The organism is Roseburia sp. OF03-24, assembly GCF_003463035.1.
GTDB classification, from domain to species: domain Bacteria; phylum Bacillota; class Clostridia; order Lachnospirales; family Lachnospiraceae; genus Roseburia; species Roseburia rectibacter.
Map to the genome: position 1 here is coordinate 1 of NZ_QSCK01000023.1, position 57,671 is coordinate 57,671.

Genomic DNA, 57,671 nt, shown 5'->3' on the forward strand with positions numbered 1-57,671 from the left:
GATTTTAAGCATATTTCCATTCGTGCGAATATCAAAAATTCACACCCACGCCCCCAGATTTTGAGATGAACCGCCCACCCAAATGGTGTTCATAACCTGACGGCTGGGATCTTGCGCAAAGTCGAAGCTAATTTTGTGACTTTGGGAGAAAATTAGAAAATCTTAGTGTGTCTGTAGATACACAGTGATGTTCTGCCACGGATGGCAGAACAAGGCTTCACGAGCCACGGATGGCTCGTTGAACGCCGGTCACGTCACTCCGAGAAAATCTAACTCAGACACACTTAGACTTTTCTTATTTTCGTACAATGGAACCAAAATTAACTCCGGCTTTGCGCAAGATGCCATTCACAAGCCTATGAAACACCATTTGGACGGGCGATTTATTTCATAAACAAACCATCATGTGTAGGACAGCTCGAAAAATTGCAGCCAGGATTTTAACACAGCATCAGCAAAAGGGAAAAACAGGTTCAGATTCCAGTAAAAGGGAGAATATTTATCAGCAGAATTAATAATTTTTATTAACGTACCTGATAGATATTCTCTCTTTTGTATAAACTGGGTAAAATTTTAGTAAAACTTTACTAAAGCTATTGAAATCTGTAAAATCGTGAAATATAATGCAGAAGAAAGGCGTGATTATATGGCAACAATCAAAGAGATTGCTAAGCTGGCACATGTGTCGGCGGCAACGGTGTCGAGAGTGTTGAATCAGGATGAGACATTATCAGTGACACCTGAGGTAAAAAACCAAATAATTAAGATCGCTCATGAGTTGAAATATGTCCCGCCTAAGATGCGTCATGCCAAACGAGACAGACAGATCGTCATCGGAGTTGCGGACTGGCATATCGTAAGAAGAGACAGGCCGGATGTGAGTATTACTTCGGCGGATATTTTATCCGGAAGTATTGCACAGAAAGCAGATATTGTATTTTTACGTCTGGTTTACGGAGAGGTAAAGCAGGTGGACGGTATCATTGCATTTGGTTTATTCTCGGAAGTGGAAGTTGATTTTTTACGATCACTAAGCACGGAGATCCTGTTTGTTAATTCAGATAAAAAGGATTATGAGTTTGATCAGATCCTCATGGATTACGAGCAGGGATTAAGCGATATGGTGCATTATCTGATGGACGAGAAGGAGTATCGCAGCATTGGTTATATTGGCGGAATATATGAAGATGATATCGTGCGTATCGGAGAGCGTCGTCTGAATGGATTAAAGCAGATCCTGCAAAACAAAGGCTGTTATCAGGAAGGCTATTTTAAGGTCGGAGAGATCAGTCATGAGAGTGGATATTTGCTCACGAAGGAAATGCTTCTGACAGATGAAGTGCCGGAAGTTCTTATTCTGGGAAATGATGAGGTCGCAGAGGGAGCATTAGAAGCGGTCAAAGAATTAAAATACCGGATTCCAAAAGATATTGCGGTGGTGATTTACCGTGATATTGAGACACTTTCGACGAAATATCCGACGTATACAAGTCTTCGCATGCTGCCTGATATTGTATGGACGACTGCCATAAAACTTCTTTTGGAGCGGATTTTAGATGGCAGAAAAGATACGATGAAGGTGTATCTGCCAACAAAGCTCGAACTCGGAGACAGTGCCTGATCATTGGCCGGACAATTTCTGAAAGAGCAACAACAAAAGTGTGCACGCCTGCATGGAAATAGATGCAGGAGAGAGAGGAGAACATTTCATTATGAAGAAAAAAATTGCTATGTTACTTGCAGCAGCATTATGCATGGGTACATTTGCAGGATGTGGAAACAGCGCATCAAACAACAGCAGCAGCGCAGCAGATAATAACACGACAGATAATACGGTAGCTGCAACAGAAAATTCTGACGCGACAGCTTCTGCTGACAATGTAAAAATTGATACTTTAAATGTATACTTCGTTCCGTCCAGAGATCCGGACGAGATCGTAACTGCAACAGAACCACTTGCAAATTTAATGCAGACAGAGTTAGCAGGCTTAGGATATGACATCGGAGAAGTTAAGATCACAGTTGGTACAACCTTTGAGGCAGTAGGTGAGGCTCTTGCAGCAGGAACAGCAGATGTTGGATTTATCCCGGGCGGTACCTATGTACTTTATGATGATGGAGCAGATGTGATCTTAACAGCAACCAGAGATGGTTTAAATAAAGACTCTGACAATCCAGCAGACTGGAATGATGGACAGCCTACAGAAGGCATTGACAAACAGGCAGTTTCTTACCGTGCATTATTTATCGCAGGTCCTTCTGATAAAGGACAGGAACTTGCTGATAAAGTAAACTCCGGCGAAGAACTTACATGGGATGATTTAAACAGTGCAAACTGGAGTGTTATGTCATCTTCCTCACCGGCAGGTTATATTTACCCGGCTTTATGGTTACAGGACAGATACCAGAAAGGTATTACAGATCTTTCTTCTGCAGTACAGTCTGATTCCTACGCAAGTGCATTTGCAAGACTTGCTTCCGGACAGATCGACGTACTTGTAACTTATGCAGATGCAAGACGTGACTATGAAGAAAGCTGGACAAGTGAATTTGGTCGTACAAAATCTATCTGGGAAGAGACAAATGTTATCGGTGTAACAGATCCGATCTACAATGATACAGTTTGTGTCAGCAAGACATCTCCGATCATGGATGACGGCTTAAAATCAGCAATCCAGACAGCACTCATCAATATCGGTAACACAGAGGAAGGTAAGGCAGTTATCTCTATCTACAGCCACAACGGATATGAGCCGGCACAGTCTTCTGATTATGATAAAGAGAGAGAAGCACAGAAACTGATCCAGGAATTAAGTGCAGCAAACTAATCGTTACTGGAACGTTTGACAGGGAGTGGACAGTAACAACGAAATAATAACAGGCAGTATGACGGGCAGCAGGAGGGCTGCTGCAGAGCCGGGAAACCGGCTTTGCGGCAGCCTTTCAATGAGTATACACCTATAAAAAACACACACCATAAAAACAGCAGGTGAAAGAAAGGTTTGGTTTAAATTTATGATCGAGTTTAAGGACGTATCGAAGGTATATCCGAACGGGGTAGTGGGACTGGACAATGTCAATTTAAAGATCGAACAGGGTGAATTTGTAGCGATCATCGGTCTTTCCGGTGCAGGAAAGTCCACGTTACTGCGGACGATCAACCGTATGCATGACATCACATCAGGAACTCTGACGGTGGATGGATTAGAGGTTAAGAACTTAAAAGGAAAAGAGCTTCGTACTTTCCGCAGAAAGATTGGAATGATCTTCCAGTCATTTAATCTTGTCACACGAACAACAGTAATCCGTAACGTATTGATGGCAAAAGTGCCGGAGATGCCTTTCTGGAGAGTTCTGCTTGGTGTGTTTAAAAAGGAAGACAAAATGCAGGCACTTGAGAGTCTGGATAAAGTCGGTATTCTGGATAAAGCATATATCCGTGCAGACCAGCTTTCCGGTGGGCAGCAGCAGCGTGTTGCTTTAGCGCGTACACTTGCGCAGAATCCGGAGATTATCTTAGCAGATGAGCCGGTTGCAGCACTTGATCCGGTAACGGCAAAACAGGTTATGAGTGATTTCAGAAAGATCAATCAGGATATGAACATTTCAATCCTGATCAACATCCATCATGTGGAATTAGCACTCGAATATGCAGACCGCATTATCGGAATCCGTGCCGGAAAGATCGTCTATGACGGACCTTCCGAAAATGTGACACAGGACGTGTTGAACACAATTTACGAAGGAAAGATTCCGGAGAAAACGGAGGAAGCGTAATGGGATTATACGATAAAATATTTAAACCGAAAAAACTTGTGCTTGCCAACGGCAAGGTTGTGGAAGAAAAATGCTCCCGTGCACCGCTTATCATTCTTCTGGTTCTGATCGCAACATGGATCTCCGTAAAGGTTACTGGTTTTTCCATGACAACGCTTGTGACGAGAATCCGGTATTTCTTTGATATTTTAGGACAGATGTTTCCACCGAAGGTTGGTTATATTTCAAGCATCTGGGGACCACTTTTTGATACGATCAAAATGTCACTGCTCGGCTCTTTTGTGGGTGGTGTGCTTGCGATTCCTTTTGCGATTTTCGCATCCAGCAACCTGATCAAAAATAAAGTTGTGATTGGTGTAGTCCGTGTGTTTTTAAGTATTGTGCGTACGATCCCGACACTGGTTGCTGCCCTGATCGCAACTTATATCTGGGGACTTGGTACGATGGCAGGTACCTTTGCAATCGCAGTATTTACCTTTGCTTATGTTGGAAAACAGTTATACGAGATGATCGAGACGGTCGATATGGGGGCATATGAGGCGATGGAAGCCATGGGTGCAGGAAAGGCGTACTCCTTTATTTCTGCGATCATGCCGCAGGTACTGCCGGCATACATGTCTGTATGTTTATTCTGTTTTGAGGGAAATGTGCGTTACGCAGCAATCCTGGGATATGTTGGAGCAGGCGGACTCGGTCTGATCTTAAATGAAAAGATCGGCTGGCGTGAGTATGACAGTGTAGGAATGATTCTGATCGTTCTGTTTGGTACAGTTCTTATTATTGAAGCAATCAGCCATTATATCAGAAAGAAATTAACGTAGGAGGAACCGGCAAAATGAATGAATCAATCAAAAAAATGTACGAGCAGGAACCAAAGACCTGGTACGCAAAGATCATTGTGGCTTTGATTGTTGCAGCACTTCTTGCATGGTCACTTTCTACGGTTCAGTCTACCGGATCAAACGGAAGCGGACTTTCCGTCGCAGGAAAGATCATCAGCGGAATTTTCCACCCGGATACGAATTTACTGTTTGACCTCTCCACATCCGGTGTTGCTTATCTGTTACTGGAAACCATGTGTATCGCATTCTTAGGAACGATCGTCGGTGCAGTATTATCCATTCCGCTTTCTTTCCTTGCGGCAGCAAATCTGATGCCGAAGCCGGTTGCACTGATCTTCCGTGTATTTATTATGGCAATCCGTACGATTCCGGCATTTGTATACGGACTTATGTTTATCCGTGTGACAGGACCTGGACCATTTGCCGGACTGCTTACCATGTCACTTTGTTCGATCGGTATGATCAGTAAAATGTTTATCGAGAGCATTGAGGATCTGGATACTAAGATTCTGGAATCCTTAGATGCAGCAGGATGTACGATGTTCCAGAAGATCCGTTACGGTATCTTATCCCAGTTGTTCCCAGATTTTATGTCTACTTTGATCTATCGTTTTGATATGAATTTAAGAGATGCAACAGTACTTGGTCTGGTTGGTGCCGGTGGTATCGGTGCACCGCTTATCTTTGCGATGAGTGCATACAAATGGAATCAGGTAGGAGCAATTCTTGCCGGACTGATCGTACTGATCTTAATTATTGAAGTTATCTCATCAAAGATCCGTACAAAATTAGCAAGGGGTTAGTAGTGCGAAAAATCCATATATGAAAGATTTTACGCATACAAATTTGAGTCGCATACTCAAATTTGCAGGTTATTGAAAGGGATAAAACATGCAGCAGAAAAAGTTAAAAATTTATTTTACCTCAGATGTGCACGGATATTTTTATCCGACGACTTATGGGGATATGGATGTAAAACCGGTAGGACTTTTTGGCTGTGCGGCAGATTTTAACAAGGATGATGAGACACTCATCATAGATGGCGGAGATATTTTACAAGGCTCCGCCTTTGCTTATTACTGCCGTCAGGTTGCAAACTCTCCGGAAGTGATCGCAGATATTATGAACGACTGCGGATACGATTATTATACACTTGGCAATCATGACTTTAATTACGGATTAGATTATCAGGCGGCATATCGCAATAGAAATAACGGTGTATGTGTGTGCCAGAATATCATGGATGAGGAAGGAAACACCCTGTTTCCATGGAAACTTCATACGATGAAAAACGGATTGCGCATCGGTATCGCTGGTATTGTAACGGATTATGTAAACATTTGGGAAAAAGAAGAAAACTTAAAAGGAATCCATATTACAGATCCTTTTGAGGCAGCGAAGAGGGCACTTGCCCAGATGAAAGAGCAGACAGATCTTACGATCTGCATCTATCACGGAGGTTTTGAGTGTGATTTAGAAAGCGGAGCGGTGCTTTCTAAGACGACTGAAAATGTGGGTTACAGGATCTGTAAGGAACTGGATTTTGATATCTTACTGACCGGACATCAGCATATGTCTGTGCATGGAAGAGAGCTGTTTGGAACTTATACAGTACAGCCATGTGATAATGCAAAAGAATATCAGTATCTGGAGGTCACCGTGACAGAGGATAAAAAGAGCATCAGGTCCGAATTGCGGCAGTCAGATCCCACAAAGGGGGCTGGGCTTGCAGATAAATACCGTTCTACGGAAAATTCCGTGCAGGCATGGTTAAATCAGCCAATTGGTCATTTGAGCCGTGCAATCATGCCGGAAGAAAAGGTAAAAATGGCATTGTATGGCTCACTGATCGCCGATTTTTTAAACCGTATCCAGCTTCATTTTTCGGGAGCAATGTTATCGTCCGTCGGTCTGGCAAATGAAATCGCAGGTTTCCGCAGTGAAGTGAGCACACGCGATATCATAGCCACTTATCCATATCCGAATACACTTGTGGTCTGTGAGATCACGGGTGCACAGCTAAAGACAGTAATGGAGCGCAGTGCAGAATACTTTGCATATGATAACGAAGGAAATGTCTGTGTTTCCGACAGCTTCCTGGTTCCAAAGGTGGAACATTATAATTATGACTATTATATGGGTGTGGATTTTGAAATCAATCCAAAAAACCCGGTCGGAAGCAGGATCGTGGGGCTTTCAAGAGACGGAAAGCCGGTTTTAGATGAAGATAAATTTACATTATGCCTGAATAATTACCGTTACAGCGGTGCTGGTGGATATGATGTTTACACAGAATGTCCGCTGGTCAAAGAAATCAATGTGGAGATGGTGGAACTGATCATGGATTATTTCCACGAATATCCATATATTGAGGTGTGATGTACGAAAGAATAAACTTGACAGAATGCATTCTATGAAATAAAATCAAAGAAACGCATTGAAGAGAAGAGTACTGATCGGAAATTTTAAAGAGAGAGATACATTTTGGTGTGAGTATCTTAAAATGGAACTTCAGGAAGACCACCTCTGAGCGGCCCTAATCCGGTCCGGTGATTCCGTTATCATCAAAATGAGTGATTTTCCACATGGAGATAAACGGGGTGGAACCGCGGATAAAAATGTTTATTCGTCCCTTATACAGATACGTTGTCTGTATAAGGGACTTTTTAGTTTAGGAAAAGGAGATTAATCATGGTAGATTTTAAAGAAGACGAGAGACTGAATACGCTCAACCATTCCTGTGCACATGTGATGGCACAGGCAGTAAAACACTTATATCCGAACGCAAAGTTCTGGGTAGGACCTGTTGTAAAAGAAGGATTTTATTATGATATCGATCTTGGCGATACTGCTGTCAATGATGATGTGATCGCAGCGATCGAAAAAGAGATGAAAAAAGTCTGCAAAGAAGGTAAAAAGATTTACAGACGTGAGATCTCAAAAGCAGAAGCATTAGAGCTGTTCAAAGATGATGAGTACAAGCTTGACTTAATCGATGGTTTAGAGGATGGAAATATTTCCGTATACGATCAGGGCGATTTCACGGATCTCTGCCGTGGACCGCATGTTGACAATACCAAATTATGTAAAAACTTTAAACTGATCAAATATTCCGGTGTTTACTGGAAAGGTGATGCAAATAACCATGTAATGCAGCGTATCTACGGTGTATGTTTCCCGACTGCAGAAGAGTTAGAGGAGCATTTAAAACTCTTAGAGGAAGCAAAAGACCGTGATCACAGAAAGATTGGTAAAGAGATGCACCTGTTTATGTCTGACGATCTGGTTGGACGCGGACTTCCGATGTTCCTTCCAAAAGGATACACGGTATGGCAGGAACTTGAAAATTATATCAAAGCGAAAGAGCGCAAACTTGGTTATCTTCACGTTATGACACCTTGTGTTGGTACCGTAAATCTTTATAAAACTTCCGGTCACTGGGATCACTACAAAGAGAATATGTTCCCGGCAATGGAAATGGAGGGTGAATCTTTTGTACTCCGTCCGATGAACTGCCCGCATCACATGATGATCTATGCGAACAGAATGCATTCCTATAAAGATCTGCCGATCCGTATCGGCGAGATCGCACATGACTTCCGTTTTGAGGCAAGTGGAACCTTAAAAGGTATCGAGAGAGGAAGACATTTCTGTCAGAATGATGCCCATCTGTTTGTAACACCGGAGCAGATCGAATCTGAGTTTGCAAAAGTAGTAGAACTGATCTTTGATACTTACAAAGATTTCAATATCACAGATTACCGCTGTGTACTCTCCTTAAGAGATCCGGAAGATAAAGTAAAATATCATGATGACGATGAGATGTGGAACAACGCAGAGAATGCACTCCGTAAAGTACTTGACGATATCGGTATCGAGTATACAGAAGAGATCGGCGAGGCTGCTTTCTACGGACCAAAACTTGATGTTAATGTAAAACCGGCGATCGGTAATGAGTATACACTTTCAACCTGCCAGTTAGACTTCTGTCTGCCGGCAAAATTCAACCTGTCTTATATTGACAGCGACGGAACCAAGAAAACACCGGTTGTTTTACACAGAGCGATTTTAGGTTCTCTCGATCGTTTCATGGCATACATTTTAGAGGAAACAAAAGGCAACCTGCCGTTATGGTTAGCTCCGGTTCAGGCTAAGATCCTTCCGGTCAAGAATGAGGATGAAGAACTTAACGCATATTCTCATGACTTATATAAGTATCTGGATGACAACGGAATCCGTGTTGAGATCGATGAGAGAAACGAGAAACTCGGCTACCGTATCCGTGAAGCACAGATGGAGAAAGTGCCGTATCTGTTAGTACTTGGTAAGAACGAAGCAGCTGACGGAACCGTAAGCTACAGACTGCATGGAGAGCAGAATTCCACCACAGTTTCCAAGGAAGATTTCCTTGCACTGTTAAAAGAGGATATCCGCACAAAGAAGATCAATCCTGCAGCATTAAAATAAACAGAAATATGAAAATGCGGTGTGTCCGGCAGGATGTGCCGCATTTTTTCAGTCAGACAGGAAACAAAAACCTGATAAATAAATTGTCAAAGATGTATATTGTAATCAAAATTAAATGATAGTAGAATGGTATTAATATAAAATCGTTTATGAGAATAAATCAGAAAGAACAAAGGAGGATATTGATGTGACCCTAAGTGGAAAAGTATCATTAAAGGTAAAAATGACGATTCTGATTATTGAGATTTTAATAATCGGATTATATGGAGTAGTTGTCGGAGCAAAAAATATGGGTACTATCCGTAATGATGCGATCACCAGCATGGAAGAATATGTAAGTGAGGAACACCCGGAATATTCCCAGGAAGAAATACAACAGGAACTGCAGCCGATATTGCAGAAAATGCAGCAGGAAAAGAAAGCAAAACAGGATCAGTTTTTCTATTTTATGGTTATTATGTGCATACTCACGGATATATGGGTACTGTATCTTACATTCGACATTACATCAGGCGTCAAAAGATCTGCGCTGTTTGCCGAAAAAATGGGACAGGGCGATTTTACGCAGCGTGTGGATGAAAAATACCTGAAACGTGAAGATGAGATCGGTATTCTTGCACGCAGCATCCGTGACATTCATCACAATATGAGACATCTGATCGGCTATGTACAGCGCGAAGCGGATACATTGGATGAAACGGTTGGAACAGCAGAGGCGGCACTGGCAAAACTTGCGGACGAGATTGACAGTGTATCTGGTATCACGCAGGAACTTGCAGCCGGAAATCAGGAGACCGCAGCAGCTGCACAGGAAGTGAATACGATGTCCGGAGAGATTGAGGAAGCTGCAAAAGGAATTGCAGAGCATGCACAGGAGGGAAACGGAAAAGTTGACGAGATCCATACCAGAGCGGCTGATACGAAACAAAAGATCAGTGCAAGCCGTGCAAATATCAGGAAAGTGCATGGGGAAATCAATGACAGCTTATCGGAAGCACTTGAAAATGCAAAAGTCGTGGAGCAGATCGGTGTTCTTGCGGAGTCCATCATGGGAATCACTTCTCAGACAAATCTGCTGGCTTTGAATGCATCAATTGAAGCCGCAAGAGCCGGAGAGGCGGGAAAAGGATTTGCAGTTGTTGCAGATGAGATCCGTAATCTTGCGGAGCAGTCGGCGAGCACGGTCGGGAATATTCAGGAAGTGACAGAGCGTGTCCAGACAGCAGTTGCAAGACTGACCACAGATGCAAAACGTCTGTTAGAGTTTGTGGGAGGAGACGTCACGGAGAGTTTTGATGATTTTGAAAAAATGGCAGATGATTATAATGAAGATGCAAACTATGTTGAAGAACTTGTAACGGATTTCAGCGCGGCATCCGAACAGCTTTTAGCTTCGGTCAGCGGAGTGGTTGCAAACATTCAGGAGGTAACGAAAGCTGCAAATGATGGTGCGGCAAGTACCGGAAGCATTGCAGAGCGTGTTACCAATGTTGACAGACAGGCAGAAGATATGCGTGAACTGATGAAACAGACGCAGGAGGCATCTTTGATGTTGAGGAAGGACACAAAGAAATTTACGGTTGCATAGACAGGATCAATCTATTGTAAAAAATATTTTGGATAAAGTAAAAATTAGGACTGCACCACCATTTACTAATTTTAAAAGTTCAAGTAAAATATAAGTAAAAAAAGCAAAATTATGCTTTGTAAGACAGGGAGACTTATATGTTACGGGAAAAGATCAAAAATTGGAAAATGGGACTGGCTGCAGTCCTTGTTTTTGTTCTGGTTTTGGGAATGATGGGGATGTCCGGCAGTGTGAAGGCGGCAGACCAGACGGACTCTAAAATGATTGATATCATGTTTGTGCATGATACACATTCCCATCTGAACAGTTTTTCAACGGTAGTGGACGAAAAACAGGAAATGATCGGCGGGTTCGCAAGGATCAAGACGCTGATCGATGAACAAAAGGAGAAAAATCCGGATACATTAGTAGTGGATGGTGGAGATTTTTCCATGGGAACGCTGGTGCAGACCGTTTTTGAGACACAGGCGGCAGAGATTCGGATGTTAGGGGCACTGGGCTGCGAGGCGACAACACTTGGCAACCATGAATTTGATTATCGTTCAAAGGGACTTGCTAAGATGCTTGAAACCGCGGCGGAAAGCGGAGATACCGTGCCGGAGCTTCTTGTCTGTAATATCAACTGGGATGCCATGGAACAGCAGGGACTCTCAGAAGGACAGCAGCAGATCCGTGATGCATTTACGGAATACGGTACGAAAGATTATGTGATGGTGCAAAAGGGCGATGTCCGGGTGGCGCTGCTTGGCGTATTCGGAAAAGATGCACTGGCATGTGCACCGACCTGTGAACTGCAGTTTACGGATCCGGTGGAAGCAGTAAAAAAGACTGTAGCTGAAATTAAGAAAAACGAAGATGCGGATATTATCATCTGTCTTTCCCATAGTGGAACTTCAGAAGATGAGTCAAAGTCAGAGGATGAAATTCTTGCAAAAAAAGTGCCGGATCTGGATGTGATCATCAGTGGACATACGCATACAAAACTGGAGGAGCCGATTGTACATGGGGATACCTATATCGTTTCCGCAGGGGAATATGGCAAGTACTTAGGTTCCTTATCGCTGGAACAAAAGGATGATGGGCGATGGAGCATGAAAGAATATCAACTTACTCCAATCGAGACAGATATTGCGGAAGATGCTGCAACACAGGAAGAAATCAATTCTTTTATGGCGACGGTGGATACCGATTATCTGGCACAGTTTGGGTTTACGAGAGAACAGGTACTTGCGGAAAATGATGTAGCATTTGACAGCCTGGAGGATCTCTACAACATCCATACCGAGCATAATCTGGGGGATCTCATCGCAGATGCCTATGCTTATGCGGTCACAAACAGTACGGATTATAATGGCACTCCCGTGGATGTGGCGATCGCGCCGAGTGGAACGATCCGTGATACCTATACAAAAGGAAACATTACGGTGGAGGATGTGTTTAATTCGTTTTCACTTGGAATCGGTGCGGACGGTGTGCCGGGGTATCCGCTGATCGAAGCATATCTGACAGGAAAAGAGTTAAAAACTGTGGCAGAAATCGACGCATCCGTGTCTGATCTGATGACATCTGCACGTTTGTATATGTACGGTTTGCAGTTTACTTACAACCCGCATCGTATGATCTTAAACCGTGTTACCGATGTGTATCTGCTGGATGCAGATGGCAATCGCAGGGAGTTAGAAGATGATAAAATGTATCGCGTGGTGGCAGATCTTTACAGTGGGCAGATGCTGTCTGCGGTGACGAAAACATCGTATGGACTGTTGTCTGTTGTGCCGAAAAAGGCAGATGGAACACCGATTGAAAATTTTGAAGATGTGATTTTGACAGATAATGGCGGGGAATTAAAGGCATGGACGGCGATCGCACATTATATGGAGTCGTTCCCGGATGAAAATGGAGATGGAATTGCGGATATTCCACAATATTATGCCGGATTGCATGAAAGAAAAGTGGTAGATGATTCGTCTGATCTCATAAAATTAATAAAAAATCCGAATAAATATGCCGTCATGATCGCAGGAATCGTATTGATCGCTATTTTACTGGTTGTTTTGCTGATACGGTTAGTGTTAAAATTAGTAAAATATCGAACAGGAAAAAGTTTATAGGTTATTGAAAGGCATGGTTATTAACATGAGTGCGCAGGACAGAACAGAAGAAATTTTAAGACAGATGCATATACTGCTTGCAGGCAGTGAGTCTTATGACGGTATTGGCAGTAAAATTATCCTTGATAAAAAAAGAATGTTAGAACTGCTTGCTGAGTTAAATAAGGCTATCTATGCCATGATGGATGAGTACGAACTGACGACACAGGGGAAAGACCGTGCCAGACGCGAGGCAGCGAAGATTGGGGAAGATATCTTAAAAGATGCCAGTGGAAAAGCAGAGGATGTGTATGCTGCGTCCGTTATGTATACAAATGAGGCACTGCGGCATGTGCAGGAGATCATGCAGAGGGCGACAGATGCCATGCAGGAGATTTATAAGGATGCCAATGAAAAGCTCCAGAAAGAAAAAGATATTGTAAGGCGTGATCAGTCAGATCTGAAAGGGCATCTGCAGAATCTTGCCGATACGGATAAATATTTAAATTTGATTGAGGATCGCAACCGTGAGATTGAGAAGGAAAGAGCGAAAGAAAAGGGTGAGATGGAGCCATCCCCTTATACTGCGGTCAAACCGGAGATCAGAATCAATCAGGAGTATTTTGAAAAAGCGGGAATTGTGCCGGAAAATGAACAGGTGGAAGAAATTCCGGAAGATACCCGGGAGGAAAGTACTCCGAAAGCGGAAGTAAATGTAAATGTCAATCTGGATGCTGAGTATTTTCACTGGAAAGAAGGCGAAGAACATTCCGGTGAAAAGAAGCCGGAAAAACATTCTTTTTTTTCAAGACATCATAAAGATTAAAAGGAGAACGTGATGTTAGAAAAGCAGGAGAAAAAAGAATCTCACAAAAAATGGGAAAATCTATATGTTTTTACGGGACGGAAAAGTGACCTGACAACGATGATTTCCATTGCAGTCATAAATCCGATGATCCTGTATGTTTTTATCGGGTATGTGGCAGGCAAAAAGATCAGCCTGTCAGCGTTGTTTCTTATTATTGACGGAGTATTGTTTTTACAATGGGGACTGCTGGTAAAAAGACGCAAAAGAAAGCTGGAGATGCCAATACAGGGAGAGGCAGAACGAATGGATGCCATCAGGAAAAAAATAGATGAACTGGATAATGACTGACAAACAGAGGGAGACAGCCTTAATGGCCGTCTCCCTGTTTATATCCTGTATTGGAAATGATCTGCTGACTGTTAGAAAGCACGGTTGCAGATGGTGTGTAATTGTTATCATCAAATAAGAACTGATGTAATTGTGTGACGTTAGAGGCAAGATCACATGGAATAACAACATCACCGATCTTATCGTATTTGTGTGTTGTTTTTTCATATGGAAAACCGGTTGTATCGCCAATGTTATAACTGAAAATTTTTGCAGCAAGGGCAAGCAGATCCGTGTTAGAAAAACTTGTCTGAATATCTCCGAAAGCTGCGTTGATCAGTTTGTTGAGTGTCAGAATATTGGATTTCTGGGCTTTTTGCATCATTGCAGTTAAAACGGTACGCTGACGTTCTGTTCTGCGGTAGTCATCACCGCCACCATAACGGATTCTTGCGTAGGCACATGCCTGTACACCATCTAAGGTGTAAGTTCCACCGGAAGCCGGTGGGGTGGAATTGTGGCCGGTCAGCTCATTTAACTCTCTCATATAACCGGTCATCAGGCTTGCCTCATCGTCTGTGATCGTGATATCCACACCGCCTAAAAGGTCGACACATTCGATGATCGCATTAAAATCGACAGTTACATAATCTGTGATCGCAAGGTCAAGATTTGTATTCAGCATGGAGAGTGCCTGTTCCGGGCCGCCTTTTGCGTATGCTGCATTACATTTCTGATAAGTACCGCTGCCAGTATCTAAATAAGAATCGCGGTAGACGGATACCAGATTGATCGTATGCTGTTTTGTATCAATGTTCGCTAACATGATGACATCGCTGTTTCCCTTGGAGAGACTGCCATTGGAACGATTGTCAAGTCCGAAGAGAGCGATCGTTTTGTAATGAGCCATCGATTCTTTTGTCTCATCGGAGAGGTCATCATTGATGGAGACATCGTTCATGTCTAACTTATTTTTTTCAATTTTAGATAATTTGGTTGTGATAAAAAGGGCAATGGCGAGGAGCAGAATGATCACAAACTCCAGAATAAGGAGCATGATCTTTTTCTGCTTCCTGCTTTTGCCTGCAGTGTGCACATTTTTTTTCATAAGAATCCTCCATTCCTGCGCTGTCTTTTTAATAAAAACAACGTTTTTATTTGCATATCAAGTTTGTGCGTAAGCACAAATCTTGCGTGTGAAAAATGTATTTTTTATACTATCCTCCATTTTGTGTAAAACTCTTTGTATTTACAGGAAGGATGTGGAAAAGTCACGGACTTCCTGTCTATACCAGTGTGGGTACGAAAGATATCATAAGGCGGTTGTACTTTTGATGCAATAAAGTATTTCTTAAATTTGAGGTAAATTTCTTAAATTAAATTAAGAAATGTGGGAAATACTGCATATGCAGCAGCAATTTAAAGGAATATTAAGAAATCCGCTCTATAACAATTTAAACTTTCCTGTTAAAATAAATGTAAAATCTGGTGTAATACTTAAAGTAAGACACAAAAAGAAGCGGAGGTTCTTATGCAGACAATTTTAGTGTGTGATGATGATAAGGAAATCGTAGAGGCGATCGAGATATATTTACAGCAGGAAGGATACCATATTTTAAAGGCGTATGACGGTGAGGAAGCATTGGAAATCTTAAAAGAGAATGAGGTTCATCTTCTGATCATGGATGTGATGATGCCGCGTCTTGACGGAATCCGTGCAACTTTAAAGATACGTGAGGAAAGCAGTATCCCGATCATTATTTTATCCGCAAAAACGGAGGATGCAGATAAGATTTTAGGTCTTAATATAGGTGCAGATGATTATGTGGAGAAACCGTTTAATCCTCTCGAACTGGTAGCAAGGGTCAAATCGCAGTTAAGACGTTATACCCAGCTTGGAAATGCGGCAGAAAACAGCGCATCTGTGTATACAGTGGGAGGATTGTCGATCAATGATGACTTAAAAGAAGTTACGGTGGATGGCGAAGTTGTAAAACTCACACCGATCGAGTATAACATTCTTCTGCTTTTAGTCAAAAATCAGGGAAAGGTATTTTCTATTAACCAGATTTATGAGAGCATCTGGAATGAGGATGCGATCGGGGCAGATAATACGGTTGCAGTGCATATCCGGCATATTCGTGAAAAAATCGAGATCAACCCAAAGGAGCCGCGTTATTTAAAGGTTGTGTGGGGTGTTGGATATAAGATTGAAAAGAACTGATTCTGGGGAGATTCCGTGCGCTGGTATATAGAATAAGACCCTGCACGGAGATGGAGACTTCATATGGAAAAAAAATCATACACATATGGCAGTAAGTTAGCAGGCATGATCCTGCATCTGTTTTTTACGGTAATCCTCACGATCGCCGTATATCTTCTGGCATCGTTGATCAGTAAAAATATTCTGCAGGTAACGGATATCGGAACAGATGATTTTTTTAATTCCGGATACTATACAAAATGTATGGAGCAGAAATGCAGTGAACTGACCGATTACCTTCATCTGTTACAAAAAGGTGATAAGCGGAGTGCGGAGGACGATAAGCGTTATCTGCAGTATACAAATGAGTTTAAGCGTGAAGACACCAATTTCTGTTACTGGTATAAACAGAATGGGGTGTGGTATACCAACCAGCCGGATTCAGTGGAAGGTCAGGAGTTTGATACACAGACCGTTCTCATGGAGGCAAAGACCATGGGAGATTATCTGCTCTATGATATGGAGAAAAAGGAATTTGGCACCGATATCCGCGGCATGGAAAATTATTTTTTTGGCAGTTACAACAATCAGATGTATCTGCCGCTTGAAAATGTGGTGCTTGTGATCGGGGTGGATACGGATCTGACGGCAAAAGATGATCTGTATGATGCCGAGGTGGAATATGTAAGACTGCATCCGTGGATCAAAGTCAGTATCGTTGCGGCATTGGTCAGTCTGATGGGATGGGTGTTAAGTCTTGTATATCTGACACTTGCGACCGGACACAGGGATGGAGAAGAAGGAGTTCATCTTAATTTTATCGACCGGATAAAAACGGAGATCGTGACCGCCGTTTTTATTGCAGCAACCAGTGAACTTATTATGCTTTTGTCCCATGTAAATAATAAAACATGGAATGTATCAGGACTTCTTGTTGCATCGGGAACGGTCAGTCTGTTAATTGATGTTCTGTTTCTTATTTTTTACCTGAGTATGGTACGCCGGATGAAGGCGGAAGTGATGTGGGAAAACAGTCTTGCATGCTGGCTTGTAAGGGGAATGGATAAGTTCTTTGAGAAGAGGACGGTAACGGTACGTGTGCTTGTTGTCTTTGCAGTTCACATGATCGTCTGTTTTGTGCTTGCCATGGGAGCATTTTATTACCACCAGGTGATCTGTCTGGTGCTGCTTCTGATCTTCAGCGGAATGGAGGCATATGCGCTGCTTCGGTCTGCGGTTGAGCATTATCAGGTGTATGAGGGCGTGGAGAAAATTACAGAAGGTGTGTTAAGCAATAAGATTGACACAGAAGGGCTGCATGGAGAAGATAAAAAACTTGCAGAGGCGATCAACAATATCGGCAGCGGTCTTTTACATGCGGTGGATGACAGTACGAAAAACGAGCGTATGAAAGCAGATCTGATCACGAATGTTTCACATGATATTAAAACACCGTTAACCTCCATTATTAATTATGTTAACCTGATTAAACTTGAACAGATTGATAATGAGCGAGTGAATGGCTATATCAGGATCTTAGATGCCAAGTCACAGCGATTAAAGCAGCTTACCGAAGATCTGGTCGAGACATCACGTATTACGTCCGGAAATGTCAAACTGGATATGCAAAAGATAGATCTGGTGGAACTCATTTATCAGACCGCAGGTGAATTTAACGAAAAATTTGAGGCAAAAGAGCTGACGATCGTTACAAAACTTCCGAAAACGGAAGTAATGATCCGTGCGGACGGCAGACAGCTGTACCGTGTGATCGAAAACCTTTATAATAATGTTGCAAAATATGCATTGGAAAAAACCAGAGTTTATGTGGATGTGCATGTGCTTGAGGAAAAAGTGACATTTTCCATTAAAAATGTATCGGAGCGTTCACTTGCACTGGAAAACAGCAATGCGGGAGATCTGACAGAGCGTTTTATCCGTGGGGATGCTTCAAGGACAACGGAAGGAAGCGGACTTGGACTTTCCATTGCAAAAAGCCTGACACAGCTTATGGGAGGAATTTTTTTTATCGGCGTGGACGGGGATCTGTTCAAGGCATCGATCACGTTCCCGCTTTACAGAGAAACACAACAGGAAAATGATATAGATGAATAAGATAGCTGCCGCCAGACAGCAATCTGTACTTTCAAATGCTTTCGGTTTAACGTGTAAAAGTACTTGATTTTTATTCATGCTGTCTATATAATTCAAGATAATAGAAAAATGGGCAAAAGAATGGAGGAAACCATGAAATTATACGATAGAGGTGTATATCTCGTAAATGGAAATGAACTGGTGCAGGATGGTGCAAATGCCATTGAAGAGGTCAGAAAAAAGACCGGTGCAGCAGTGACAAAAGAACAGGCAGCAGAAAATACGATTGCTTATGGCATCTTAAAAAATCATAATACATCCGGCAATATGGACAAACTTCAGATCAAGTTTGACAAACTGACATCCCATGATATCACATTTGTCGGAATTATCCAGACAGCAAGGGCATCAGGATTAGAGAAGTTCCCAATCCCATATGTACTGACTAACTGTCATAACAGTCTCTGTGCAGTCGGAGGAACGATCAACGAAGATGACCACATGTTTGGTTTAACCTGTGCAAAGAAATACGGCGGAGTTTATGTACCACCTCATCAGGCAGTTATCCATCAGTTTGCACGAGAGATGCTCGCTGCGGGGGGGGCTATGATCCTTGGTTCTGACTCCCACACACGTTATGGTGCACTCGGTACCATGGCAGTCGGGGAAGGTGGACCGGAGCTTGTAAAACAGCTTTTAAATAAGACTTATGATATCGACATGCCGGGTGTGATCGGTGTTTATCTGACAGGAACACCGGCAAAAGGTGTCGGACCGCAGGATATTGCACTTGCCATTATCGGAGAAGTGTTTGACAAGGGGTATGTAAAGAATAAAGTCATGGAGTTCGTCGGACCTGGTGTTGCAAACTTAAGCGTCGATTTCAGAATCGGTGTGGATGTTATGACCACAGAGACAACCTGTCTTTCCTCCATCTGGCAGACAGATGACAAAGTAAAAGAATTTTATGCGATCCACGGCAGACCACAGGATTACAAAGAGTTAAATCCGGGCAGCGTGGCATATTATGACGGAATGATCGAGATCGATCTTTCAAAGATCAAACCAATGATCGCAATGCCGTTCCATCCAAGCAACACTTACACGATCGAAGAGTTAAATGCCAACCTGATGGATATCTTAGATGACTGTGAGAAACGTGCAGAGGTAAGTTTTGATGGTGCGGTCAAACTTGACTTAAAGAGCAAAGTAAGAGATGGAAAACTGTATGTAGACCAGGGTATCATAGCAGGCTGCGCAGGCGGTGGATTTGAAAATATCTGTGATGCCGCAGACATCTTAAAAGGCGCAAGCATCGGACCGGATGAGTTTACTTTAAGTGTATACCCGGCAAGTACACCGATCTACATGGAATTAGTAAAGAATGGTGCAGTTGCATCCCTGATGGAGACAGGTGCGATCGTTAAGACTGCATTCTGCGGACCGTGTTTTGGTGCTGGTGATACACCGGCAAACAATGCATTTTCCATCCGCCACTCTACCAGAAACTTCCCGAACCGTGAAGGTTCCAAGGTACAGAAAGGACAGGTTGCTTCCGTCGCACTGATGGATGCACGTTCTATTGCAGCAACAGCCGCAAATAAAGGATTTTTGACAGCTGCAACAGACGTTGATGTGAACTTCACCAAACCGAAGTATTTCTTTGATAAAAATATTTATGCAAACCGTGTCTTTGACAGCAAGGGTGTAGCCGATCCTTCCGTTGAGATCCAGTTTGGACCAAACATCAAAGACTGGCCGGCAATGAGTGCATTACCGGAAAATATAGTATTAAAGGTTGTATCCGAGATCCACGATCCGGTAACGACTACCGATGAGCTGATCCCATCCGGAGAGACATCTTCCTTCCGTTCTAACCCGCTTGGACTTGCAGAGTTTGCACTTTCCAGAAAAGATCCACAGTATGTTGGCCGTGCAAAAGAGATCCAGAAAGCGCAGAAAGCGTTAGAAGCCGGAAACTGTCCGTTAGAGGCAGTAGAAGAGTTAAAACCGGTTATGGATGTCATCGATAAAGTGTTCCCGGAAACAAAATTTGAGGATAACCATTCCAATGGTGAGATCGGTTTTGGAAGTACGATCTTTGCAGTAAAACCGGGCGATGGTTCTGCACGTGAGCAGGCTGCTTCCTGCCAGAAAGTACTTGGCGGCTGGGCAAACATTGCAAATGAGTATGCAACGAAACGTTACCGCTCGAACCTGATCAACTGGGGTATGCTTCCATTCATTATTCCGGAAGGCGGGCTGCCGTTTAAGAATCTTGATTATTTATATATTCCAAATATCCGTAAGGCGGTTGAGGACAAGCAGTCTGAGATTACGGCATATGTGATCAAAGATGGAAAAGCAGAAGAATTTAAACTTGGACTTGGTGCGATGACCGATGATGAGAGAGAAATCATCTTAAAGGGTTGTCTGATCAATTATTACAGAGGGTAAAACCGCAGACTGATATTTTGGGGCATCGGCGCATGAGCACCGGTGTCCCTTTTTGCAAAATCCGGTAATTAATAAAAATTTCAGCAAAATCTGATTGCGTTACCTGTCTGCGAAGGTTATAATGAAAATATTAGATAAGACGGAGGATGGCAATTTGGACGAACAGGAGAAGATAAAAAAAACATCTCAGGAAACAGAATGGGAATTAAAACCACAGTATGTCATCATCGCACTGGTCGTATTTGTGACTTTCTGCTGTTGCATACTGTTTTTCTTTATGATCTACCGTTACAATGGATTCACAGACTTCTGGAAGAAGCTGTCTTTGATCTTACAGCCGATCATTATCGGTGTAGTGATCGCATATCTGTTAAATCCAATCATGAAATTTTTAGAGGGACACCTGTTTAAGTTTTTAGAGCCGCGGATGAAAAGCAAACGTAAAGCGAAAAAGACGTCACGGGGAATTGCAATTACCGGATCGCTGGTATTTTTAGTGGGAATCTGTGTGCTTTTGGTGGCGGCGATTGTTCCATCTATTTCTGAGAGTATCCAGAGCATGATCACATCGTTTCCACAGGAAGCAAAGGATCTGACGAAATGGGTAGACGAGGTGACAAACGGTGATACGGAATTTGCGTCCATGATACAGCAGGGCGTGGACAAAATAACGGATACGGTTGAGACCTTTTTTGAAGATGATATTTTTTCAAAGGTACAGACCTATCTTACATCGATCACAAGCGGTGTCATCTATGGAGTCAAGTTTGTTTTAAATGTGATCATCGGTCTGATCATTTCAGTTTATGTGATGGCGGACCAGGAACATTTTGCCGGACAGGCAAAAAAGATCGTATATGCACTGTTTAAACCGGTGCGTGCTAATGTCATTGTTGATACTGTCCGTAAGAGTAATGAGATTTTCAGCGGCTTTATCAGTGGTAAAATATTAGATTCGGCGATCATTGGTGTGCTCGCCTATATCGTGCTTGCAATCATGAAGATGCCGGATACGGTGTTAGTCGCCGTGATCATCGGTGTCACCAATGTTATACCGTTTTTCGGTCCGTTTATCGGTGCGGTGCCGTCCTTTATCATTATTGTGCTGCAGAATCCGATACAGGGATTATATTTCCTGATCTTTATCGTTGTTTTACAGCAGATCGACGGAAATATCATTGGACCGAAGATCCTTGGAAGTTCTACCGGATTATCGGCATTCTGGGTTGTGTTTGCAATTCTGGTATTTGGCGGATTATGGGGATTCCCGGGAATGTTGCTCGGAGTGCCGCTTATGGCAGTAATTTATTATATTGCACAGAAAACAGTGTCTTATTTATTGAAAAAACGCGGACTTACAGCAGATACATCGGCATATGTATATCTGACAGAAGTTGACAGGGAGAGCAACCAGCCGGTTTATGATAAGAATCCGACCAAAAAAGAGCTGAAAAAGCATCGCGAAAAGCATATAGAAGAGAGTAAAAAAGAAGAAAAAGATCAATGACAGAAAAGAGGGGGAGCAGACTGCAAACCCCCTTTTTTTGCGTGTATCATAGCATTTTTTCTTAGATTAATTTTTGACATCTATATGTGCGTATGATAAACTAAGAACAAAAGAAGCAGCAAAAGAATAGCGCGTTCAAAGGTGGCATAATTTTGGATAAATATGAATATAAATTAAAACTGGATCAGATGAAATCACTGACTGCCGAACATAATTATGAAAAGGCAGCAGAGATAGCTGATACGATCAACTGGAATAAAATAAAAAATGTAAATGCACTTGTAAAAGTTGGAGAAATTTATGAGAATACCGGTCGTCTGGAGGACAGTCGTGAAGTTTTGCTCATGGCATATGACAGATCACCGATTGGAAGGATGATCATTTTCCGTCTGGCAAAGGTTGCAATCAAAATGAAAAATTTTGATGAGGCGAAGGATTATTATCAGGAGTTTGTGGAGATCGCGCCGCATGATAATTTAAAATATGTGCTGAAATATGAGATCTGCAAAGCGCAGGGTGCAAATATAGAGACTCTGATCGGAATTTTAGAGGAGTTAAAAGAACAGGAATATACCGAAGAATGGGCATTTGAACTTGCATGTCTGTACCATAAAGCGGGTATGGCAGATAAGTGTGTGGAGGCATGTGATGAGCTGGTTCTGTGGTTTGGAGAAGGTCCATATGTGGAGCGTGCCTTAGAACTGAAGATGATCTATCAGCCATTAAATAAACAGCAGGAAGAAAAGTACCGGAGATTCTGTCAGAAACGTGAAGGCGTTGTTGAGGTCAGACCGGAGGAGGAACTTGATTCGGGGGAGATCGTTAATGAAACCGTGCAGATACCGGATGTGAAACTTTCACCGGAGCGGTTTAATACACAGAATCTGCAGGAAGAATTACAAAAAAGCATGCAGCAGATCATGCAGGCAACGGAAAAAGAAACCGTCACGGACAGTATGGATAATATCAAAAAACTCGTGGAGGAGATCCCTTATCTGCAGCTTCCGAAAGAAGAATATGATCAGTCCGGGGAAGATGAAAATAATCTGGCACATATAGAGTCGGATCACGAGATCGATGATTCATTAAAGATAAATTTTAAAGAGCTGCTTGCGGAAGAACATGACGGACAGCTTGGAATGTATATGCCGGAAAAAACGGCATTAGAGCATCAGATTACCGGTCAGATGAGTATTGAAGAAGTTCTTGCCGAGTGGGAAAAAACAAAATATGCTGCCGAAGTTGCATTAGAAGATGCAAAGCAGCGCAGACTTGAATCGGCAAAGGCACGCGCCCTGCAGGAAGCTGAAGAAATTATGGGACGCCTTGCTGATATTATTCCAAAACTTGATGCAGGCATTGCTCCGAAAGATATACTGCAGGATCAGTATATAGAAGGCAAGCCGCTGGAAAATGACAGGGCAGCAGCTATGGTTGCAAATATGAATCAGATCTTGCAGGAAGAGATCGAACGGATCTCGACTGAGACGGCAAACATTGATAAACAGCTTGCAAAGGCAGCCGGATCGGCAGCGACTGAAACCGCATCGCAGATAGCCGGATCGGTGGCGACGGAAACTGCACCGCAGATAGCCGGATCGGTGGCGGAAACCGCACTGCAGGCAGCTGCATCAGAGGAAGAAACGTCCGGGCAGGAAGAACCATCAGAACTGGAAGTGAATGAGGATGAGATCGCAGAAGAAGTATCAGAGATGATGCAGACCCCGGAGAATATGGAAATTCCTGAGGAGGATCAGCTACAGGAATCCTGGACAGAAGAGGAAAAGGAAGATTTTTCTCAAGCAGATCAGGAAGATGAAATGCCGGAGGTAAGGGCACAAGAGCAGTCGGCAGATGATTATGATGTAATTACTGCCGATACGATCGACCTTGGAAAAGTGGTAACGGATCAGACATTAGCAGAGACAGTAGAACATACTGTTGACGCGGAAAGTGTTCTTCCACAGATCAGTGAGCCTGAAGATGAGGAAGATTTTGAGGCGGTTACATCTTTGAGTGAAGAACTGCGAGGGATATTTACTTATTTTGTTTCGATAAAAGGAATGGAAGAGCAGATATGTCAGGCACTTACAGGTGCGGCAAGACATCTGAAAACAGGGAAGGATGCCTCCACCGGAAACATGGTGATCCAGGGTGGAAGCGGAAGTGGAAAAACAGTTCTTGCAACGGCTATGGTAAAAGCCTTACAGAAGGAAACCGGAAGGCCGAAGGGCAAGGTTGGAAAGATCGAAGCATCTGCATTAAATAAAAAGGATGTTGCATCGTTACTAAAGAAGATTTCCGGTGGGTGTCTGATCATTGAGAAAGCAGGCGATATTTCCAAAGAAACAGCAGTCCGGCTGTCACTTCTTCTTAAAAGTGATACAAGCGGATTATTTGTCATTATGGAAGATACACATCGTGGAATTGAGAAAGCACTTGGCAGGGACGAGGGATTTGCTTCCCGTTTCTCTGAGAAAATCAATATTCCGATATTTACCAGTGATGAGCTTGTCTCATTTGCAAAAGCATATGCAAATGAACTTGGATATACAATAGACGAGATGGGTATTCTGGCACTTTACAACAGTATCAGCAATATTCAGAAATATGACAGGGCAACAACACTCACAGAGGTAAAGGAAATCGTGGATGATGCGATCAGTAAATCTGAAAAGGGCGGTTTACGAAAAGCATTTAGTATCATCACATCCAGAAGATATGATGATGAAGATTATGTGATTCTTCGCGAAAAAGATTTTGGAATCTAAAATATACAGGCTATAATCATGACATAAAAATAAAGGGGTGTAAGGGTATGGCTAATTTTTCAGAGTTGGATCGCTATTTATTTGGACAGGCGACGCATTATGAGATTTACCGCAAACTGGGGGCACATTTTACGGATCAGTATGGAATCCGTGGTGTATGTTTTGATGTATGGGCTCCGAATGCCGCGAGAATCTGGGTAATCGGTTCTTTTAACGGATGGGATGAAACGGCAGATGAAATGACAAGGCTTGAGCCGGATACGATGGGAATATTTGAATTGTTTATTCCTGGTATAGAGGAAGGGGCTCTGTATAAGTATCTGATCGAGACGAAAGATGGAAAGCGGCTTTATAAAGCAGATCCATATGCAAATTATGCGGAACTTCGTCCGGGAACAGCATCTGCAGTCGCAGATATAGATCATTTTAAATGGACTGATGAAAAATGGATGGAAGAGCGTGCTAAGACCAAAGATGTCTATGCAAAACCTATGGCAATCTATGAGGTGCATCCGGGTTCCTGGAAACGCCATCCGGGCAGAGAGGATGACGGATTTTACAGTTACAGGGATCTTGTGAAGTATCTGATCCCATATGTAAAAGAAATGGGATACACACATATTGAGCTGATGGGTATTTCGGAATATCCATTTGATGGTTCCTGGGGATATCAGGTGACGGGTTATTATGCGCCGACTTCCCGTTATGGAACACCGCAGGATTTTGCGTATTTTATCAATGAATGTCACAAACATAAGATCAGCGTGATCTTAGACTGGGTGCCGGCACATTTTCCGAAAGATGCACATGGACTGACTGAGTTTGATGGGACATGTCTATATGAATACGCAGATCCGAGAAAAGGAGAACATCCGGACTGGGGTACAAAGATATTTGATTATGGCAAGAATGAGGTCAAGAATTTCCTGATCGGCAGTGCATTAATGTGGATCGAGCATTATCATATTGACGGACTGCGTGTGGATGCGGTGGCATCCATGTTATATCTGGATTATGGAAAGCAGCCGGGACAGTGGGTTCCGAATAAGTATGGCGATAATAAGAATCTTGAGGCAGTGGAGTTTTTTAAGCATGTCAATACGCTGATCCTTGGAAGAAATCCGGGGGCAGTCATGATCGCAGAGGAATCTACAGCATGGCCGAAGGTGACTGGCCGTGTGGAAGACGATGGACTTAATTTCAGCTATAAATGGAATATGGGATGGATGCATGATTTTCTGGATTATATGAAACTTGATCCATATTTCCGTAAGGACAATCATCACAAGCTGACCTTTGCCATGAGCTATAATGAGAGCGAGAAGTATATCCTTGTGCTTTCCCATGACGAGGTGGTACATCTGAAATGTTCCATGATCAATAAGATGCCTGGCGAGATGGAAGATAAATTTAAAAATCTGATGGTCGGTTATGCATTTATGATGGGACATCCAGGCAAAAAACTTCTTTTTATGGGACAGGAATTTGCGCAGCTTCAGGAATGGAGTGAGGCAAGAGAATTAGACTGGTATCTGCTGGAAAATCCGGATCATCAACATATGCAGAACTGGGTAAAGAAATTATTACATATTTATCAGAAAAACCCGGCACTTTACGAGCTTGACAGCAGTTGGGGCGGATTTGAATGGATCAATGCCAACGACGCTGACCGCAGTATTTTCAGTTTTATCAGAAAGAGTAAAGATGGAAAGAATAATCTGCTCTTTGTATGTAATTTTACACCGGTGGAACGCAAGGACTACCGTGTCGGCGTACCAAAACGAAAGACTTATAAACTGATCTTAAACAGTGAAGATGCGGAATTTGGTGGAAATGGTAAAGAATGTCCGGTAAGTTATAAAGCTGTTCGGCAGGAATGTGACGGAAGACCTTATTCGTTCGCATATCCGCTTCCGGGTTTTGGTGTAGCGGTATTCCGTTATTGAGATTCTGTAAAAAAGCAGGACAGAAGCTGGAATTATATCGAAAAACTTAATAAATACGCTGATGTATCCGATATATACATCAGCTATGGATGGCGCAGATATTTCAGGGAAATGAAAGTATGCGCCATTCTTTTGTCCTGATATCAGAGACTATGGGACAAATGTTTTGAAAAAACGGATACAGATGAATGAAGGAATTTACATCAGCCGGTGCAAAATGACAGAGATAACAAGGAGAGTCGGATCATGAGAATAGATAACCAACAGCAACAGAATAAGGGAGTAATGGATCTGATGCCGCAGACAGGAGCGGTGGAAGAAAAAAACGGGATACAGTTGTTTGCGGATGCGGTAAAGACGGAGAGCAGTAAAAAAGCGACAGGAACCACGTCTTTTCAGGCAAAAGAGGTTACTTATCTGAATCCGGCAAAAGAAGAGAAAAAGACGATCATAGATGAGATCGAGCAGTCAGGCTCTATGGATGCAGGGGAGAGAAAAGCTCAGATGGCTGTGCTTGCGGAGACTACTTCACCGGAAGACTATAAAAAAATGCAGGAGGAAGGTTTTTCACTGGATGATACCACAAGCAATAAGATCGTGACCGTGACGGATAAGATCAAAGCACAGCTTGCAAAAGCAGGGGTGGATATTTCTGCATTCGGAGATGATCTTGATTTTGAACAGCTTGCGCAGATCACGGGAAGCCCGGAACTTGCAGCGCAGATTGCAGACAGTCTGCGGGAGGCAGATCTGCCGCTTACAGATGATAATTTTAAACAGATCGCAGAGACAGTAGATATGGCAGACTCTTTATCGCCCTTGGATGATGGAGCCGTAAAATATCTGATTGATAACCAGTTAGAACCTACTGTGCAGAATATTTATTTTGCCAGACATTCTGCCAGCGCAGGCTATATGCCGGCAGAACAGCAGGATATTTCTTCTTTCCTTCCACAGGTGAAGAATGTGATCGCATCAGCAGGGCTGGAAGTAAATGATGATACAATCGCAACCAGTAAGTGGATGTTAGAAAACGATATACCGTTGACGAAAGAAAATCTTACCTATGCGCAGGCACTGCGTCAGACAGAACTTACTACAAGCGCAGAAAATGTTGCTGCACTTGCAGCGGAGGCGGTCAGTGAAGGAAAAAGCGCACAGGATGCGGTGATACTTTCCGGTTACACATGGATGGAGCAGGCACAAAATGCTGTGGATACTGTAGAAAATGCAACGGATGAAGACCTTGTTTATATTGTGGAAAAAGGACTTCCTCTCACATTAGACAGCTTAAGGGAAGCTGCGGCAAACAGGGTATCAGGAAGCACAGTACAGGATGCGGACGGAAATTATACACAAAAAGGGCAGCAGCTTCTGACTGCACGCAGGCAGTTAGAGGAGATCCGTCTTGCCATGACTGCCAAAGCAAATTACCGTTTGTTAAAACAGGGTATTTCCATTGACACAGAGCCGCTGGTAAAACTGGTGGAGCAGTTAAAGGATCAGGAAAATGAATATTACAGAAATCTGTTAATGTCTGAGGGTGTGGATGCGACTAAGGAGCAGGTAGAACTCTTTGGAGAGGTTGATAAAAAAGTTACCGACATGCGTTATGTCCCGGCATATGTGCTCGGAATGAAAGATGCTGACGTGTCGACGATCAATGGTGTCCATGAGGCAGGAACGGAACTGAAAACTTCCTTTGAAAAAGCAAGCCGGCAGTATGAGACACTGATGACAGCACCGAGAGCTGATCTGGGGGATTCCATCCAGAAGGCATTTCGCAATGTGGATGATATTTTAAATGATCTTGGCATGGAACTGACGGATGAGAACCGTCGCGCAGTGCGTATCCTTGGATATAATAGTATCGATATTACGCAGGATTCTGTGCTTACGATGAAAGCGGCAGATGAAGAAGTGCAGCGTGTCTTTAAAAACATGACACCGGCAGTTGTTACACAGATGATAAAACGTGGAATAAATCCACTGGAAATGGATTTTACATCGCTGAATCAGGAGGCAGAGAGTATCAAAAGCGAGGAGCTTGGCGGGGAAGATTACCGTAAATTTAGTGAATATCTCTGGAAAATGGAACAGAATCATAAGATCAGCGAGGAAGAACGCAGTTCTTATATAGGAATCTATCGTCTGATCAGACAGGTGGAAAATACGGACGGTGCAGCGATCGGTGCATTGATACAGCAGGGAGCACCGATTACCATGAAAAATCTCCTGACAGCTGTGCGTTCCGAAAAACGCAGCAGTAAGATGGATTATTCCGTAGATTACAATTTCGAGGGTGTATCCGGTACATCGAAAGGCAGCTCTATTACGGATCAGATTGAGGCAGCATATCAGAATAATTGTTTAAAAGATGCATCCGAATTACTGACGCCGGAGCGTGCAAAAGTTCTATTTGAGCAGGATATGGAATGGGAGAATATGACACCGGAGGAATTGAAGGCAGTACTGACACAGGCAGGTGAACAGGCGGATGAGAGCAGTATCGATGCGGATTACGCAAAAGAGCAGCTTGCACAGTTAGAACAGGCAGCAAATGCAGATGAGAGCATTTATCGTATTCTGGATAAATATGATATCCCAAATACCGTGTCGAATGTATTGGCAATGGAATCTATGCTGAACCAGCGAAACCAGATGTTCCGGAAGATTTTTGGAAGCAGTACGGCAGACCACAATGGGGATGATCAGGTAGATGCAGAGGACTTAGAGGCAATTAAACAGGAGTTGTTGGAAGAATTTGGAGAGGCTGTTTCGGAACCGGCAGATATGGCGGTTGCGCAGGAAAAGCTAGGAGAGCTTGCGGAAAATGTGATGAAAACAATGATAAACAGCGATCATGTGACAAGCCTTGATGTACGGGATATGAAAATGCTTTCTGCACAGCTTTCTGTAAACAGTATCCTTGCAAAAGAAGAACAGTATGCTGTTCCGGTGATGGTCAATGATGAACTCATGAATGTTTCTGTTAAGATCGTGCGCGGCGTGGACAAAAAAGGTATTGTCGATATCATGATGGAAAGTGAACTGTGCGGAAAAATTGCGGCGACATTCCAGGCAAAAGAAGATGGCATACATGGACTGATCGCCACAGATTCAGAGGAGACAGCAGAACTTTTTAAGGGACAGACACAGGATCTTTCGGATTTGCTTGGGGGAGAAAATGATGATGTCACAGAGTTACATTGTGCGCATATTCCGGATCTTGATCTGAATCATTTTTCCATGGGGGCATTTGGAGTCGATGCAAAGGAGGAAACGCAGCTTTCTGATTCTCAGAAAGCTGAGAACCGTGATACTTATCGTGTGCAGACTTCACGTTTGTATGGAATTGCGGAACATTTTATCAAAGCGGTAAAAGGAACACTCACAAAAGAAGTTTAGAGATAGATGCAGGATCGATGCTATTATTTTGAACTATGTTGATTCCGACAGATAATTCTGTATACCGTTATATATGGCATCGACAAGCTGATTTTGATAATCATCTGTCAAAAGAAGATCCGCTTCTGTCGGATTGCTTAGGAACCCACACTCTACGATAACAGTAGGTGTGGGTGTTTTTTTGAGCAGATAATAACTTTCATTTGCCTTTGCAACGCGGTGATTATCGGGATCAACATTTGAAATCAGACTGTCCTGAATCATATCGGCAAGTTTTTTTCCGTCCTGTGACTGACCAAAATAAAATACCTGTGCACCGCAGACTTCCGGAGAGGGGTAGCTGTTCTGATGCAGGCTGACGGTAAAAATGGGTGAGGCATCTGAAATGATCTTACAGCGGGTTTGCATATCTTCCGCTTTTTTGTTTGTACTTCCCTCAGAATAAAGACCGGTGTCAGAGTCACGTGTTAAAATGATCCGGATGGAATCCTGACTGAATTTATCGCGCAGTTTCAGTGCCAGTGCAAGGTTGATATCTTTTTCCAATGCATCATTAATGCCGACTTTGCCGGGATCGATACCTCCGTGTCCGGCATCGATCACGATCGATAAACCATCGGAAGATGATTCATTTTGCCCGTTTCCGGCAAGTTCTGTATCAGAAACGGAATCTGTGCCTGGCGTATCGGGTAGTTCTCCTGTGTCCGCGTGACTGTTTTGTACCAGTATGGCACTTTGGCTTCCAAGAAAAAAAGCAGCAATCACCAGACAGACAGCCATTATAAGTTCTATCTTTTTTTTCATAAAAAATCCCGGAGTATCGTTTTTATAAAATATTCACGATCTCCAGGGTTTATGTCATGATCTCATGTATGTATTTAGTTTATGCATTTAGATCATATAGTTCATGCATGTATTTAGTTAATATATTTTATAACAGTGTCCCATGTAGAAGGCAGCTCTAAACCAAGTTTCCAGAAAGAACCACCGGCAAGCTGGTTTTCCTGAAGAACTTTTAACTTCTCTTCCAGGGAAGCAGCATCCTCCACCCATATTTTGTAAGTGACCCCATTGTTTTCATACTGAACATAATATTGACCATCTGCATCTGACCATACCGGCTCGGCTGCATTGGCACTGATCAGTTTTTGGATCTCTGACATACCGGTTGCATAGGAGTCTAATGTAAAGAGCTGATAACTGTCAGCATCTGTAGTGTCGTCAGCATCTGTAGTGTCGTCAGCAGGTGTCTCAGACCATACACGGGCATAAAACGGCATACCTAAGATCAACTGATCTGCAGGAACTTCTTTTAAGGTATTGGCAACCCCTTCTTTTACAAAATTGATGGAAGCTACAGATCCTGCTTCTTCAGAACCGGAATAGTGCTCATCGTATGCCATGACAACAACATAATCTGCAAAAACCGCCTGCTCTGCACGGTTATAGAACGCAGTATAGCTGGTAGGAACATAATCATCCACGGAAAGGACGATTCCGTTGTTTGCACATTTCAATGAGAGTTCACGGATAAACTGAATGTAAGAGTCGCCGACTTCGGAACTTAATGCCTCGAAATCGACGTTGATACCGTCAAAGTTATACTGAATGGCTGCGGAGATCAGGTTATTAATCAGATTTTCGCGTTTGGAAGTATAAGTTAAAACGGATGTGGTATCGACATCTTTGTTTTCCAGATTGCTTACAAGTGCCCACACTTCAATACCATTCTGGTGGCAGTAATTTACATAGTCGGAGCTTGCAAGAGAAGCAATATTTCCGTTATTGTCATTCAGATAGAACCAGGTAGGGGAGATAACATTGATCCCTTTGGTATTCTGGAGCACAGATGCAATGGTTGTATTGGCATCCGCATTTGTGATCTGATGCCAAGCCATGTTGATCTTAAAATCCTTTTTAATATGTGTAAATTCTTCTGAAACGTAATCGCTGGTCAGTGTTTTGGCAGATGTGGTGCCAAGTGCTTTTGATTTGACGTATCCAATGATGCCATCTGCGGTGGATATTTTTGTCCAGGTATCACCTGTCTCTAAGACAGTAACTTCCGTATTTTTATCGATATCTGCAAGGATCGGACTCTTAATGCCGCCTTTTTGCCGGACCTGCGTTTTTTGCTTAGCCGGTGCAGTTGTGTAATCGCCCCAGGCGGTTGTAAGAATTACACGGTTTGGAGACTCAAGTACTTCATATGAGAAATCAGAGTACAGTTTTAAAAAGTCAATTGCAATATATGCAGTCTGTGCATCTGCCTTGACAACTGCATGATCTAAGGAATGGGAATCCTTTGTTACATAGTAACTGGTGCTGTCTGCATCTGCAGAAATGAGATCTGTCGCAGTTGTATAAAGAAGTTTATTTTCGTTGTGATCCCAGTAAAAACGGTCATTAAGATTAGAACGTACTGTTTCATAATCAAGATAGACAGTTCCGTTAAGGAGTTTTCCTTTTGCATCAAGAACCTGGTTATTCAGGATCAGGGCTACGTCCTGTTCACTGGACAGATTATAGTAATCAGATAAGTTCATATGTTCCTTGGAAGGTGTATATTTTTCAATGATGCTTCCGAGAAGCATAAAACAGATAATGACGACGATCAGAGCACCGGCAGCTAAAACAGGGACAAATTTTTTTTTCATATAAAGAACCCTCTTCTTCTTAAGAATTATCGTATGTGCCCCTATTGTAGCATAACGATATGTAAATTCAAAGTTATTTGCTTTATTTTAAGGAATCATTCATTTTATTTTAAAGAATTAGAATTTTAAAAAAACTGCCGTAAGGAAAAACTCCCGCATACGGAAGGCTTTCCTTACGGCAGGGTTTATGTTCGGTAAAACCCTGCCGTTTCTTTTTTTCGGATTTGTATGTTGCCTTAGATAGTCGTTTTATATTCTGACTGGGTGGGCATTGAGGTACTCCATCCCTGTCAATTATTCAGATCATCATATATTTGTTTTTTTGATTTTATCAAAATGTAATTCTGTAAGCACCCCCTCGTTGAATACATAATCTCTCATATAAGAATTTTCTTCTGTGACAGAGAGCTCCTTTGTGACCTCTTTTGAATTGCTTGGCACACCTTCAAACCAGATGGTTGTTCCCATATGTTCTAAGGAAGAGAGCTCTAAGTAAAGCTTTTTCATATGTTCAGAATCCAATATTGTTATCCCCCGTTTTCAATTTCTGTATGACAAAGCGGATTAAAATCCTTTATTCCCAAAAGGAAATTCGCTGGTTGCAATTGTGTGATATATTATAAAATAATTTCTGCAGAAACTTTTCAGCAGATAAATTTCTGCAGGATGGAAAAATGTTCTTTTTTTATATAAAATGGATCCGGAATAAACGGAATACTGCTTACAGAAATCTGGTAAAAACGGGAAAAATCACGAATCTGTTTTGGACTTTCCGTTCGCGTTAGACAGTAAAAACCTTCCCCAAGGTTTGTATAGTGACTGAGCGATTCTAATAGATCCCGATATTGCCTGATATTCCATGGTGCGAGACTTCCGATGACAAGCTTTCTGTCACAGCGTAGAAATTCATGGATACAGCACTCACCAAAATTGCCAAAATCAAAGAGCAGGATCTGATATCCCTGATTATACAGACCCGGCAATTCGTCCGGTGTCACATCCGGATAGTAATCCACTCCGTGAATGTTAAAAATGGTACGGCTGTTCATAAATCCACATCTGCACGGGAGCGTGGTTTCAGAAGGAATCGTTGAAAGATTTTTCCTTTTATGAAGCTCTAACAGTGCAGTTTTTTTATGCAGCTTTGAATGACTCAGGTTTGAAAGCGCAATTGCAAGGTGCGTAACACCGGCACCGGCTGTACTGCCTGAAATGCCTATGGTAAGTCTCTTATTTAAATCAGTTTTTCCGATGTTCCGGATGATGTATCAGCTCCTTTCGTTGTAGGATTTGCATAATGAGACGTTCCTTCTCTAAAGTCACATGAAAAGGATCAGTGTCTTCAGGAAAACAATAGACCGGATTTTTCAGATACCTGGCATACTTTCTGGCAGCATTTTTATTGCCATGATTACAGATATATACGTGAGTGCCGGCACTTTTCAGCTGGCTGGTAAAAGCAAGTGTATCTGCAATATCCCATGGACTGCCGCTTAACAGGATAAATGTCAGGTCAAAGTGACCGAAGTCAAGGTATTCACTGGTATGGATACCGAAATCCCTTACCCGGATTACAGATGGTAAAACAGGATCTTCTATTCCGGGACCGTAACAGGGAGTGGCAGAAAAATTTTTTGACTGAAATATGCCCTGATTTTCTGTGGGCAGAAAACCTGCCTGTGTCATGGATATAAGGTTGTCAGAATGATCCATTGGTATATAACAGCAGGGAATATGTTTGTGATTCAGAGTGTTTACCAGTGATACTGAAAAAAATGTTGCACCGGCACCGGAACGGCTGCCGATCACGGCTATGTTTTTTATGAGATGTGTAAAAGAATGACACGCAGAATCTCTTTTTTTGAATGCCTGTCTGAAAATAAAATTTTTCCTGGCTGGAGTTTCCTGACCAGTTGGTTCTGACAGTGCAGACATAAGATCAGTGGCTGTCTGATATCTGGTGTTTGGATCTGGATCAGCAGCTTTTTCTATAATATGCGTGAGTGCTTCGGAACAGTCTGGTGTGCATGTTCTGGAAAGTATTTCTAACACTTTCCCAAGAGAATAGATATCGGAAGCAGTAGTTACAGTATTTCCATTAAGAGCTTCCGGGGCAGCATATCCATCTGTTCCGTATAACTGGAAATTTTTACCAAAAACGGTAATAAATGAAGCGATTCCAAAGTCGATTAATTTTATCTGATTTCCACATAATATAATATGCTCCGGTTTTAAATCCTGATACAGGATAGGGTATGGAGATAGATGATGCAGGTAATCAAGAACGGCACAAATCTGCAGTCCGTAATTTATTAATTGTTCCTCTGGAATTATTTCCTGATGGAGAATAAAATCCTCCAATGAATCACCCTGAATAAACTCTTCTATCATATAAAAAAAATGATCATCTTCGTCGATATCATATATGAGGGGGATGCCAGGATGTTTAAGATTCTTCAGAAGGCAGGCTTCTTTTAAAAGCTGTTCTTCTGAAAAGTTGGAAGTGTTTCGTGCAGTGTCTTTGGGGATACACTTAATGGCACGATAAACTTTCAGTTTGAGATGTTCGGCAAGATAGACAGTGCCGCTGCTGCCGGCACCAAGAGTCGAAATAATGCGGTATTTGCCAAACAATAAATTGGTATCTATGCGATATCCGCTCCTTTCCGGGCGTGTCATATTCGCATCTCATGCATAGTTTATATCATGAATTGTTTTATATTGCAACTTCTTTTGTAATGTTTGTGTAATATAGACAAAGATTAATGCTTATAATACAGCATATGTTACAGAAAAAAGAGTTGTTATTCATGCGTAAAAGGCAGTTATGGTTTTAGAAAGTTTTAATAATGGTATACTTTACATCGATATTGCATTTGTTTATAATAGATGTACAGTTTACAGGGTTTCCCGGATAAAAGGAAGTGATTGTATGAAAATTGAAAAAGTAAATGATAATCAGATTCGTTGCACACTGACGAGAGAAGATTTAGCAGAGCGCCAGATTAAGTTAAGTGAGCTGGCATACGGTACGGAGAAGGCAAAGATGCTGTTCCGTGATATGATGCAGCAGGCTGCATACGAGTTTGGGTTTGAGGCAGATGATATTCCGCTGATGATAGAAGCGATTCCGTTGTCGGCAGATACCATTATATTAGTCATTACGAAGGTAGAGTATCCGGAGGAGCTTGATACGAGATTTTCCAAGTTTTCTGATCCGGATCCAGAGGATTTATATGACGATGCCATTGTTGGTGCGAATGCTCCGATTTCCGAAGGAGCAGATGATATACTTGGAATATTTAAAAAACAGCAGGAATTAAGAAATGCAGCAAAAGCAAAGCAGAATGACAATTTCGTACCGTCAGATGGCGGTCAGAAAGAAAAAGAAGATCCGGTCAAAGTCCTTGTAGACATTACGAAATTATTTATGTTCCAGAATCTTAAGGAACTCTCAAAACTTGCTGCTGTATTAGGTGATTTTTATAAGGGAAAAAATGATCTGTACGAGGATGCTGCGACACACAGATACTATCTTCTGGTAAGTAAAAGCAGCCAGTCACCAGAGGAATTCAATAAAGTCTGCAATATTTTATCTGAGTATGGAGCCCAGCAGGCATATTCACCTGCGACGGAGGCTTTTTTTGGCGAACATTACAGACTGGTCATAAAAGGAAAAGCATTGCAGATGCTTGCAGCATTATAAATGGCAGACTGTACTTTCCCGGGTTGCAGATTCGGGTTGATATCAAAAAGGATCGTGAAAATGATGACATTTTCGCGATCCTTTTTGAGTGTTTTTCCCGGAAGTGGGAATGACTATGCAAGATCTTTTGCAAGGAAATCATTGATCTCTTTTACAAGAGCATCCGGCTCAATTCCATGAACCATAGCGGCCTCTTCGATGGTCTCCATCTGGGAAGATGGGCATCCGAGACAATGCATACCGATATTTAAAAGAATTGGCGCGATGTTTTCGTCAATCTGAAGCAGTTCGCCGATCATAGTAGATTTTGTTACCTGTGTCATATAGTCCTCCTTATAAAAATAGGTTTTTTTAGTTTTATCACAGCTTATTATGCCTGGATGTGGTCATTATAATACGAATTGGCGGGGATTGCAATCAGTTCGGGGGGAAGTATGAAAAAATAAACATGGAAAAAAACAATTCGCTCTTTAGAGAAAGAGTGTTGAAACCGATATATACAGCAGAGAATTGGGACATGGAGTGTCGGAAATACAGCATGGATGCTGACAGAGATGGTAGAAGGAGAATGTGAAATGAGAATTAATTACAATGTGTCGGCAGCGATTGCGAATAAACATTTACTTGGCATTGAGGATAATTTAAGTGCATCGATGGAACGGCTTTCATCGGGACTTAAGATCAATCATTCCAAGGACAATCCGGCAGGAATGGCTATTTCCAATAAGATGAAAGCACAGATTGACGGTTTAAACCGGGCTTCCCAGAATGCATCGGATGGTATTTCTGTTATTCAGATTGCGGATGGTGCTCTGAGTGAAACGACCAGTATTTTACAGCGTATGAGAGAACTTTCCGTGCAGGCAGCGAGTGATGCAACAATGACACCGGCGGATAAAGAAGCAATCCAGAAAGAAATCACTTCATTAAAAGATGAAGTTGACCGTATTTCTACAGATACAGAATATAACAGCAAATCACTTTTAGATGGTTCATTAGATACCAGGGTTTACACCAAAAATGCAACAAGAGTGGATATTTCAGATCATGTGAAAGCTGGACAGTATGAGCTTTCCATTGATACAGCGGCAACACAGGCAGGACCGGTGACAGCAAATCAGAATTATAATTCCACAGCAGCGATCGGCGCATCCGGAACGATGAGTATTAATGGTTCTAAAGTAGAGATAGAGGCAACTGACACTTATGCGGAGGCTTTTGAGAAGATCCGGAATGCTGCAGAGACTGGAGAGACAGTGGTAAAGGTTGAAACAAATGGAGCACTTTCCTTTACTTCAGAACGTTATGGAGCATCAGCTACGTTAGAGATAGCATTTGACAATCAGCAGATCGTTACAGCACTTGGATTTACAGGCGTGGTGGAGGATCCGGAGAACAAAGGAAGTTATGTATATGGACAGGTTCAGAATGGCAAAGTAATCGTGCCTTCCGGTACAGATGCTGAGGTAACACTTAAAAAACCGGGCGATGGAACAGGTTTTGGCGATACTGCTACCTGGAGAACGGATGGAAATAAGATTACAGTTACGGACAGAGCTGGATTTGAAATGTCATTTCTTGCTGATGCAGGTTATACGGGAAATCTGGATTTTGATGTTACAGATATTGGAACAATGGCACTTCATATTGGTGCAAATGAAGATCAGGAAACAAAAGTGCGTATTCCGGAAGTATCCTGCAAGAGTCTTTATATTGATGATGCGGATGTAACAACTGTAAATGGAGCCGGCAGAGGTATTACACAGTTTGATGATGCTATTTCAAAGGTCAGCGAAGTGCGCTCAAGACTTGGTGCATACCAGAACCGCCTTGAGAGTACAGTATCAAGTCTGGATACTTTTGAGGAAAATATGACAGGAGCCCAGTCACGTCTGACGGATGCGGATATGGCGTCAGAGATGACAGATTATACACATCAGAATGTATTGAATCAGGCAGCAATTTCTGTTTTGACACAGGCAAATGATCTGCCACAGCAGGTATTGCAGATTCTGCAGTAACAGGAGGGATCTGTTTTGAAAAAAGAACAGATAATGGATTTTACAAGAAGGATCAGCCAGAGTAACAGAGGCGGCCTGGTCATTGTAATTTATGATATTTTTTTCGCGTATATTGAAGATGCAAAAGAGGCATATGATAACAAGGAATGGGAAAATTATAAGACGGCATTACGGAATGCCACAAAGGCTGTCAGCGAATTGATGTCGTCGCTTGATTTTTCTTATGAACTTGCGGGAGAGTTATACCGTATTTATGTATTTTGCAGGGAAACACTTGCAAAAGCAATGTATAAAAGGGACTTGAAAGAGATCGAACTTGCAGAGAGCCTGATGAACAAACTTTATACGGCATTTGCGGAGGTAATGAAAGAAGATACCTCCGCGCCGCTTATGCGTAATACACAGCAGGTTTATGCCGGATATACGTACGGAAAAAATGATTTGGTTGAGACTTATCAGGATTTAGATACTTCCAGAGGATTCTTAGTATAGGAATCCTCTATTTTTTTTATGCTTGCAAGTAAAAATTTATAGCGCATTTGCACAGAATATAGTTCATAGATGCAGCAGTCGATCATATCCGGATCAATTACATTTTCTAAATTTCGGTATGCATCCTGCAGATCCTGCGCAGTCTGATGGAGGTCATTCATTAGCACCGTATAATGCGCATCATTTGTTTTTTCTGGTTGAAAAAAACGAAACATAGTATTCCTCCGTCTGAAATATTCTTTATTCTTAGTATAATCACAAAATTTCCATTCTATACAAAAAACGGAAAAATTGTAAAAAACTATTTGCATAAAATGTGTCTGAATGAATAAATTTGATAAAAAGAAGAGACAGCCTTTGAGAGCTGATCGTGCTAAAAAGGAGAAATATATATGTCACAGATACAGGGAGAATGGGCAATTATAGGGGCACTTGGAATTGTACTTTTTATCGTTGTGATTGGGAAAAAAATGCAGATGTTACTAAACTTTATGATTCGTGTTGTTTTAGGTGGAATTGGAATTATTTATGCAAATGATTTTCTGGCGTCGCAGGAAATTGCAATTAGTGTTGGATTAAATCCGGTCAGCCTTTTGACAATTGGAATCCTTGGTATAGGCGGGTTTGCGCTGCTTTACGGAATTCTGGCATGTAAATTTTTGTGAATAGTCTACAAAGATAGGCTATTTTTGAGAAAAGTGTAGACAAATAAAAAAAGCGTTGCTATAATTCGACTTACAAACTACGAAAGAGGTGATGAATTGGGGGACTAATGAATCTTACATTGCTGACGCATCTTACGATGGCGGTGGTGATGGATTTCGGAAACGGCAGGATCAGTAACCGGCTGATTGTTTCCGGATTAATTTGGGGACTTGCATTTCGACTGCTGGGGGAAGGAAGTGCAGGTGCAGTTCATTTTCTGATGAATATTTCTATTCCGGTTATCTTATTATTTCTTTTATTTAGTCTGCACATAATGGGGGCAGGCGATATCAAGTTATTTTCCATTGCAGGAGGTTTTCTGACACTGACACAGCTTTGTTATCTGATACCTGCAGCGTTTGTGGTAGGGGCTGTCATAGGAGCAGGAAAGATCGTTTATAAAAAATTAACGGTTGGTTATGCAATTGGAACAAAGACATTCATGCATTTTTCAACAGCAATTTTAATTGGATATTTTATCGTGGTCTGGGGGTGGGCTATTGCATAAACTTGATGTGGCATTCTGTGATACGAATGAAACGTATGGGGAAAGATTTGCTGCATATCTGATGGAACATAAGGCAAAAGAATTTACGGTTCATTTATTTCGGGAGCCGGAACTGTTTTTACAGAAGATAAAGAGTGAAAAATATGATCTGGTCATACTTGGAAGTGGCTTTTTGGAACTGGGAGAACAGGCAGAGCTTTTGGAAATGGCGATACTGATTCTGTCAGAAAATATGCCGAAACAGTTGGCAGAGGATAATACTTATCTGCAGCCGGGAAAAAAGCGGACTGTTATTTTTAAATATCAGCCGATGGAGATGATTCTTCATGAAATAATGGCAGTGACAGGAGGAAAAAAAACAGGAAAGGAGATATTTACAGACAGGTTTGGCAAATTGGAGATCATAGGAGTATATTCTCCTATCCGTCATGAAATGCAGATGCCGTTTTCTATGGTACTGTCTTCTATACTGGCAAAACAAAGGAGAGTATTGTATATCAATCTGATGCAGAGTACCGGATTTTTAAAGCTGTTTGACAGTCAGGCAGAATACGATATGGGGGATTTGGTTCTTCGACTGAGAAAAGGGATAATAGAATCTGGACAGTTTTTGCGGAATGTATATGAAATGGGAGATTTTTCATATGTTGCACCATTTCGTAATCCGGAACAGCTTGGGGAGTTTCAGATGAACGATTACCTGCAGTTGTTGGAATATTTGGAAGAGAACACGGAGTTTGATACGGTTGTGTTTGATCTTGGAACCGGGGTTTATTCCATTGCAGTTTTTCTGGAACATTGCAGCAGCATTTATTGTCCGGTAAAAGAAGGGTATTTCTATGAGTGTCAGAAAGAAGAATTTGTTCATTACCTGGAACTGGCAAAGAAAGGAGAACTGTTCAAAAGATTGCAATTTGTAAATCTTCCTTTTACTGCGAAGGGAATCCGTGGTGGTGGAAATATGTTGGAACAGCTTATATGGAGTGAATTTGGTGACTATATAAGAGAATATCTGGCAGGGGATGTTTATGGAGAAATATAGGTGGAGTGAAGAGATATTTGAAAAACTGAGGTCAGATATCATGGCTGCGCTGGACTTGTCCAGAGAGCAAAATGATGAAGAGATTTACCGGTTTATTGAAACAGAAGTGGAGGAATATTCTCAAAATAACCTGCTGACATTGAAAGAAAGGGAGCAATTAGAACATTTACTATTTAATTCTTTGAGAAAGTATGATGCAATCCAGGAATTATTAGAGGACGCAGATGTAACGGAGATTATGATCAATGGAGCATCAAATATTTTTTATGAAAAAAAAGGAAAATTGTTTCAGGCACAGACACATTTTTCATCTGAACAGAAATTGAGTGATGTGATACAACAGATGGCGGGAAACAGTAATCGTATGGTAAATGAGGCATCTCCGATCGTGGATACAAGATTAGCGGACGGATCACGTGTAAATATTGTTCTTTCACCAATTTCCATAGATGGCGCCGCTGTATCTATCCGGAAATTTCCCAAAACGCCTATTCTGATGGAGGATCTGATACGGATAGGGTCGATTACAGAGGAAGCGGCAGCATTTTTAAAGGTGCTTGTGGCAGCAGGATATAACATATTTATATCAGGAGGGACAGGTTCTGGGAAAACGACATTTTTAAATGCACTGTCACAGTATATTCCGCGGGAAGAAAGAATCATCACAATTGAAGATTCTGCAGAACTCCGGCTTGTTGATAAACCCAATCTGGTAAGACTTGAGACAAGAAATCAGATGTTTGACGGGGTTAAGCCCATTACTATACGGGATCTGATAAGGACGGCTCTTCGAATGCGTCCCGAGAGAATTGTGGTTGGTGAATGCCGGGGAGAAGAGGCACTTGATATGCTGCAGGCAATGAATACCGGGCATGATGGAAGTTTATCAACAGGGCACGCAAATTCATGCAGAGATATGTTGAGCCGGCTCGAAACAATGGTGCTGATGGGAATGGAGCTGCCACTTGCTGCGATACGAAGTCAGATTGCATCAGGGTTAGATATTCTGGTCCATCTTGGAAGAATGAGAGATAAAAGCCGTAAAGTGCTGGCAATTACAGAAGTAATCGGCATGCAGGATGGGGAGATTGTGTTGAAAGACCTGTATCGTTATGTGGAAAAATCACCGGATGTGGAAATGGCTTGTGGAAAATTACAGCAGATGGGAACACTATTTAACCAGGAAAAATGTAAAAGGGCAGGAATTACGCTTACAGATACGGGGGAATAAATGGATTATCGTAAATACCAGTGTAATCTGTGGGAACGACTGGGGTGTGTTGTAGCGGGAATAATATTAACAGCAGCAATTTCATGGCTGTTTTACCGTTCATGGTATGGCATGGTGTTAGTCATACCTGTAAATTATCTGATCGTTTCATATTACAAAAAAAAGAAAAAAGATGAACGCGCAAAAAAATTAATGATAGAATTTCGGGATGCAATTCAGTCTGTTGCAGCAGCACTGCTTGCAGGATATTCCATTGAGAATGCATGGAAAGAAGCAGAGCGGGAAGTTATGGGGCTGTATGGAAAAGAGGCAATGATCACACAGGAATTGATCCGGATGAATACAGAAATTAAATTGAACCGGAATGTGGAAGAAATTTTACATGATCTGGCAACGCGGAGCGGGGTGGAAGAAATTGAAAGTTTTGCAGAGATTTTTGGTTTTGCGAAAAGAAGTGGAGGAGATTTTGCAGGAATTATAAGGACGACTGCAATGCGGATCTCAGCTAAAATAGAAGTGGAGAGGGAAGTGGACACAGTTATTGCCGGGAAAAAACTGGAAGGAAAGATTATGAGCGTAATGCCATTTCTCATTCTTACATATCTGAACCTTGCATCGAAAGAATTTATCGATCCTTTATATGGAAATCTGTCAGGGGTATTTGTCATGAGTGCAGCATTATTGATTTTTGCAGGGGCAATGGCAATAAACAGACGAATTTCAGATATTAAAGTATAAGGAGAAAAGAATGGTTTTGTATATTGGAGTCTTGTGTGCAGCAGTTTTTGTGGCAATTATAGGGGGAAAAAGAGCATCGCCTAAGACAAGCCGTGCAGCAGGGGGGATGATTTTGGTATCTGTCCTGGCGATTTTTGTGCATCTTTCAGAGGTGATGGATGAAAATAGTGATGTAAAACCAGAATTTGTGCGTCTGGCATATGGAGAAGGTGATTATGAGGAAGAAATGACCCTGGATGTAGAAGATGTGTTAGAAGAGTATTCCTATCATGTAGTGGTTCCGGAACAGATACTTTCAAAGCAGGATGAGCAGAGACTGTTAGAGGCTGCGCAGCAGGAGATTGATGAAGAATTTGCAAAAAACAGTGCCAAAGTGCAGGAAAAAATACAAATTCAAAGAAGTTATCAGGAAGGAAAGGTAAGTGCAGAATGGATATTTGAACCGTATGATGTAGTTGATGATGAGGGCGTGGTGGTTGCAGAAAATATACCAGATGAGGGAATTTTGGTAAAAGCTGAAGTGACGTTAAAGTGTGAATCTTCGGAGTGCTTTAGTGAACGGTATTTCCGGGTAATGCCAAAGGCTCTTAATGAAGAACAGAAAATGCTTCAGGAAATTGAACACTATCTGCAAAGACAGACAGAGAGCACAGAAAATATACTGAAACTCCCAAATCAGATTGATGGGAAAAAACTGGTCTGGAGCACGAAAAAAGAGTATTTGCCGGAAAAAATCCTTTTTCTTGGAATCGTGATTGTAATTCTTCTTCCATTTGTAGATCAGTCGCGTGAAAGAGAAAAAGAAAAGAAACGGAAAGCAGTACTGGAATTACAGTATGCGGATATGGTAAGCAATCTGGCGCTTCTGTTGGGGGCAGGAATGACTGTTTCTTCTGCATGGAACAGACTAACAACGAATTATTTTAATGGGCGGCATAAAAAAGCAATTTATAAAAAAGAAATCTATGAGGAAATGCAAAAAACGGTATATGAAATAAAAAATGGAATGGGGGAGGAACGTGCGTATGAGCGTTTTGGAGAGAGGTGTGGAGGATACCGCTATCGCAAATTTGGTAATCTTCTGGCACAGAATTTAAGAAAAGGGAGCAGAGGATTGACAAACCTTTTAGAGCAGGAAGCAGAAGAGGCATTTGAAGAACGAAAAAGTATGGCACGCAAGCTGGGAGAGGAAGCGGGGACAAAAATGTTGTTTCCAATGATTCTGATGCTTGGTGCAGTTATGTTGATACTGGCATTTCCAGCTATGCATTCTATAGAATTATGACTCTATAGAATTATCATTCTATGGAATTATGATTCCTGCAAATAGATTCGTGTTTGCACATAAACTTGGATCGCGCAAAGTACAGCGCAGAAATGGAGGTTTTTATGAAGGGACTTAAAGATTTTTTCAGGGAAGAAGAGGGAGTAGCTATTATCGAGATCGTGTTGATACTGGTTATACTGATCGGACTTGTAGTTGTGTTCAAGAATAAGATTACGATTTTAAATAACAAAATTCTTACTAGGATCACAACGGAAAGTAATAAGATATTATGAAAACAGAGGCAGAAGGAAGTCTGACAATATTTTCTGCTTTAAGTCTGCTGCTGATCTTATCGTTTCTGCTTGCACTATTAGAGGGGGCGAGGGTATCAGGATTAAAGATGATGGACACCCTCGCGGCAGAAACAGGGATGGATTGTGTTGCAGCAGAATATCAGCCTGTGTTGTGGAATAAATATCATCTGCTGTATCTGGATGGTGCATATGGATCAGAGCAGTTTGAGGAACATAAAGTGAGTTCACGTGTAATGGAATATGTTGCTGGAAATTTGTCAAAATCCGGAGAAAACAGCATGTTTCGGACAAAGTTATGTGAGGCTGCGCTGATGGAATATATGTTGGCAACAGATAATGAAGGAACAGGGATGCTGCGTCAGGCGGCAGCATACATGAAGCAACATCTGCCTGAAGACATTGCAAAGAAAATGTATCAGCAGTATCAGGATGGACAACAGGCACAGGAGAATGGAAAAACAGATTACAGTGTGGAAGATGCGGATCAGGCAATCGTAAATGCAAAAAAGGAGAAGGAAGAAGATAACATTGCACAGGATAAAGCGAATGAAGACCAGGTACAGGATGCAGAAAAAGAGAAAGCAGAAAGTCCTATTCAGGTCGTTTTGCAATTAAAGCAGAATGCTGTTCTTGGCATGACGATACCGGATATGTCATCAGTGTCATCAAATGCGGTTGAACTAAAAGATACAGTTTCGAAAAGGCAGTGTGAAACCGGAACGTATCACGCAAAAAAGACAGAAAAACTTAATGTTTTTGACCGTGTTATGGTGTTGGAGTATATTGAAAAGTATTTTTCAAGTTATACAGAGCCGGGGAAGGGAGATCTGGCATATGAAATGGAGTATATTCTGTGTGGGAAAGAAACAGACAGACAAAACTTAGAGTCGTCAGTGGAACGTCTGATGCTTATGAGGGAAGCCGCAAACGTTGCTCACATTATAGCAGACAGAGAAAAATTAAATCAGACGTTAATTATTGCAACATCACTTGCCGGTTTTTCCGGTAATCTGGTGATCGTTAAGATTGTACAGATCGGTGTCGTGGCTGCATGGGCATATGTAGAAAGTATACTTGATCTGCGCACACTTCTCTCTGGCGGGAAAATTGCACTGATGAAAAGTTCATCAGAATGGAATGTTGATATAAAAAAGATTGGAGAACTCGTGACTGATGGGGGAAAAGCCAAAGAATGTAAAGATGGACTGAATTATCAGGGCTATGTAAAGCAATTGTTATTTGCAGTGAAAGAAAAGAAAATAGCATACCGTATGATGGATATCATGGAATTTGCCATACAAAAGGAAGAGAATAGTAAAAACGCCAGAATGGATCATATGATAGGGAACATGACCTGTGAGATGCGATTTGAAGCGGAGCCTTTGTTTGCAAAAAGCAATTTGCATGGAGGGCAGAAATTAGGCAGATATACTTTTGTTAAGCACCAGAAAATGTCATATAGCAATGAATAAGGAGGGGATGTGGCGGTGTTTCTTACTGAGAAAGAGAATATAAAAAATACAATATACAAAAAAAGATCTCTCCCGGAAAATGATAATATTCTTTCTCATCAGGCGGAGGCCTGCCGCTGTCAGGAGACACCGCCATGTTCCTGGCTGGAAGGCTCATTTACGTTAGAGGCGGCTGTGATACTGCCGGTTATGACATTGTTTTTTATGATGATTTTAATGTTTTTCCGGGTTATGCAGGTACAGATGGAAGTCCAGAAGGCATTAGATGATACCGGGCGCAGGATGGCAGTACTGGCTGTTCTGGAAAATGAAGAAGATGTGGCAAAGATTGGCATTGCTGCCGCAAATGTTCTTTTTAAGAAAAATATAAAAGAAAATGATAATATTAACCACTATGTAGTTAATAAAGCGGCAGGTATTAGTCTGGCGAAGTCAAAATTTACAGGAGATCAGATAAATCTGGTAGCATCTTATCGTATAAAAATACCAGTGTGGATGTCTGGAAAATCACAACTTAAAATCAGCCAGCATGCAGTATGCCGTAAATGGACCGGGTGGACGGGAAATAGTGCTGATCAGGAAGTATGGGTGTATGTGGCAGAAAGAGGGAGTGTTTATCATACATCAAGAGAGTGTACATATTTAGCATTGTCAGTATCTTCTGTTAGTTGTACAGAAATAGAGAAAAAACGGAATAAATATGGAGAAAAGTACCGCGAATGTGAAATGTGTGCGGAAAAACAAAAACAGGACACCGTGTTTATTACCGATCAGGGAAACAGATTTCATTATGATCTAAATTGCAGTGGAATTAAGCGCACGATTTATATGATACGATTATCGGAAGTGGGAAACAGGAAACAATGCAGTAGATGCATAAATTAGAAAACAGGAGAGGTAGGGGAAAATGCTGCAAAATACATTAATGCTGGGTATTTTTTCAATATCTGCATACCAGGATTATAAAAAAAGAAAAATAAATACATATTTTTTACTGACAGGAGGCATTATAGGGCTTTTACTTCATTTGTATAGCATGAAGTTAGATATAGTAGAGATTTTGTTTGGCATGGGAATTGGAGTTATGATCTTATTTTGGGGTTTTCTGTTAGGTGGGGGTGTTGGATTTGCAGATGGAATGATCCTGGTCGTTAGTGGTATATTCCTTGGATTTGAAAAAAATATGGAGGTATTTTTTGCCGGCTTATTTTTAATAGGAATAACGTCATTATTTTTATCGGTATTCAAAAAGAAAGGACGAACGTACAGGATTCCTTTTGCACCTTTTTTGCTGGTGGGTTATCTGTTCGTGATGGTAATGGGATGAAAGAATGGGAAGAAGCATCTATTACTATTGAGGCTGCAATCATTATGTCAATGGCGATGCTGTTATTTTTGATCGTCATGAAACTGGGATTGCAACTGTATGGTGAGACAAGAACACTTGCGGAAGATGTGATAAAGGAGGAAACTTTAAATGCACTAAAGTTATTTTATGAGATAGAAAGGGTGAAAGGATTATTTTGAGTATTCAGATTAGCTACTATAGAAATATTCATTCCAGCCATATGGTTTTAATGCCGGCATTGGAAGGAGAACAATGGGAAAAAGAAATGCTCTGGAGAAATACACCCAAAGGTCTGATATTACCAGAATGTAATAGTAAAAATGGGCAGTTACAGCTATGGTATGACATAACTGGAAAACAGGCGGTAGACATGTTGGCAGAATTATCAGATATTGGTCATGATATTTTTATGAAAATATGTGAATCTGTTGTTACAATGTCGGAGATACTCGATGGGTTGTTAATATCCCCTGATATATTGTTACTGCGACCGGAATGTATTTTTTTCGATAATCAGACCGGAAATATCAGCTTTTGCTGTTACTTTGGGAATGAAAAAGATATAGGAAAATCGTTTCATGAGCTGTTAGAGTATCTTCTGGCAAAATTAGATCATAAAAGTGCAGATGGGGTTCAAATGGCGTATGAGCTATTTGAATATACCAGAATGGAAGGGTACTGTATTGCAGAAATAAAAAGGATATTAAGGAAGTCCGAATATTTAGAGGATGTACCGGAAAAGATTCCGGATACAATGTGGCAGGAAGAGGAACAGGAAGAAGGAACATTACCTTTAGAAAATAAAAAAACAGGGTTTAGGCATTTATGGAGCGGAAAAAACCAGAATATGGTTGAAAAAATGCGAGATTTATTACGAGGGGTGAAAAAACAGGAAAAAAAATTGGAACCTTTTGTGTTTGAACCGGAACCAGAGATTGCCGTACATCAGCAGAATCCAACCGTTTTACTTTCTAATCTTCCCCAAAAGGAATATGGAATATTAAAATATGAGGGAAATGGTGCGTGCAGTGAGCTTTCAATAGATCATACTCCATATATTATAGGAAGTGAACCGGATTGTGACGGTGTGATACCAAGTGGAACCGTAAGCAGACATCATGCGAGGATTACCAGGAAAGGGGAGGTTTACTTTATAGAAGATCTGAATTCTTCCAATGGAACCATGGTAGGTGGGGAGTTGTTGAATTGCAGGGTAAAAATGAGTCTTCAGACGCAGGAAACAGTTATGTTTGCGGATGAGAAGTTTAGATTTATTTAAGAAAATAAAGAGGCATACATATTTGCAATCTTATTTTGCTACGTTATAATGAACTTTGACGAGTTCATATTATGTGCAGAAATCCTGCACAACAAACACGTTATAATCAAATCAGAGGGCAAATATATGAACAGAGAGATAGAACAGGTGATACTTGCACAAGGTTATCGATTTTGTACGGTGCAGCCGGAGAATGTCGGAGTATTTTATAAATATTATCAGCAGGGATTTCATGTTGTGATGATGATATCATTAGACGATACAAAAACTTTGACCATAGAACAGCATCAGGTAATGCAGGAACGAGTTATGGATCTTTTTTATCATCCGCAGGGAAGGCTTGCAGATTTCCCGGAAGGTTATCCGGTTTATCATGTGGAACTGCTTACACTGCTGGCTGGAAGAAATACGGATATGATGCATCAGTTATGCAGTGTACAAAAGAATGTATGGGGGTATGAGACGAAGCAGGGGGGACTGATAATTTATGAAAATCAGCCGGGAGATTTCTGGGGACTCAAAAGTGCATTGGAGAATTGCAGGGTTGATTCTAAAGTTACCCGAAATATAAATACCGGTTTTGAATGGAAGAAACTTTCCTATACGACAATAGCGATTGCTGCCATAAATGTGATCGTATATTTGATATTGGAAATTTTGGGAGATACGCAGGATCCGTTTTATATTGCATCACATGGTGGGATGTATCCGGAATTCCTACAGGTCAATCATCAGTGGTGGCGGATCATTACGGCGATGTTTATCCATTTCGGATTGCCGCACCTGGTAAATAATATGGTAATATTCTGCTGTGTTGGATCGAGACTTGAGAGGGCAGTCGGCCATTTAAAGATGCTTGTAATATATATGCTGTCAGGAATAGGTGGAGGAATATTGTCCTATTTTATGATGCTGTATAGTGGAGATTATGCTGTATCTGCAGGCGCATCAGGTGCAGTGTTTGGAATGATTGGCGGTCTGATCTGGGTAGTGATAAGACACCGGGGCAGATTTGAAGGTTTAACAGTAAAAGGGATGATGCTTATGGCAGCGTTAAGTTTGTATTATGGTTTTTCCACAATTGGAATTGATAACTGGTGTCATGTAGGTGGAATCCTTACCGGATTTCTTGCGGCAATGATTTTATACCACAAAAAAGTGGAAAATTGTTGATTATAAGAATAAAAGTTTATATACTGAAAACAGTATTTGGTGAACATGCAGGAAGAGGTAGAATATGAAAGTAAACATTTATTATGGTGGACGGGGATTGTTAGATGATCCTACATTATATGTGTTGAATAAAATGGAAGAAGTATTGCAGGAACTTCGCGTGACGGTGGAGCGTATTAATATCTATGAGCATAAAAACGAGATTGCCACGCTTCCGCAGACGATGAAAGATGCCGATGGTATCATTCTTGCAACAACTGTTGAGTGGCTTGGAATAGGTGGCTATATGCAGCAGTTTTTGGATGCCTGCTGGCTGTATGGCGATAAGGAAAAGATAAAAACAACCTATATGCAGCCAATTGTTATGTCTACGACATATGGAGAACGGGAAGGTGAACTGACATTAGAGAGTGCCTGGGAGATCTTAGGTGGTCAGCCATGTCCGGGACTTTGTGGTTACGTTGAGGATCTGGTCAGTTTTGAGATGAATAAAGATTATACCGTTTTAATAGAGAAGAAGGCGGAGAATCTTTACCGGACGATTTCACAGAAAGTAAAATGTCTTCCGACCAGCAATCAGGCGGTAAAGCAGACAATATTAAGAACTCCGCAGTTAGAACTTACACCACAGGAGAGCGAGCAGTTGTCAAAGTATGTGTCAGATGATACGTATGTGAAAAAGCAGAAGGAAGATATCGAAGAACTTGCAACAATGTTTAAGGGGATGCTTGGAAAGTCAGAAAAAGAAGATGAAGAGGCTTATATTGAGACATTCCGTGAACAGTTTGCACCGCAGCCTGAATTTAAGGCACGATACCTGTTTATCATAGAAGGCAGAAAAAAGCCATTGTTTTTAGAAGTAAATGAAGGTGAACTTACAATTCACTATGGACAGGAAGAAAATATTGATGTCTATGCGAAATTAAAACCGGAAGTTATGGATGGTATCGTAGATGGAAGGATGACATTTCAGAGGGCATTCATGACAGGAGAAATGACGGCAAAAGGAAATTTTAAGATTCTGCGTATGTTAGATACCATGTTTAAGTTTACACATTGATATAGAAAATCTGCAGGATGTTGTAGTAAATATGTCGATTGCGCAAATAAAAAGGAGTGCAAATGCACAGAAAATGGAGGATAATATGAGAGACGAAAATTGTATTTTCTGTAAAATTATTGGAGGAGAAATTCCATCCAATACGATTTATGAGGATGATGAATTCAAAGTGATTCTGGATGCGAGTCCGGCATCAAAAGGACATGCATTGATCCTGCCAAAGGAACATTATGCAGATATTTATGAGATCGATGAAAAGACAGCAGGACATGCAATGCAGCTTGCGAAGAAACTTGCAAAACATATGACGGACGTTTTAAAGTGTGATGGATTTAATATTGTACAAAATAATCATGAAATTGCGGGACAGACGGTATTTCATTTTCATATGCATCTGATCCCACGTTATAAAAATGCAAAAAATAATGATATTCTGATCTGGGATCATGAGGAGTTTACACCAGAAGAAATGGCAGAGATCAGAGATTCTCTGAAGATGTAGGGAATGTTGCCGGAAAAGCAGCTTTCTAGCTTATAATCACAAAATGAAAGAGGAACAGATATTATAAAGTACATATCCGTTCCTCTTATATCAGAAATTATTTTTTAGATGCGTCTAAGATCAATCCGATGATCGTATCAATGGAATTACGGCTGTTGCTGTTTTCCATTGCCTTAATATATTCTTCCTTTTTCTGGAAAACATGTTCAATTGCTTCAAGAAGTGTCGTATTTGACAGATCTTCTTCCTCTAACACATAACTAAATCCCTGGGAACGAAATGAATTTGCATTCAGAATCTGATCTCCACGGCTGGCAGCGGCAGAAAGAGGAATTAAAATATTTGGTTTGCGCAGTGCCAGAAGTTCGCAGATTGCATTTGCACCTGCACGGGAAATAACAAGATCTGCAAGAGCAAACATATCGGAAAGCTCTTTGTTTGCGTATTCAAACTGTGCATATCCGGTCGTTTCGGTTAATGTTTCATCCAGATTGTCTTTTCCACAGAGATGAATAACATTGTAATTTTTCAGAAGTTCAGGAAGCAGACCACGGATCGCTGTATTTATTATACGGGAGCCTGAGCTTCCGCCAACGATGAGTATTGTCTGTTTACTGTGATCTTTAAAATGACAGAGTGAAAAAGCATGCTCAGCATCGCCTGTTAAAAGCTCCTGACGGATTGGGGAACCGGTCAGTACAGCTTTTTCTTTCGGAAGATAAGAAAGTGTTTCAGGAAAATTACAGCAAACTTTTGTTGCGCTTGGAATAGCAAGTTTATTTGCAAGTCCCGGAGTCAGATCTGACTCATGTATAATTGCAGGAACTTTACAGTGTTTTGCTGCTAAAACTACCGGAACAGAGACAAATCCGCCTTTGGAAAAAACTACATCTGGTTTTATCTTCTTTAAAAGCCGGATCGACTGTGTATACCCTTTTAATACTTTAAATGGATCTGAAAAATTCTTAGGATCAAAATAGCGTCTTAATTTTCCAGAAGAAATGCCATAGTAAGGAACACCCTGTTCCTCAATCAGCCGTTTTTCAATCCCTTCATATGAACCTATATAAGAAATTTCAAAACCTTCATTTCGCAAGGCTGGCATTAATGCGATGTTTGGTGTGACATGCCCTGCGGTACCGCCCCCGGTCATTACGATTTTTTTCATAGAATAATCCCTTTCCTGTAACATTTTGCACTTCCCTATTTATAATACCCTTATGCGTAAAAGTCAAGAAAAGACTTATAAAATAGAAAACAGCAGACAAAAGGGGCATAAAAAGCAGGCGGGTAAATGACCGAAAATGTCAAAAGTTGCGGTCAAAAAACAGTCAGAAGACCTTTTCAAACGGACTTGTTCTTTCTATAATTAATAAGAAAAAGGACAGTATGATCTATCGATAAGTCCGGAAAAGAGAGGTGGTATACATGGAACAGATAGGAATCTTTATAGCAGAATATGCAGAATGGCTTTATATAGGAAGCGGTATACTGATGCTGATCCTGCTGATTTATGTATTACACAGGATAAAAAAAGTGGAGCGGAAAAGCTTTTTGATGAACGAAGAAATCGAAAAAAAACTGCAGCAGATAGAAAATGATAGATGTGTGAAACAAACAGAGAAACAGGCAGAAAAGCAAATAGAAAGCAGGGCACAAAATACATTAGAAAAGGAAAAACAGGAAAGTGATCAGGATGCTGAGTCCGTGACAGTAATCCGTGATGTTATAGAGGAGGTTTTTTCTTAAAAAAGGAAGAAAATGTCAAACACTTGACATTTTAGTATTGCTTTGCTATAATCCCCATTGTAATAAATCCGTAATAATTGTAACAAAGATGAATAAAACGAAACAAAGGTGTAATACTATTTACATAAGATGGTAAACACTGATGGAGGTTTTCTATGAATTTAAGAAAAAGAGCAATCAGCGGAATCATGCTTGCCGGTTCTATGGTAGTGATGTGCGCGATTGCAGATGCAGCCAGTACAGTTTCAGCAGAAGCAGTATCGGTTGTAGCAGACACAAGGACGGACTTAGCTACAGATGGGACAGCAGGTGTTGTTGCACAGTTAAATCAGGTAAGTACAGATGCAGTAGAGATGGCAGCAGCAGGAGTTGAGAACTCCCAGACGATACTTGTTGCTTCGGCAGATGAGGAAGCGCAGGTAGCAGAAGATACAGAAGAAACATCAGCAGTACAGGAAGAAACAGTATCCGTAGAGGAATCTGCGCAGGCTGATTCTAAGGAAGATGAAACGACGCAGGAAGCTGATGCCGTAGAAGATGTGCAGAATGCAGATGTGGATAGTGAAACAGACACTGAGAATACAGTGGATGTAGAAAATACAAAAGATATAGAAAATACAAAAGAGACGGAAAATATAGAAGATACAGAAAATATTCAGAATACCGAAAATGCCGAGTGGCAGAATCGTCTGATGGCAGATGTTGATGAATTTTTATATGTCAGAGCATCTGGGGATGCGGATGCAGAGATTATCGGTAAATTATATAAAGGTGATGTGGCAGATGTCGTTGAGAATGGAGATACATGGATCCATGTCGTATCCGGCGATGTTGATGGATATGTAAACAACGATTATTGTGTATCCGGCGAGGATGCACTTGCCTATGCACAGGAAAACGTTGAGACAGAGGCACAGGTTAATACGAATGGACTTCGTGTCAGAAATGCTGCATCGGAGGATGCATCTGTTATCACTGCTGTTTCAGAGGGAACAACATTGACAGTTGATACAGACGCTGAGACAGAGGATGGATGGGTTGCTGTTAAATATAAAGGACAGACTGCATATGTCAGTGCGGATTATGTTACCACAGAACTTGCACTCGGTGAGGCAGTTACGATAGAAGAAGAAAAGGCGGCATTAGCAAAGAAAGCTGAGGAAGAGGCAGCAGCAAAAGCAGCACAGACAAAAGAGACAACTACTGTGCAGAATGCTTCAGTTTCAGCATCTTATGATGATGTAACACTTCTTGCAGCACTGATCCAGTGTGAAGCAGGTAACGAACTTTACGAGGGACAGCTTGCAGTTGGAGCAGTTGTTATGAACAGACTTCGTTCAGGTGCATATCCATCAAGTATTTCCGGTGTTATTTACCAGAGCGGACAGTTCCCACCAGCAGGGCAGGGAATGGTTGCAAGCATTGCAGCAAACGGACCAAAGAGCAGCTGCGTACAGGCAGCACAGCAGGCATTAGGTGGTTCCGATAATACAGGCGGTGCAACCTGTTTTTCAAGAGCAAGTTCCGGACGCGCTGGTGTTGTGATCGGAAATCATGTATTTTACTAAGATATAGATATTTATTTTCAGGCAGGTATTTTAATGAGATACCTGCCCTTTTTAATTCATAGGAAATTATGTCCTATGAATTAAAAAGCCCTCCGGGCAGCTCATGAAAATCCCTAAAAGGGATTGACAGATCAGAGAGAACACAGTATTATTTAAAGGAACTTCATACTGCAATGCTTTAAAGCGAAAAAGAAAAAGCGGCATGAAAAACAGATTGCAAGTTTTACGGGCAAAACTAATGTGAAAAAAGCAGTGCGCAGATAACAAAGAAGTCCTGTGAGGATAACAGTGACATAAAAGAAGATAGAGAAGGCGCAGAAACGGAGGATAATATGGAAATGGAAATGGAGTTCTTACGGAAACTTCCGACACCGGCAGAGCTGAAGGAAGAGTATCCGGTAAGTGCACAGGTCGTTGCTACGAAAGCAGAGCGTGATGATGAGATCCGCGCAATATTTGAGGGAAAAGAAGATAAATTGATTCTGGTGATCGGACCGTGCTCCGCAGACAATGAGGATGCGGTAATTGATTATATATCAAGACTTCGTAAAGTGCAGGACAAAGTTGCTGATAAGATTTTTATGATTCCGCGTATTTATACCAATAAACCAAGAACAATTGGAATCGGTTATAAAGGTATGCTGCATCAGCCGGATCCGGAGAAAGAGACTGATATGTTAAAAGGAATCATAGCCATCCGCCAGATGCATAAACGTGCAGTGGAGGAGACAGGATTTACCTGTGCGGATGAGATGTTATATCCGGAAAATCACAGATATTTATCAGATCTGCTTTCTTATGTAGCAGTAGGTGCACGTTCTGTGGAAAACCAGCAGCACAGACTGACAGCAAGTGGTGTGGGGATACCGGTAGGTATGAAGAATCCGACAGGCGGTGATATTGCTGTTATGATGAATTCCATCATTGCGGCACAGAACAGCCATACATTCTTATACCGTGGCTGGGAGGTAAAAACGCAGGGCAATCCATATACACATGCTATTTTAAGAGGTTATGTAGATAAATTTGGAAGAAATATCCCGAATTATCATTATGAAGATCTGCAGAACCTGTTAGAGCATTATGAGGATGCAAACTCATCCAGCAATCCGCTTGCCAATCCGGCAGTGATTGTTGATGCCAACCATTCTAATTCCGGCAAGAAATTTGAGGAGCAGATCAGAATCAGTAAGGATGTACTGCACAGTTGTAAGATGTCTGCTGATATTCATAAACTTGTCAAGGGACTTATGATCGAGAGTTATATAGAGGATGGAAATCAGAAAGTCGGAGGACACTGCTATGGAAAGTCAATTACAGATCCTTGCCTTGGCTGGGAGAAAACAGAAAAACTCATTTATGAACTGGCAGAACTGTGGTAAAAAATATGTATCGGATTTTGATCGTAGAAGATGATGAAAGTATAGCACGAAGTGTAAAGACCCATCTGGAAAGCTGGAATTATGAAGTATGCTGTGCCGAAGATTTTTCAAATGTGACCGGCACATTTGCGGTATTTGATCCACAGCTTGTTCTGATGGATATCAAACTTCCTTTTTTTAATGGCTATCACTGGTGCAGTGAGATCCGTAAAGTTTCAAAAGTACCTGTTATTTTTTTATCGTCCGCATCGGATAATATGAATATTGTGATGGCGGTCAGTATGGGTGGAGATGATTTTATTGCAAAACCATTTGACCTTGAAGTGTTGACGGCAAAGGTGCAGGCGATGCTTCGGAGAACTTATGATTTTACCGGGCAGAGTGCTGTTTTAGAGCATAAGGGAGCTATGCTGAATCTGACAGAGGCAGCATTGTTTTATGAACAGAAAAAAATAGAATTGACCAAAAATGAATTTAAGATTTTACAGGTACTTATGGAAAATAAGCAGAAAGTCGTTTCAAGAGATACTCTGATGGTAAAATTGTGGGAGAGTGACAGTTTTGTGGATGAAAATACACTTTCTGTTAATGTCAACCGGTTACGGAAAAAGTTAGAATCTGTTGGACTTTATGATTTTATTGTAACGAGAAAAGGAATCGGGTATCAGATCGGATGAGAGGTATTATTGCTTATATAAAAAGAAGTATTGGCTGGCTGTGCATTGTCATTGTGTGTGAAGTGATCATGATCGCAACGATGATGCTCAATGAAATAGCATTTGCAGAGATCCTCTATGGGATATTTATCTCGTTATTTTTATTGCTGATCCTTCTGGTCTTTGATGCAGCAAGGTATTACAGGCATTATCAGAAAATAAAAGAATTGGAACATAGCATCATGCTTTCCACAGATGGAATGCCGGAAACTGCAGATCTGCTGGGAAATGAGTATCAGAAGCTGCTTCGGATACTGGCAGATGAATATACGGGACTGCAGAGTCAGGCGGCTGCCAGACAGAAAGATATGCAGGAATATTATGCCATGTGGGTGCATCAGGTCAAGACGCCGATCGCTGCGCTGCGTCTTCTGCTTCAGAATAAAAATGAAGATGGAAAGATGACAGAGGAACTTTCCGAACTGTTTGATATTGAACAGTATGTGGAAATGGCAT

At 41.5% G+C, this 57,671-nt stretch carries 50 protein-coding genes and 1 other annotated feature (1 of these 51 running past the window's edge); of the genes, 41 read left to right on the forward strand and 9 right to left on the reverse strand.

What is annotated here, in order from left to right:
* Window positions 1-646 precede the first annotated feature (646 nt).
* The 11 genes from DXA60_RS12290 to DXA60_RS12340 all read left to right on the forward strand — a co-directional run bounded on the left by DXA60_RS12290 (window position 647) and on the right by DXA60_RS12340 (window position 13,920).
* Window positions 647-1,621, forward strand: a complete 975-nt coding sequence (locus DXA60_RS12290; protein WP_199536223.1) for a substrate-binding domain-containing protein — start codon at window positions 647-649, stop codon at window positions 1,619-1,621.
* Window positions 1,622-1,712: 91 nt separating this feature from the next.
* Complete coding sequence (locus DXA60_RS12295) at window positions 1,713-2,828, forward strand: phosphate/phosphite/phosphonate ABC transporter substrate-binding protein (RefSeq protein ID WP_117921619.1); 1,116 nt, start codon at window positions 1,713-1,715, stop codon at window positions 2,826-2,828.
* Between the two features lie 187 nt (window positions 2,829-3,015).
* Window positions 3,016-3,777, forward strand: a complete 762-nt coding sequence (phnC, locus tag DXA60_RS12300) for a phosphonate ABC transporter ATP-binding protein (protein ID WP_006855404.1) — start codon at window positions 3,016-3,018, stop codon at window positions 3,775-3,777.
* Window positions 3,777-4,598 (forward strand): phosphonate ABC transporter, permease protein PhnE, encoded by an 822-nt coding sequence (phnE, locus tag DXA60_RS12305; protein WP_117921621.1) that lies wholly within the window; start codon window positions 3,777-3,779, stop codon window positions 4,596-4,598. Before phnC ends, phnE (DXA60_RS12305) begins: the two co-directional genes overlap by 1 nt.
* A gap of 14 nt (window positions 4,599-4,612) precedes the next feature.
* Window positions 4,613-5,422, forward strand: coding sequence for a phosphonate ABC transporter, permease protein PhnE (gene phnE / locus DXA60_RS12310; protein WP_117921623.1), 810 nt, complete (start codon window positions 4,613-4,615; stop codon window positions 5,420-5,422).
* A gap of 88 nt (window positions 5,423-5,510) precedes the next feature.
* The gene (locus DXA60_RS12315) at window positions 5,511-6,998 is read left to right on the forward strand and encodes a bifunctional metallophosphatase/5'-nucleotidase (protein ID WP_117921625.1); all 1,488 of its coding nucleotides are present in this window, start codon (window positions 5,511-5,513) and stop codon (window positions 6,996-6,998) included.
* A gap of 49 nt (window positions 6,999-7,047) precedes the next feature.
* Window positions 7,048-7,256 (forward strand) — a binding site (T-box leader).
* A gap of 54 nt (window positions 7,257-7,310) precedes the next feature.
* Entirely contained in the window at window positions 7,311-9,086 is a 1,776-nt protein-coding gene (gene thrS / locus DXA60_RS12320; RefSeq protein ID WP_117921627.1) for a threonine--tRNA ligase, read from the forward strand.
* 187 nt (window positions 9,087-9,273) lie between these two features.
* Entirely contained in the window at window positions 9,274-10,674 is a 1,401-nt protein-coding gene (locus DXA60_RS12325; protein WP_243006874.1) for a methyl-accepting chemotaxis protein, read from the forward strand.
* A gap of 137 nt (window positions 10,675-10,811) precedes the next feature.
* The gene (locus DXA60_RS12330; RefSeq protein WP_117921629.1) at window positions 10,812-12,785 is read left to right on the forward strand and encodes a bifunctional metallophosphatase/5'-nucleotidase; all 1,974 of its coding nucleotides are present in this window, start codon (window positions 10,812-10,814) and stop codon (window positions 12,783-12,785) included.
* Window positions 12,786-12,798: 13 nt separating this feature from the next.
* The gene (locus tag DXA60_RS12335) at window positions 12,799-13,590 is read left to right on the forward strand and encodes a hypothetical protein (RefSeq protein ID WP_243006875.1); all 792 of its coding nucleotides are present in this window, start codon (window positions 12,799-12,801) and stop codon (window positions 13,588-13,590) included.
* A gap of 12 nt (window positions 13,591-13,602) precedes the next feature.
* Complete coding sequence (locus DXA60_RS12340; protein ID WP_117921633.1) at window positions 13,603-13,920, forward strand: hypothetical protein; 318 nt, start codon at window positions 13,603-13,605, stop codon at window positions 13,918-13,920.
* A 19-nt stretch (window positions 13,921-13,939) separates the two neighbouring features.
* On the opposite strand, the gene DXA60_RS12345 is transcribed toward DXA60_RS12340, so the two are convergent.
* Complete coding sequence (locus DXA60_RS12345; RefSeq protein WP_117921634.1) at window positions 13,940-15,007, reverse strand: LCP family protein; 1,068 nt, start codon at window positions 15,005-15,007, stop codon at window positions 13,940-13,942.
* 423 nt (window positions 15,008-15,430) lie between these two features.
* On the opposite strand from DXA60_RS12345, the gene DXA60_RS12350 reads away from it, so the two are divergent.
* The 7 genes from DXA60_RS12350 to DXA60_RS12380 all read left to right on the forward strand — a co-directional run bounded on the left by DXA60_RS12350 (window position 15,431) and on the right by DXA60_RS12380 (window position 30,285).
* Entirely contained in the window at window positions 15,431-16,123 is a 693-nt protein-coding gene (locus tag DXA60_RS12350; protein WP_117921636.1) for a response regulator transcription factor, read from the forward strand.
* A 63-nt stretch (window positions 16,124-16,186) separates the two neighbouring features.
* The gene (locus tag DXA60_RS12355) at window positions 16,187-18,217 is read left to right on the forward strand and encodes a sensor histidine kinase (protein ID WP_117921638.1); all 2,031 of its coding nucleotides are present in this window, start codon (window positions 16,187-16,189) and stop codon (window positions 18,215-18,217) included.
* 132 nt (window positions 18,218-18,349) lie between these two features.
* Window positions 18,350-20,653: a hydratase gene (locus tag DXA60_RS12360; RefSeq protein ID WP_117921639.1), complete on the forward strand. Its 2,304-nt coding sequence runs from the start codon at window positions 18,350-18,352 to the stop codon at window positions 20,651-20,653.
* A 121-nt stretch (window positions 20,654-20,774) separates the two neighbouring features.
* A complete protein-coding gene (locus tag DXA60_RS12365) occupies window positions 20,775-22,160 on the forward strand; it encodes an AI-2E family transporter (protein WP_117921641.1) in 1,386 nt (461 codons plus the stop codon).
* A gap of 152 nt (window positions 22,161-22,312) precedes the next feature.
* Window positions 22,313-24,931 (forward strand): tetratricopeptide repeat protein, encoded by a 2,619-nt coding sequence (locus DXA60_RS12370; protein WP_117921643.1) that lies wholly within the window; start codon window positions 22,313-22,315, stop codon window positions 24,929-24,931.
* 47 nt (window positions 24,932-24,978) lie between these two features.
* Entirely contained in the window at window positions 24,979-26,877 is a 1,899-nt protein-coding gene (gene glgB / locus DXA60_RS12375) for a 1,4-alpha-glucan branching protein GlgB (RefSeq protein ID WP_117921645.1), read from the forward strand.
* 246 nt (window positions 26,878-27,123) lie between these two features.
* Window positions 27,124-30,285 carry a DUF6240 domain-containing protein gene (locus DXA60_RS12380; protein ID WP_117921647.1) on the forward strand — a complete coding sequence of 1,054 codons (3,162 nt, stop codon included), beginning with the start codon at window positions 27,124-27,126 and terminating at the stop codon, window positions 30,283-30,285.
* A gap of 33 nt (window positions 30,286-30,318) precedes the next feature.
* On the opposite strand, the gene DXA60_RS12385 is transcribed toward DXA60_RS12380, so the two are convergent.
* The 5 genes from DXA60_RS12385 to DXA60_RS12405 form a co-directional block, all read right to left on the reverse strand.
* Window positions 30,319-31,089 carry an N-acetylmuramoyl-L-alanine amidase gene (locus tag DXA60_RS12385; protein WP_117921649.1) on the reverse strand — a complete coding sequence of 257 codons (771 nt, stop codon included), beginning with the start codon at window positions 31,087-31,089 and terminating at the stop codon, window positions 30,319-30,321.
* Window positions 31,090-31,202: 113 nt separating this feature from the next.
* Window positions 31,203-32,942 carry a glycosyl hydrolase family 18 protein gene (locus tag DXA60_RS12390; protein WP_117921651.1) on the reverse strand — a complete coding sequence of 580 codons (1,740 nt, stop codon included), beginning with the start codon at window positions 32,940-32,942 and terminating at the stop codon, window positions 31,203-31,205.
* Between the two features lie 306 nt (window positions 32,943-33,248).
* Window positions 33,249-33,449: a hypothetical protein gene (locus DXA60_RS12395; protein WP_117921716.1), complete on the reverse strand. Its 201-nt coding sequence runs from the start codon at window positions 33,447-33,449 to the stop codon at window positions 33,249-33,251.
* Window positions 33,450-33,586: 137 nt separating this feature from the next.
* Window positions 33,587-33,991: a hypothetical protein gene (locus DXA60_RS12400; RefSeq protein ID WP_117921653.1), complete on the reverse strand. Its 405-nt coding sequence runs from the start codon at window positions 33,989-33,991 to the stop codon at window positions 33,587-33,589.
* A gap of 190 nt (window positions 33,992-34,181) precedes the next feature.
* Window positions 34,182-35,621, reverse strand: a complete 1,440-nt coding sequence (locus tag DXA60_RS12405) for a serine/threonine protein kinase (protein ID WP_117921654.1) — start codon at window positions 35,619-35,621, stop codon at window positions 34,182-34,184.
* A gap of 148 nt (window positions 35,622-35,769) precedes the next feature.
* Here DXA60_RS12405 and DXA60_RS12410 point away from each other — a divergent pair, with 148 nt between their 5' ends.
* Complete coding sequence (locus DXA60_RS12410; RefSeq protein WP_117921656.1) at window positions 35,770-36,648, forward strand: adaptor protein MecA; 879 nt, start codon at window positions 35,770-35,772, stop codon at window positions 36,646-36,648.
* Between the two features lie 113 nt (window positions 36,649-36,761).
* Here the strand turns inward: DXA60_RS12410 and DXA60_RS12415 are convergent, their stop codons facing one another.
* On the reverse strand, window positions 36,762-36,971 hold the full coding sequence (locus DXA60_RS12415; RefSeq protein ID WP_006855380.1) for a DUF1858 domain-containing protein: 210 nt from the start codon (window positions 36,969-36,971) through the stop codon (window positions 36,762-36,764).
* 252 nt (window positions 36,972-37,223) lie between these two features.
* On the opposite strand from DXA60_RS12415, the gene DXA60_RS12420 reads away from it, so the two are divergent.
* Both DXA60_RS12420 and DXA60_RS12425 read left to right on the forward strand, forming a co-directional pair.
* Window positions 37,224-38,669, forward strand: coding sequence for a flagellin N-terminal helical domain-containing protein (locus DXA60_RS12420; RefSeq protein ID WP_117921717.1), 1,446 nt, complete (start codon window positions 37,224-37,226; stop codon window positions 38,667-38,669).
* 15 nt (window positions 38,670-38,684) lie between these two features.
* A complete protein-coding gene (locus DXA60_RS12425; RefSeq protein ID WP_241070840.1) occupies window positions 38,685-39,161 on the forward strand; it encodes a flagellar export chaperone FliS in 477 nt (158 codons plus the stop codon).
* Here the strand turns inward: DXA60_RS12425 and DXA60_RS19795 are convergent.
* Complete coding sequence (locus tag DXA60_RS19795) at window positions 39,125-39,472, reverse strand: DUF2508 family protein (protein ID WP_334294391.1); 348 nt, start codon at window positions 39,470-39,472, stop codon at window positions 39,125-39,127. The two genes, DXA60_RS12425 and DXA60_RS19795, sit on opposite strands and share 37 nt — an antisense overlap.
* Before the next feature lie 81 nt (window positions 39,473-39,553).
* Between DXA60_RS19795 and DXA60_RS12435 the strand changes: the two genes are divergently transcribed.
* The 15 genes from DXA60_RS12435 (at window position 39,554) to DXA60_RS12505 (ending at window position 51,800) form a co-directional block, all read left to right on the forward strand.
* Window positions 39,554-39,826 carry a pro-sigmaK processing inhibitor BofA family protein gene (locus DXA60_RS12435; protein ID WP_117921658.1) on the forward strand — a complete coding sequence of 91 codons (273 nt, stop codon included), beginning with the start codon at window positions 39,554-39,556 and terminating at the stop codon, window positions 39,824-39,826.
* A gap of 107 nt (window positions 39,827-39,933) precedes the next feature.
* Entirely contained in the window at window positions 39,934-40,374 is a 441-nt protein-coding gene (locus tag DXA60_RS12440; RefSeq protein ID WP_117921660.1) for a prepilin peptidase, read from the forward strand.
* Window positions 40,367-41,416 (forward strand): hypothetical protein, encoded by a 1,050-nt coding sequence (locus DXA60_RS12445; protein ID WP_117921662.1) that lies wholly within the window; start codon window positions 40,367-40,369, stop codon window positions 41,414-41,416. Before DXA60_RS12440 ends, DXA60_RS12445 begins: the two co-directional genes overlap by 8 nt.
* On the forward strand, window positions 41,397-42,647 hold the full coding sequence (locus DXA60_RS12450) for a CpaF family protein (RefSeq protein ID WP_117921663.1): 1,251 nt from the start codon (window positions 41,397-41,399) through the stop codon (window positions 42,645-42,647). The genes DXA60_RS12445 and DXA60_RS12450 overlap by 20 nt, the downstream gene beginning before the upstream one ends.
* Window positions 42,648-43,385: a type II secretion system F family protein gene (locus tag DXA60_RS12455; RefSeq protein ID WP_117921665.1), complete on the forward strand. Its 738-nt coding sequence runs from the start codon at window positions 42,648-42,650 to the stop codon at window positions 43,383-43,385.
* 10 nt (window positions 43,386-43,395) lie between these two features.
* Window positions 43,396-44,670 carry a type II secretion system F family protein gene (locus DXA60_RS12460; RefSeq protein WP_117921667.1) on the forward strand — a complete coding sequence of 425 codons (1,275 nt, stop codon included), beginning with the start codon at window positions 43,396-43,398 and terminating at the stop codon, window positions 44,668-44,670.
* Window positions 44,671-44,774: 104 nt separating this feature from the next.
* A complete protein-coding gene (locus tag DXA60_RS12465; RefSeq protein ID WP_117921669.1) occupies window positions 44,775-44,945 on the forward strand; it encodes a Flp1 family type IVb pilin in 171 nt (56 codons plus the stop codon).
* A complete protein-coding gene (locus DXA60_RS12470; protein WP_117921671.1) occupies window positions 44,942-46,438 on the forward strand; it encodes a DUF5702 domain-containing protein in 1,497 nt (498 codons plus the stop codon). Before DXA60_RS12465 ends, DXA60_RS12470 begins: the two co-directional genes overlap by 4 nt.
* 9 nt (window positions 46,439-46,447) lie before the next feature.
* Complete coding sequence (locus DXA60_RS12475) at window positions 46,448-47,323, forward strand: TadE/TadG family type IV pilus assembly protein (RefSeq protein WP_117921673.1); 876 nt, start codon at window positions 46,448-46,450, stop codon at window positions 47,321-47,323.
* 22 nt (window positions 47,324-47,345) lie between these two features.
* Window positions 47,346-47,765 (forward strand): prepilin peptidase, encoded by a 420-nt coding sequence (locus tag DXA60_RS12480; protein WP_117921675.1) that lies wholly within the window; start codon window positions 47,346-47,348, stop codon window positions 47,763-47,765.
* A complete protein-coding gene (locus DXA60_RS12485) occupies window positions 47,762-47,965 on the forward strand; it encodes a hypothetical protein (RefSeq protein WP_117921677.1) in 204 nt (67 codons plus the stop codon). The genes DXA60_RS12480 and DXA60_RS12485 overlap by 4 nt, the downstream gene beginning before the upstream one ends.
* Window positions 47,962-49,065, forward strand: coding sequence for a DUF6382 domain-containing protein (locus DXA60_RS12490; protein WP_243006876.1), 1,104 nt, complete (start codon window positions 47,962-47,964; stop codon window positions 49,063-49,065). Before DXA60_RS12485 ends, DXA60_RS12490 begins: the two co-directional genes overlap by 4 nt.
* Before the next feature lie 126 nt (window positions 49,066-49,191).
* The gene (locus DXA60_RS12495; RefSeq protein ID WP_117921681.1) at window positions 49,192-50,238 is read left to right on the forward strand and encodes a rhomboid family intramembrane serine protease; all 1,047 of its coding nucleotides are present in this window, start codon (window positions 49,192-49,194) and stop codon (window positions 50,236-50,238) included.
* A 64-nt stretch (window positions 50,239-50,302) separates the two neighbouring features.
* Window positions 50,303-51,298, forward strand: coding sequence for an SCP2 sterol-binding domain-containing protein (locus DXA60_RS12500; protein ID WP_117921683.1), 996 nt, complete (start codon window positions 50,303-50,305; stop codon window positions 51,296-51,298).
* 85 nt (window positions 51,299-51,383) lie between these two features.
* Window positions 51,384-51,800: an HIT family protein gene (locus DXA60_RS12505; protein ID WP_117921721.1), complete on the forward strand. Its 417-nt coding sequence runs from the start codon at window positions 51,384-51,386 to the stop codon at window positions 51,798-51,800.
* Between the two features lie 97 nt (window positions 51,801-51,897).
* Here DXA60_RS12505 and DXA60_RS12510 read toward each other — a convergent pair whose 3' ends face one another.
* Window positions 51,898-52,968, reverse strand: coding sequence for an undecaprenyldiphospho-muramoylpentapeptide beta-N-acetylglucosaminyltransferase (locus tag DXA60_RS12510; RefSeq protein WP_186900101.1), 1,071 nt, complete (start codon window positions 52,966-52,968; stop codon window positions 51,898-51,900).
* A 260-nt stretch (window positions 52,969-53,228) separates the two neighbouring features.
* Between DXA60_RS12510 and DXA60_RS12515 the strand changes: the two genes are divergently transcribed.
* The 5 genes from DXA60_RS12515 to DXA60_RS12535 all read left to right on the forward strand — a co-directional run.
* A complete protein-coding gene (locus DXA60_RS12515) occupies window positions 53,229-53,549 on the forward strand; it encodes a hypothetical protein (RefSeq protein WP_117921686.1) in 321 nt (106 codons plus the stop codon).
* Window positions 53,550-53,704: 155 nt separating this feature from the next.
* Complete coding sequence (locus DXA60_RS12520; protein WP_117921688.1) at window positions 53,705-55,117, forward strand: cell wall hydrolase; 1,413 nt, start codon at window positions 53,705-53,707, stop codon at window positions 55,115-55,117.
* A gap of 332 nt (window positions 55,118-55,449) precedes the next feature.
* Entirely contained in the window at window positions 55,450-56,499 is a 1,050-nt protein-coding gene (locus DXA60_RS12525) for a 3-deoxy-7-phosphoheptulonate synthase (RefSeq protein WP_117921690.1), read from the forward strand.
* Window positions 56,500-56,504: 5 nt separating this feature from the next.
* Window positions 56,505-57,176 (forward strand): response regulator transcription factor, encoded by a 672-nt coding sequence (locus DXA60_RS12530; protein WP_117921723.1) that lies wholly within the window; start codon window positions 56,505-56,507, stop codon window positions 57,174-57,176.
* Window positions 57,173-57,671: the beginning of a sensor histidine kinase gene (locus DXA60_RS12535; RefSeq protein ID WP_117921692.1), read on the forward strand. The gene runs 545 nt beyond the window's last position; the window shows 499 of its 1,044 coding nt (coding positions 1-499); its start codon is at window positions 57,173-57,175; its stop codon lies beyond the right edge, outside the window. Before DXA60_RS12530 ends, DXA60_RS12535 begins: the two co-directional genes overlap by 4 nt.

Excerpts from the sequence above, each read along its gene's own strand:
- DXA60_RS12290 (WP_199536223.1), top strand. The coding sequence starts at position 647 with ATGGCAACAATCAAAGAGATTGCTAAGCTGGCACATGTGTCGGCGGCA.
- DXA60_RS12295 (WP_117921619.1), top strand. The coding sequence starts at position 1,713 with ATGAAGAAAAAAATTGCTATGTTACTTGCAGCAGCATTATGCATGGGT.
- phnC (WP_006855404.1), top strand. The coding sequence starts at position 3,016 with ATGATCGAGTTTAAGGACGTATCGAAGGTATATCCGAACGGGGTAGTG.
- phnE (WP_117921621.1), top strand. The coding sequence starts at position 3,777 with ATGGGATTATACGATAAAATATTTAAACCGAAAAAACTTGTGCTTGCC.
- phnE (WP_117921623.1), top strand. The coding sequence starts at position 4,613 with ATGAATGAATCAATCAAAAAAATGTACGAGCAGGAACCAAAGACCTGG.
- DXA60_RS12315 (WP_117921625.1), top strand. The coding sequence starts at position 5,511 with ATGCAGCAGAAAAAGTTAAAAATTTATTTTACCTCAGATGTGCACGGA.
- thrS (WP_117921627.1), top strand. The coding sequence starts at position 7,311 with ATGGTAGATTTTAAAGAAGACGAGAGACTGAATACGCTCAACCATTCC.
- DXA60_RS12330 (WP_117921629.1), top strand. The coding sequence starts at position 10,812 with ATGTTACGGGAAAAGATCAAAAATTGGAAAATGGGACTGGCTGCAGTC.
- DXA60_RS12335 (WP_243006875.1), top strand. The coding sequence starts at position 12,799 with ATGGTTATTAACATGAGTGCGCAGGACAGAACAGAAGAAATTTTAAGA.
- DXA60_RS12340 (WP_117921633.1), top strand. The coding sequence starts at position 13,603 with ATGTTAGAAAAGCAGGAGAAAAAAGAATCTCACAAAAAATGGGAAAAT.
- DXA60_RS12345 (WP_117921634.1), bottom strand. The coding sequence starts at position 15,007 with ATGAAAAAAAATGTGCACACTGCAGGCAAAAGCAGGAAGCAGAAAAAG.
- DXA60_RS12350 (WP_117921636.1), top strand. The coding sequence starts at position 15,431 with ATGCAGACAATTTTAGTGTGTGATGATGATAAGGAAATCGTAGAGGCG.
- DXA60_RS12355 (WP_117921638.1), top strand. The coding sequence starts at position 16,187 with ATGGAAAAAAAATCATACACATATGGCAGTAAGTTAGCAGGCATGATC.
- DXA60_RS12360 (WP_117921639.1), top strand. The coding sequence starts at position 18,350 with ATGAAATTATACGATAGAGGTGTATATCTCGTAAATGGAAATGAACTG.
- DXA60_RS12365 (WP_117921641.1), top strand. The coding sequence starts at position 20,775 with ATGAAAATATTAGATAAGACGGAGGATGGCAATTTGGACGAACAGGAG.
- glgB (WP_117921645.1), top strand. The coding sequence starts at position 24,979 with ATGGCTAATTTTTCAGAGTTGGATCGCTATTTATTTGGACAGGCGACG.
- DXA60_RS12380 (WP_117921647.1), top strand. The coding sequence starts at position 27,124 with ATGAGAATAGATAACCAACAGCAACAGAATAAGGGAGTAATGGATCTG.
- DXA60_RS12385 (WP_117921649.1), bottom strand. The coding sequence starts at position 31,089 with ATGAAAAAAAAGATAGAACTTATAATGGCTGTCTGTCTGGTGATTGCT.
- DXA60_RS12390 (WP_117921651.1), bottom strand. The coding sequence starts at position 32,942 with ATGAAAAAAAAATTTGTCCCTGTTTTAGCTGCCGGTGCTCTGATCGTC.
- DXA60_RS12395 (WP_117921716.1), bottom strand. The coding sequence starts at position 33,449 with ATGAAAAAGCTTTACTTAGAGCTCTCTTCCTTAGAACATATGGGAACA.
- DXA60_RS12400 (WP_117921653.1), bottom strand. The coding sequence starts at position 33,991 with ATGAACAGCCGTACCATTTTTAACATTCACGGAGTGGATTACTATCCG.
- DXA60_RS12405 (WP_117921654.1), bottom strand. The coding sequence starts at position 35,621 with ATGACACGCCCGGAAAGGAGCGGATATCGCATAGATACCAATTTATTG.
- DXA60_RS12410 (WP_117921656.1), top strand. The coding sequence starts at position 35,770 with ATGGTTTTAGAAAGTTTTAATAATGGTATACTTTACATCGATATTGCA.
- DXA60_RS12415 (WP_006855380.1), bottom strand. The coding sequence starts at position 36,971 with ATGACACAGGTAACAAAATCTACTATGATCGGCGAACTGCTTCAGATT.
- DXA60_RS12420 (WP_117921717.1), top strand. The coding sequence starts at position 37,224 with ATGAGAATTAATTACAATGTGTCGGCAGCGATTGCGAATAAACATTTA.
- DXA60_RS19795 (WP_334294391.1), bottom strand. The coding sequence starts at position 39,472 with ATGCAAATAGTTTTTTACAATTTTTCCGTTTTTTGTATAGAATGGAAA.
- DXA60_RS12435 (WP_117921658.1), top strand. The coding sequence starts at position 39,554 with ATGTCACAGATACAGGGAGAATGGGCAATTATAGGGGCACTTGGAATT.
- DXA60_RS12440 (WP_117921660.1), top strand. The coding sequence starts at position 39,934 with ATGAATCTTACATTGCTGACGCATCTTACGATGGCGGTGGTGATGGAT.
- DXA60_RS12450 (WP_117921663.1), top strand. The coding sequence starts at position 41,397 with ATGTTTATGGAGAAATATAGGTGGAGTGAAGAGATATTTGAAAAACTG.
- DXA60_RS12455 (WP_117921665.1), top strand. The coding sequence starts at position 42,648 with ATGGATTATCGTAAATACCAGTGTAATCTGTGGGAACGACTGGGGTGT.
- DXA60_RS12460 (WP_117921667.1), top strand. The coding sequence starts at position 43,396 with ATGGTTTTGTATATTGGAGTCTTGTGTGCAGCAGTTTTTGTGGCAATT.
- DXA60_RS12465 (WP_117921669.1), top strand. The coding sequence starts at position 44,775 with ATGAAGGGACTTAAAGATTTTTTCAGGGAAGAAGAGGGAGTAGCTATT.
- DXA60_RS12470 (WP_117921671.1), top strand. The coding sequence starts at position 44,942 with ATGAAAACAGAGGCAGAAGGAAGTCTGACAATATTTTCTGCTTTAAGT.
- DXA60_RS12480 (WP_117921675.1), top strand. The coding sequence starts at position 47,346 with ATGCTGCAAAATACATTAATGCTGGGTATTTTTTCAATATCTGCATAC.
- DXA60_RS12485 (WP_117921677.1), top strand. The coding sequence starts at position 47,762 with ATGAAAGAATGGGAAGAAGCATCTATTACTATTGAGGCTGCAATCATT.
- DXA60_RS12495 (WP_117921681.1), top strand. The coding sequence starts at position 49,192 with ATGAACAGAGAGATAGAACAGGTGATACTTGCACAAGGTTATCGATTT.
- DXA60_RS12500 (WP_117921683.1), top strand. The coding sequence starts at position 50,303 with ATGAAAGTAAACATTTATTATGGTGGACGGGGATTGTTAGATGATCCT.
- DXA60_RS12505 (WP_117921721.1), top strand. The coding sequence starts at position 51,384 with ATGAGAGACGAAAATTGTATTTTCTGTAAAATTATTGGAGGAGAAATT.
- DXA60_RS12510 (WP_186900101.1), bottom strand. The coding sequence starts at position 52,968 with ATGAAAAAAATCGTAATGACCGGGGGCGGTACCGCAGGGCATGTCACA.
- DXA60_RS12515 (WP_117921686.1), top strand. The coding sequence starts at position 53,229 with ATGGAACAGATAGGAATCTTTATAGCAGAATATGCAGAATGGCTTTAT.
- DXA60_RS12520 (WP_117921688.1), top strand. The coding sequence starts at position 53,705 with ATGAATTTAAGAAAAAGAGCAATCAGCGGAATCATGCTTGCCGGTTCT.
- DXA60_RS12525 (WP_117921690.1), top strand. The coding sequence starts at position 55,450 with ATGGAAATGGAAATGGAGTTCTTACGGAAACTTCCGACACCGGCAGAG.
- DXA60_RS12530 (WP_117921723.1), top strand. The coding sequence starts at position 56,505 with ATGTATCGGATTTTGATCGTAGAAGATGATGAAAGTATAGCACGAAGT.